Annotated in this window: 69 protein-coding genes and 1 pseudogene (1 of these 70 cut by a window edge); 38 read left to right on the top strand and 32 right to left on the bottom strand. The window is 64.9% G+C overall.

Annotated elements, in window-relative coordinates; translation table 11 throughout:
• Positions 1-1106: the 3' portion of an ABC-F family ATP-binding cassette domain-containing protein gene (locus D6B98_RS18435; protein ID WP_126258377.1), read on the top strand. The gene continues 517 nt to the left of window position 1, outside the view; the window shows 1106 of its 1623 coding nt (coding positions 518-1623); the start codon falls outside the window, past its left edge; its stop codon occupies positions 1104-1106.
• Between the two features lie 97 nt (positions 1107-1203).
• On the opposite strand, the gene D6B98_RS18430 is transcribed toward D6B98_RS18435, so the two are convergent.
• Positions 1204-2187: a glycerophosphodiester phosphodiesterase family protein gene (locus tag D6B98_RS18430; RefSeq protein ID WP_126258376.1), complete on the bottom strand. Its 984-nt coding sequence runs from the start codon at positions 2185-2187 to the stop codon at positions 1204-1206.
• Between the two features lie 148 nt (positions 2188-2335).
• Between D6B98_RS18430 and D6B98_RS18425 the strand changes: the two genes are divergently transcribed.
• Complete coding sequence (locus D6B98_RS18425; RefSeq protein ID WP_126258375.1) at positions 2336-3211, top strand: MBL fold metallo-hydrolase; 876 nt, start codon at positions 2336-2338, stop codon at positions 3209-3211.
• Positions 3212-3351: 140 nt separating this feature from the next.
• Here D6B98_RS18425 and D6B98_RS18420 read toward each other — a convergent pair whose 3' ends face one another.
• Positions 3352-3600, bottom strand: a complete 249-nt coding sequence (locus D6B98_RS18420) for a hypothetical protein (protein WP_049820148.1) — start codon at positions 3598-3600, stop codon at positions 3352-3354.
• A 202-nt stretch (positions 3601-3802) separates the two neighbouring features.
• Here D6B98_RS18420 and D6B98_RS18415 point away from each other — a divergent pair, with 202 nt between their 5' ends.
• Positions 3803-4264, top strand: coding sequence for a cupin domain-containing protein (locus tag D6B98_RS18415; RefSeq protein ID WP_126258374.1), 462 nt, complete (start codon positions 3803-3805; stop codon positions 4262-4264).
• 6 nt (positions 4265-4270) lie between these two features.
• On the opposite strand, the gene D6B98_RS18410 is transcribed toward D6B98_RS18415, so the two are convergent.
• Positions 4271-5233 (bottom strand): alpha/beta hydrolase, encoded by a 963-nt coding sequence (locus D6B98_RS18410; protein ID WP_164718702.1) that lies wholly within the window; start codon positions 5231-5233, stop codon positions 4271-4273.
• Positions 5234-5443: 210 nt separating this feature from the next.
• Between D6B98_RS18410 and D6B98_RS41965 the strand changes: the two genes are divergently transcribed.
• Both D6B98_RS41965 and D6B98_RS41960 read left to right on the top strand, forming a co-directional pair.
• Entirely contained in the window at positions 5444-5638 is a 195-nt protein-coding gene (locus D6B98_RS41965; RefSeq protein WP_235885088.1) for a hypothetical protein, read from the top strand.
• Positions 5602-5754, top strand: a complete 153-nt coding sequence (locus D6B98_RS41960; RefSeq protein WP_245481421.1) for a nitroreductase family protein — start codon at positions 5602-5604, stop codon at positions 5752-5754. Before D6B98_RS41965 ends, D6B98_RS41960 begins: the two co-directional genes overlap by 37 nt.
• A 427-nt stretch (positions 5755-6181) precedes the next feature.
• Here D6B98_RS41960 and D6B98_RS18395 read toward each other — a convergent pair whose 3' ends face one another.
• Genes D6B98_RS18395 through D6B98_RS18385 form a run of 3 tightly spaced genes read right to left on the bottom strand, consistent with a single transcriptional unit; the run spans position 6182 to position 8797 of the window.
• On the bottom strand, positions 6182-7303 hold the full coding sequence (locus D6B98_RS18395; RefSeq protein WP_126258371.1) for an HD-GYP domain-containing protein: 1122 nt from the start codon (positions 7301-7303) through the stop codon (positions 6182-6184).
• A 58-nt stretch (positions 7304-7361) separates the two neighbouring features.
• Positions 7362-7691 carry a PilZ domain-containing protein gene (locus tag D6B98_RS18390; RefSeq protein ID WP_126258370.1) on the bottom strand — a complete coding sequence of 110 codons (330 nt, stop codon included), beginning with the start codon at positions 7689-7691 and terminating at the stop codon, positions 7362-7364.
• Positions 7688-8797, bottom strand: coding sequence for a DUF2336 domain-containing protein (locus D6B98_RS18385; RefSeq protein WP_126258369.1), 1110 nt, complete (start codon positions 8795-8797; stop codon positions 7688-7690). Before D6B98_RS18385 ends, D6B98_RS18390 begins: the two co-directional genes overlap by 4 nt.
• A 299-nt stretch (positions 8798-9096) precedes the next feature.
• Between D6B98_RS18385 and D6B98_RS18380 the strand changes: the two genes are divergently transcribed.
• Together D6B98_RS18380 and D6B98_RS18375 are read left to right on the top strand one after the other, a co-directional pair.
• On the top strand, positions 9097-10044 hold the full coding sequence (locus tag D6B98_RS18380) for an AraC family transcriptional regulator (protein ID WP_126258368.1): 948 nt from the start codon (positions 9097-9099) through the stop codon (positions 10042-10044).
• 50 nt (positions 10045-10094) lie between these two features.
• Positions 10095-10685 (top strand): NADPH-dependent FMN reductase, encoded by a 591-nt coding sequence (locus D6B98_RS18375; protein ID WP_126258367.1) that lies wholly within the window; start codon positions 10095-10097, stop codon positions 10683-10685.
• Positions 10686-10714: 29 nt separating this feature from the next.
• Here the strand turns inward: D6B98_RS18375 and D6B98_RS18370 are convergent, their stop codons facing one another.
• Positions 10715-12796: a methyl-accepting chemotaxis protein gene (locus tag D6B98_RS18370; protein ID WP_126258366.1), complete on the bottom strand. Its 2082-nt coding sequence runs from the start codon at positions 12794-12796 to the stop codon at positions 10715-10717.
• 108 nt (positions 12797-12904) lie between these two features.
• Positions 12905-13342: a DUF1810 domain-containing protein gene (locus tag D6B98_RS18365; RefSeq protein ID WP_126258365.1), complete on the bottom strand. Its 438-nt coding sequence runs from the start codon at positions 13340-13342 to the stop codon at positions 12905-12907.
• A gap of 202 nt (positions 13343-13544) precedes the next feature.
• Here D6B98_RS18365 and D6B98_RS18360 point away from each other — a divergent pair, with 202 nt between their 5' ends.
• The 3 genes from D6B98_RS18360 (at position 13545) to D6B98_RS18350 (ending at position 16047) form a co-directional block, all read left to right on the top strand.
• Entirely contained in the window at positions 13545-14513 is a 969-nt protein-coding gene (locus D6B98_RS18360) for a DUF2778 domain-containing protein (protein WP_126258364.1), read from the top strand.
• A gap of 68 nt (positions 14514-14581) precedes the next feature.
• The gene (locus D6B98_RS18355; protein WP_024338019.1) at positions 14582-14839 is read left to right on the top strand and encodes a hypothetical protein; all 258 of its coding nucleotides are present in this window, start codon (positions 14582-14584) and stop codon (positions 14837-14839) included.
• A 116-nt stretch (positions 14840-14955) separates the two neighbouring features.
• Complete coding sequence (locus D6B98_RS18350) at positions 14956-16047, top strand: TRAP transporter substrate-binding protein (RefSeq protein WP_126258363.1); 1092 nt, start codon at positions 14956-14958, stop codon at positions 16045-16047.
• Positions 16048-16202: 155 nt separating this feature from the next.
• Here the strand turns inward: D6B98_RS18350 and D6B98_RS18340 are convergent, their stop codons facing one another.
• From D6B98_RS18340 to D6B98_RS18315, 6 genes are all read right to left on the bottom strand, one after another.
• The gene (locus D6B98_RS18340; RefSeq protein ID WP_126258362.1) at positions 16203-16985 is read right to left on the bottom strand and encodes an ABC transporter ATP-binding protein; all 783 of its coding nucleotides are present in this window, start codon (positions 16983-16985) and stop codon (positions 16203-16205) included.
• On the bottom strand, positions 16973-18028 hold the full coding sequence (locus tag D6B98_RS18335; RefSeq protein WP_126258361.1) for a dihydrodipicolinate synthase family protein: 1056 nt from the start codon (positions 18026-18028) through the stop codon (positions 16973-16975). Before D6B98_RS18335 ends, D6B98_RS18340 begins: the two co-directional genes overlap by 13 nt.
• Before the next feature lie 6 nt (positions 18029-18034).
• On the bottom strand, positions 18035-18856 hold the full coding sequence (locus tag D6B98_RS18330) for a GNAT family N-acetyltransferase (protein WP_126258360.1): 822 nt from the start codon (positions 18854-18856) through the stop codon (positions 18035-18037).
• A complete protein-coding gene (locus D6B98_RS18325) occupies positions 18843-19880 on the bottom strand; it encodes an NAD-dependent epimerase/dehydratase family protein (RefSeq protein WP_126258359.1) in 1038 nt (345 codons plus the stop codon). The genes D6B98_RS18330 and D6B98_RS18325 overlap by 14 nt, the downstream gene beginning before the upstream one ends.
• A gap of 20 nt (positions 19881-19900) precedes the next feature.
• On the bottom strand, positions 19901-20671 hold the full coding sequence (locus D6B98_RS18320; RefSeq protein WP_126258358.1) for an ABC transporter permease: 771 nt from the start codon (positions 20669-20671) through the stop codon (positions 19901-19903).
• A gap of 84 nt (positions 20672-20755) precedes the next feature.
• A complete protein-coding gene (locus D6B98_RS18315; protein ID WP_126258357.1) occupies positions 20756-21403 on the bottom strand; it encodes a TetR/AcrR family transcriptional regulator in 648 nt (215 codons plus the stop codon).
• A gap of 100 nt (positions 21404-21503) precedes the next feature.
• Between D6B98_RS18315 and D6B98_RS18310 the strand changes: the two genes are divergently transcribed.
• The 5 genes from D6B98_RS18310 (at position 21504) to D6B98_RS18285 (ending at position 25028) form a co-directional block, all read left to right on the top strand.
• A complete protein-coding gene (locus tag D6B98_RS18310; RefSeq protein WP_126258356.1) occupies positions 21504-22520 on the top strand; it encodes an ABC transporter substrate-binding protein in 1017 nt (338 codons plus the stop codon).
• Positions 22521-22825: 305 nt separating this feature from the next.
• Positions 22826-23524 carry a septum site-determining protein MinC gene (gene minC, locus D6B98_RS18300; RefSeq protein ID WP_126258355.1) on the top strand — a complete coding sequence of 233 codons (699 nt, stop codon included), beginning with the start codon at positions 22826-22828 and terminating at the stop codon, positions 23522-23524.
• 19 nt (positions 23525-23543) lie between these two features.
• A complete protein-coding gene (minD, locus tag D6B98_RS18295) occupies positions 23544-24359 on the top strand; it encodes a septum site-determining protein MinD (protein ID WP_126258354.1) in 816 nt (271 codons plus the stop codon).
• A complete protein-coding gene (minE, locus tag D6B98_RS18290) occupies positions 24356-24637 on the top strand; it encodes a cell division topological specificity factor MinE (RefSeq protein WP_008144923.1) in 282 nt (93 codons plus the stop codon). The genes minD and minE overlap by 4 nt, the downstream gene beginning before the upstream one ends.
• Before the next feature lie 205 nt (positions 24638-24842).
• On the top strand, positions 24843-25028 hold the full coding sequence (locus D6B98_RS18285) for a hypothetical protein (RefSeq protein ID WP_126258353.1): 186 nt from the start codon (positions 24843-24845) through the stop codon (positions 25026-25028).
• Positions 25029-25049: 21 nt separating this feature from the next.
• On the opposite strand, the gene D6B98_RS18280 is transcribed toward D6B98_RS18285, so the two are convergent.
• Entirely contained in the window at positions 25050-25295 is a 246-nt protein-coding gene (locus D6B98_RS18280; RefSeq protein WP_126258352.1) for a hypothetical protein, read from the bottom strand.
• A gap of 126 nt (positions 25296-25421) precedes the next feature.
• Positions 25422-25811, bottom strand: a complete 390-nt coding sequence (locus D6B98_RS18275; protein WP_126258351.1) for a hypothetical protein — start codon at positions 25809-25811, stop codon at positions 25422-25424.
• A gap of 130 nt (positions 25812-25941) precedes the next feature.
• Here D6B98_RS18275 and D6B98_RS18270 point away from each other — a divergent pair, with 130 nt between their 5' ends.
• A complete protein-coding gene (locus D6B98_RS18270; RefSeq protein WP_126258350.1) occupies positions 25942-26727 on the top strand; it encodes an SDR family NAD(P)-dependent oxidoreductase in 786 nt (261 codons plus the stop codon).
• On the opposite strand, the gene D6B98_RS18265 is transcribed toward D6B98_RS18270, so the two are convergent.
• Complete coding sequence (locus tag D6B98_RS18265; protein ID WP_028136727.1) at positions 26728-26958, bottom strand: DUF6894 family protein; 231 nt, start codon at positions 26956-26958, stop codon at positions 26728-26730. It lies immediately after the preceding gene.
• Positions 26959-27334: 376 nt separating this feature from the next.
• The gene (locus D6B98_RS18260) at positions 27335-28375 is read right to left on the bottom strand and encodes a hypothetical protein (RefSeq protein ID WP_126258349.1); all 1041 of its coding nucleotides are present in this window, start codon (positions 28373-28375) and stop codon (positions 27335-27337) included.
• Positions 28376-28740: 365 nt separating this feature from the next.
• Here D6B98_RS18260 and D6B98_RS18255 point away from each other — a divergent pair, with 365 nt between their 5' ends.
• Positions 28741-29337: a L,D-transpeptidase gene (locus tag D6B98_RS18255; RefSeq protein WP_164718701.1), complete on the top strand. Its 597-nt coding sequence runs from the start codon at positions 28741-28743 to the stop codon at positions 29335-29337.
• A 51-nt stretch (positions 29338-29388) separates the two neighbouring features.
• On the opposite strand, the gene D6B98_RS18250 is transcribed toward D6B98_RS18255, so the two are convergent.
• Positions 29389-29820, bottom strand: a complete 432-nt coding sequence (locus tag D6B98_RS18250) for a COG4315 family predicted lipoprotein (protein WP_126258347.1) — start codon at positions 29818-29820, stop codon at positions 29389-29391.
• Between the two features lie 115 nt (positions 29821-29935).
• On the bottom strand, positions 29936-30400 hold the full coding sequence (locus D6B98_RS18245) for a MarR family winged helix-turn-helix transcriptional regulator (RefSeq protein ID WP_126258346.1): 465 nt from the start codon (positions 30398-30400) through the stop codon (positions 29936-29938).
• A 105-nt stretch (positions 30401-30505) separates the two neighbouring features.
• Here D6B98_RS18245 and D6B98_RS18240 point away from each other — a divergent pair, with 105 nt between their 5' ends.
• The 5 genes from D6B98_RS18240 (at position 30506) to D6B98_RS18220 (ending at position 35039) form a co-directional block, all read left to right on the top strand.
• Positions 30506-32425, top strand: coding sequence for an FAD-binding monooxygenase (locus D6B98_RS18240; RefSeq protein WP_164718700.1), 1920 nt, complete (start codon positions 30506-30508; stop codon positions 32423-32425).
• A 155-nt stretch (positions 32426-32580) separates the two neighbouring features.
• Entirely contained in the window at positions 32581-33654 is a 1074-nt protein-coding gene (locus D6B98_RS18235; RefSeq protein WP_126258344.1) for an SH3 domain-containing protein, read from the top strand.
• A 170-nt stretch (positions 33655-33824) separates the two neighbouring features.
• A complete protein-coding gene (locus D6B98_RS18230) occupies positions 33825-34103 on the top strand; it encodes a hypothetical protein (RefSeq protein ID WP_164718699.1) in 279 nt (92 codons plus the stop codon).
• A 332-nt stretch (positions 34104-34435) separates the two neighbouring features.
• The gene (locus D6B98_RS18225; RefSeq protein WP_126258711.1) at positions 34436-34648 is read left to right on the top strand and encodes a hypothetical protein; all 213 of its coding nucleotides are present in this window, start codon (positions 34436-34438) and stop codon (positions 34646-34648) included.
• A 70-nt stretch (positions 34649-34718) separates the two neighbouring features.
• On the top strand, positions 34719-35039 hold the full coding sequence (locus tag D6B98_RS18220; protein WP_126258342.1) for a hypothetical protein: 321 nt from the start codon (positions 34719-34721) through the stop codon (positions 35037-35039).
• A gap of 25 nt (positions 35040-35064) precedes the next feature.
• Here the strand turns inward: D6B98_RS18220 and D6B98_RS18215 are convergent, their stop codons facing one another.
• Both D6B98_RS18215 and D6B98_RS18210 read right to left on the bottom strand, forming a co-directional pair.
• Entirely contained in the window at positions 35065-35409 is a 345-nt protein-coding gene (locus D6B98_RS18215) for a DMT family transporter (RefSeq protein ID WP_126258341.1), read from the bottom strand.
• 208 nt (positions 35410-35617) lie between these two features.
• On the bottom strand, positions 35618-36283 hold the full coding sequence (locus tag D6B98_RS18210) for an O-methyltransferase (protein ID WP_126258340.1): 666 nt from the start codon (positions 36281-36283) through the stop codon (positions 35618-35620).
• A gap of 96 nt (positions 36284-36379) precedes the next feature.
• Here D6B98_RS18210 and D6B98_RS18205 point away from each other — a divergent pair, with 96 nt between their 5' ends.
• Both D6B98_RS18205 and pdxY read left to right on the top strand, forming a co-directional pair.
• Complete coding sequence (locus tag D6B98_RS18205; RefSeq protein ID WP_126258339.1) at positions 36380-37012, top strand: TetR/AcrR family transcriptional regulator; 633 nt, start codon at positions 36380-36382, stop codon at positions 37010-37012.
• A 57-nt stretch (positions 37013-37069) separates the two neighbouring features.
• Positions 37070-37888 carry a pyridoxal kinase gene (gene pdxY, locus D6B98_RS18200; RefSeq protein ID WP_126258338.1) on the top strand — a complete coding sequence of 273 codons (819 nt, stop codon included), beginning with the start codon at positions 37070-37072 and terminating at the stop codon, positions 37886-37888.
• Positions 37889-37892: 4 nt separating this feature from the next.
• Here pdxY and D6B98_RS18195 read toward each other — a convergent pair whose 3' ends face one another.
• On the bottom strand, positions 37893-39197 hold the full coding sequence (locus D6B98_RS18195) for a hypothetical protein (RefSeq protein WP_126258337.1): 1305 nt from the start codon (positions 39195-39197) through the stop codon (positions 37893-37895).
• A gap of 282 nt (positions 39198-39479) precedes the next feature.
• On the opposite strand from D6B98_RS18195, the gene D6B98_RS18190 reads away from it, so the two are divergent.
• Both D6B98_RS18190 and D6B98_RS18185 read left to right on the top strand, forming a co-directional pair.
• The gene (locus D6B98_RS18190; protein WP_245481419.1) at positions 39480-39659 is read left to right on the top strand and encodes a hypothetical protein; all 180 of its coding nucleotides are present in this window, start codon (positions 39480-39482) and stop codon (positions 39657-39659) included.
• A gap of 170 nt (positions 39660-39829) precedes the next feature.
• Positions 39830-40084: a hypothetical protein gene (locus D6B98_RS18185; protein ID WP_126258335.1), complete on the top strand. Its 255-nt coding sequence runs from the start codon at positions 39830-39832 to the stop codon at positions 40082-40084.
• Positions 40085-40137: 53 nt separating this feature from the next.
• On the opposite strand, the gene D6B98_RS18180 is transcribed toward D6B98_RS18185, so the two are convergent.
• A complete protein-coding gene (locus D6B98_RS18180) occupies positions 40138-40707 on the bottom strand; it encodes a bifunctional transcriptional activator/DNA repair enzyme AdaA (protein WP_126258710.1) in 570 nt (189 codons plus the stop codon).
• A 129-nt stretch (positions 40708-40836) separates the two neighbouring features.
• On the opposite strand from D6B98_RS18180, the gene D6B98_RS40880 reads away from it, so the two are divergent.
• The 3 genes from D6B98_RS40880 to D6B98_RS18170 all read left to right on the top strand — a co-directional run bounded on the left by D6B98_RS40880 (position 40837) and on the right by D6B98_RS18170 (position 42252).
• Complete coding sequence (locus tag D6B98_RS40880; protein ID WP_245481418.1) at positions 40837-41094, top strand: nuclear transport factor 2-like protein; 258 nt, start codon at positions 40837-40839, stop codon at positions 41092-41094.
• A 14-nt stretch (positions 41095-41108) separates the two neighbouring features.
• The gene (locus tag D6B98_RS40875; RefSeq protein WP_245481417.1) at positions 41109-41252 is read left to right on the top strand and encodes a nuclear transport factor 2 family protein; all 144 of its coding nucleotides are present in this window, start codon (positions 41109-41111) and stop codon (positions 41250-41252) included.
• An 85-nt stretch (positions 41253-41337) separates the two neighbouring features.
• Positions 41338-42252, top strand: a complete 915-nt coding sequence (locus tag D6B98_RS18170; RefSeq protein ID WP_126258334.1) for a DMT family transporter — start codon at positions 41338-41340, stop codon at positions 42250-42252.
• A 6-nt stretch (positions 42253-42258) separates the two neighbouring features.
• Here D6B98_RS18170 and D6B98_RS18165 read toward each other — a convergent pair whose 3' ends face one another.
• Positions 42259-42609: a zinc ribbon domain-containing protein YjdM gene (locus D6B98_RS18165; RefSeq protein ID WP_126258333.1), complete on the bottom strand. Its 351-nt coding sequence runs from the start codon at positions 42607-42609 to the stop codon at positions 42259-42261.
• Positions 42610-42720: 111 nt separating this feature from the next.
• Entirely contained in the window at positions 42721-42894 is a 174-nt protein-coding gene (locus D6B98_RS39965; protein ID WP_164718698.1) for a hypothetical protein, read from the bottom strand.
• Between the two features lie 231 nt (positions 42895-43125).
• On the opposite strand from D6B98_RS39965, the gene D6B98_RS18160 reads away from it, so the two are divergent.
• The 4 genes from D6B98_RS18160 (at position 43126) to D6B98_RS18145 (ending at position 45532) form a co-directional block, all read left to right on the top strand.
• Positions 43126-43485 carry a c-type cytochrome gene (locus D6B98_RS18160; protein ID WP_126258332.1) on the top strand — a complete coding sequence of 120 codons (360 nt, stop codon included), beginning with the start codon at positions 43126-43128 and terminating at the stop codon, positions 43483-43485.
• Positions 43486-43900: 415 nt separating this feature from the next.
• Positions 43901-44305, top strand: a complete 405-nt coding sequence (locus D6B98_RS18155; protein WP_126258331.1) for a VOC family protein — start codon at positions 43901-43903, stop codon at positions 44303-44305.
• A gap of 105 nt (positions 44306-44410) precedes the next feature.
• Positions 44411-45076, top strand: coding sequence for a cell envelope biogenesis protein TolA (locus D6B98_RS18150; protein WP_126258330.1), 666 nt, complete (start codon positions 44411-44413; stop codon positions 45074-45076).
• A gap of 174 nt (positions 45077-45250) precedes the next feature.
• Complete coding sequence (locus D6B98_RS18145) at positions 45251-45532, top strand: hypothetical protein (protein ID WP_126258329.1); 282 nt, start codon at positions 45251-45253, stop codon at positions 45530-45532.
• Positions 45533-45703: 171 nt separating this feature from the next.
• Here the strand turns inward: D6B98_RS18145 and D6B98_RS18140 are convergent, their stop codons facing one another.
• Positions 45704-46486 carry a class I SAM-dependent methyltransferase gene (locus D6B98_RS18140; protein WP_126258328.1) on the bottom strand — a complete coding sequence of 261 codons (783 nt, stop codon included), beginning with the start codon at positions 46484-46486 and terminating at the stop codon, positions 45704-45706.
• A 109-nt stretch (positions 46487-46595) separates the two neighbouring features.
• On the opposite strand from D6B98_RS18140, the gene D6B98_RS18135 reads away from it, so the two are divergent.
• Positions 46596-46862, top strand: coding sequence for a DUF2312 domain-containing protein (locus tag D6B98_RS18135; protein WP_025575662.1), 267 nt, complete (start codon positions 46596-46598; stop codon positions 46860-46862).
• A gap of 165 nt (positions 46863-47027) precedes the next feature.
• Here the strand turns inward: D6B98_RS18135 and D6B98_RS18130 are convergent, their stop codons facing one another.
• Positions 47028-47717 carry a DUF1236 domain-containing protein gene (locus D6B98_RS18130; RefSeq protein WP_126258327.1) on the bottom strand — a complete coding sequence of 230 codons (690 nt, stop codon included), beginning with the start codon at positions 47715-47717 and terminating at the stop codon, positions 47028-47030.
• A gap of 480 nt (positions 47718-48197) precedes the next feature.
• On the opposite strand from D6B98_RS18130, the gene D6B98_RS18125 reads away from it, so the two are divergent.
• The 3 genes from D6B98_RS18125 to D6B98_RS18115 all read left to right on the top strand — a co-directional run bounded on the left by D6B98_RS18125 (position 48198) and on the right by D6B98_RS18115 (position 48960).
• The gene (locus D6B98_RS18125; RefSeq protein ID WP_126258326.1) at positions 48198-48503 is read left to right on the top strand and encodes a GlsB/YeaQ/YmgE family stress response membrane protein; all 306 of its coding nucleotides are present in this window, start codon (positions 48198-48200) and stop codon (positions 48501-48503) included.
• A 71-nt stretch (positions 48504-48574) separates the two neighbouring features.
• Positions 48575-48811, top strand: coding sequence for a hypothetical protein (locus tag D6B98_RS18120; protein WP_126258325.1), 237 nt, complete (start codon positions 48575-48577; stop codon positions 48809-48811).
• Entirely contained in the window at positions 48808-48960 is a 153-nt protein-coding gene (locus tag D6B98_RS18115) for a GapR family DNA-binding domain-containing protein (RefSeq protein ID WP_126258324.1), read from the top strand. The genes D6B98_RS18120 and D6B98_RS18115 overlap by 4 nt, the downstream gene beginning before the upstream one ends.
• Before the next feature lie 138 nt (positions 48961-49098).
• Here the strand turns inward: D6B98_RS18115 and D6B98_RS18110 are convergent, their stop codons facing one another.
• From D6B98_RS18110 to D6B98_RS18100, 3 genes are all read right to left on the bottom strand, one after another.
• Positions 49099-49542, bottom strand: coding sequence for a DUF421 domain-containing protein (locus D6B98_RS18110; protein WP_245481416.1), 444 nt, complete (start codon positions 49540-49542; stop codon positions 49099-49101).
• A 242-nt stretch (positions 49543-49784) separates the two neighbouring features.
• On the bottom strand, positions 49785-50297 hold the full coding sequence (locus D6B98_RS18105; protein WP_126258322.1) for a ParB N-terminal domain-containing protein: 513 nt from the start codon (positions 50295-50297) through the stop codon (positions 49785-49787).
• A 316-nt stretch (positions 50298-50613) separates the two neighbouring features.
• Complete coding sequence (locus tag D6B98_RS18100; RefSeq protein WP_126258321.1) at positions 50614-50844, bottom strand: hypothetical protein; 231 nt, start codon at positions 50842-50844, stop codon at positions 50614-50616.
• A gap of 351 nt (positions 50845-51195) precedes the next feature.
• On the opposite strand from D6B98_RS18100, the gene D6B98_RS18095 reads away from it, so the two are divergent.
• Positions 51196-51495 carry a hypothetical protein gene (locus tag D6B98_RS18095; RefSeq protein WP_126258320.1) on the top strand — a complete coding sequence of 100 codons (300 nt, stop codon included), beginning with the start codon at positions 51196-51198 and terminating at the stop codon, positions 51493-51495.
• Between the two features lie 175 nt (positions 51496-51670).
• On the opposite strand, the pseudogene D6B98_RS40550 reads toward D6B98_RS18095, so the two are convergent.
• Positions 51671-51901: pseudogene (locus D6B98_RS40550) on the bottom strand (hypothetical protein); the annotation flags it as partial.

The following is a 51901-nucleotide window of genomic DNA, read 5'->3' as shown; positions in this document are numbered from 1 at the left end:
CGCGCATCCTCTTGATGCGTCCCGACGTCATGCTGCTCGACGAGCCGAGCAACCATCTCGACCTCGAAAGCCTGATCTGGCTGGAAAAATTCCTGCACGATTACGAAGGCGCGCTGCTGATGACCTCGCACGACCGAGAGTTCATCAACCGCGTGATCTCGAAGGTGATCGAGATCGATTCAGGCTCGCTCACCACCTACACCGGCAACTACGAGTTCTACGAGCAGCAGCGCGCGCTGAACGAGAAGCAGCAGCAGGCACAGTTTGAGCGCCAGCAGGCGATGCTCGCCAAGGAGATCAAGTTCATCGAGCGCTTCAAGGCGCGCGCCTCGCATGCGGCGCAGGTGCAGAGCCGGGTGAAGAAGCTCGACAAGATCGAGCGGGTCGAGCCGCCGCGGCGCCGCCAGAGCGTGGCGTTCGACTTCCCGCCGGCGCCGCGCTCGGGCGAGGACGTCGTCGCGCTCAAGAGCGTGCACAAGGGATACGGCAGCAAGCGGATCTATGACGGGCTGGATTTCATGATCCGCCGCAGGGAGCGCTGGTGCGTGATGGGCGTCAACGGCGCCGGCAAGTCGACGCTGCTCAAGCTGGTCGCGGGCGCGAGCGAGCCGGACCAGGGCACCGTGGCGCTCGGGGGCAGCGTCAAGATGGGCTATTTCGCCCAGCACGCGATGGACCTGCTCGACGGCGAGCGCACCGTGTTCCAGTCGCTGGAAGATGCGTTTCCGACCGCGGGGCAGGGATCCTTGCGCGCGCTTGCCGGCTGCTTCGGCTTCTCCGGCGACGACGTCGAGAAGCGCTGCCGGGTGCTGTCGGGAGGCGAGAAGGCGCGTCTCGTCATGGCCAAGATGCTGTTCGATCCGCCGAACTTCCTGGTGCTGGACGAGCCGACCAACCATCTCGACCTCGCCACCAAGGAGATGCTGATCAATGCGCTGTCGGATTTCGAGGGCACCATGCTGTTCGTCTCGCACGACCGGCATTTCCTCAGCGTCCTGTCGAACCGCGTGCTGGAGCTGACGCCGGAGGGCATTCACCAGTTCGGCGGCGGCTACACCGAATATGTCGCGCGCACCGGGCAGGAGGCGCCGGGGTTACGGAGCTAAAGCATGATCCGGAAAAATGCGCAGCGGTTTTCCGGAAAGATCATGCCAAGAGGATAACGTAGAGCGCGATGACGATTCTTCCTCATCTCATCGCGCTTTAGTCTTTGCTCTTGCCCGCGAGCTTGGCGACGGTCTCGATCTCGTTGGTCCAGACGCCGCCGGAATAGCCTTGCGGGAGCCGGGCGAACAATTCGGGCGTATCGATGCCGGTGGAGAATTCGCCGCCGCTGTAGGGGCCGAGCACGAAGACCGCGCTGTTGACATCGGTCATCCGATTGAGAAAGCGGTTGGGCCAGCCCCATAGCCAGGGGCCGACGTTGACTGGGACCAGCACCATCGCGTTGCGGCAGGCCGGCGGGACGAGGCCGGTCCAGCCATAGCCGATATAGCGGATCAGGCAGCTTCGGATCGCCGCGCGCGAAATGGTGCGCACATCAGGGGTGCGGCGACGGATCATCTCGATCGGCTCGTCACCGCCATAGACCATGATGGTCCGCCGTCGCTCGGCCGGCAACGCGTTCAGCACGACGGCGAGTCTCTCGCCTTCGCGCGCCTCACGGCTCTTCACATTGATAAGAAGTCCCTTCTCAGGAAAGCTGGCAAACACCTCCGACAGCGTGGGCATCATCCCGATCCCCTTGCCGCGAAACGGGAATGTCTTGCCGCCGTCAGCGGTGTAGCCGTAGCCGATGTCGAGCATTTTCAGCTTCGCCATGCTCTGCTCGCGCGTGACACCCTGGCCGTCGGTGCGGCAGTCGAGCGTCCAGTCGTGGAATACGGCGAACTGGCCATCGGTCGTCGGGTGCACGTCGAGCTCGACCATGTCGGCGCCGGCCTCGAAGCTCGCGCGCATGGAGGGCAGGGTGTTCTCCAGATAATCGTGCGTCGGCGGCAACATCCGTGTGGCGGTGCAGGTGTCGCTCTTCACGTCGCGCTCATCGAAGCGTTGCGCCATGCCGCGATGGGCGAGCAGGACCGGCTTGCCGCTGGGATGCGGCGTCAGGAGATTGGTGTTGTTGACGTAGACGCCAGCCGCGACGGCAATCAGGGCCAGCGCGGCGAGTTTGAGTTTTCTTCCCACGCGATTTTTCCAATTTTGCGATCACCGTCAACCGAGTTTGAGGTCGATTTGCGGCGGTCGTCGCGCATGAGCGCGGTGCGCGTTGCATGGCTTGAATGGTCCCATGCCGGCCGCTACGTTTCCCTCAAAAAGAGGGAGCGAAACAGCAATGCGGCAGCTCAGGATCGGGGACATCACCATCGATGCGGTGATCGAGCGGGAGGGGCCGTGGCGGCGGCCGCAGGATTTCTTCCCGACCTATGACGAGGGCGTGTTCAAGCGCCATCTGCCGACGATGGAGCCGGAGGTGTTCGACGCCGCGCGCGGCATGATGGTGATCACCTATCAGACCTTTGTGGTGCGCACGCCGCGCTACACCATTCTGGTCGATACCTGCACCGGCGAGGACAAGGGTCATCCGCCGCCGTTCGATTTTCCCGGCAAGGAGCGCTGGCGCAACGAATTGTTCGGGCTCGGCATCTCCTTCGAGCAGATCGACTACGTGTTCTGCACGCATCTGCACATCGATCACACCGGCTGGAATACGATCTTGCGCGACGGCCGCTGGGTGCCGACGTTTCCGAACGCGAAGTATGTCTTCCACAAGGGGGAATACGCGGCCTGGGAGGCCGAGCATGCCAAGGGCAATAATCCGCCGGGCACGGTCTTCCGCGACAATTGCCTGCCGATCGTCGAGGCCGGGCAGGCGCTGCTCGTCGATGATGACTACGCGCTCGACGATACCGTGACGCTGACGCCGACGCCGGGGCATTCGCCCTGCCATTGCTGCGTCAACATCTTCTCCAAAGGCCAGCGCGCGGTGGTCGCGGGCGACCTCATGCATCACCAGATCCAGTGCCGCGAGCCGGATTGGTCGGCGCGGCCCGATTGGGATCCGAAGCAGTCGGCGCTGTCGCGGCGAAAGTTCTTCGCGTCGGTTGCCGATACCGACACGCTGATTCTGCCGGTCCATTTTCCGGCACCGACGGTCGGATGGATCAAGCCGCTGGGCGATGCGTTCGATTATCGGTTCAGGCGGGATTAACTCCCTCCGTCATGGCCGGGCTTGTCCCGGCCATCCCCGATTGTTCGCGCGGCACGAAGAATGTGGATGCCCGGGACAAGCCCGGGCATGACGAGTTCGTGGAGCGATTGTTCGCCAAAGAAGCAGCCAATTTCCTGCGCTTACGCGCCGGTCTCGCACTTCTTCATGAAGCTGTTCTTGGCGGCGCCGGCGAGCGGCTTGCCGTCGGCGCTGACCGCCTTGGGCGCGCAGGCATCGGCCTTGCATTTCTTCAGGAACGACGTTTTGGCGGCGCCGGCGAGCGGCTTGCCGTCCTTGCCGACCGCCTTGCTCTCGCAGGTTTCTTGTGCGAAGGCCGAGCCTGCCGCAAAGGTGGCAACGATCGCAGCCAGGAAAATCCGCTTCATCATGGGTGTCTCCGTCAGCCAGAAATGGCGTGGAGATTGGAGCCGGGAATCGTGGCGCAATCAAGCTGGATGACGGTCTGTCGTCCGGTCTATCAGGCGATTTCTGCCGCGCGCGTTCGGACGGCCCGCAGCCTGTTGCACTGCTCGCTGACCCCGGCGCGCAATCCTGCTAGGCTTGGTCAGCCGAGCTGGATGGAGCATCGTGATGGACGCCGTGATCCCGAAACACCCGGAGGCCGCCGATCGGCATTCTCACCTGGTTCGGCCTCAAGACATGGAATGGCAGAGAACCCGCTTTCCGGGGTGCGAGGCCAAGACGCTGCTGTTCGACCGGCGCACGGGCCTGATGACGGCCTTGATGCGGTTTGCGCCGGGATCGGTGCTGCCCGATCACGAGCATGTCGGCATCGAGCAGAGCTGGGTGATCGAGGGTGCGCTCGTCGACAAGGAGGGGCCCGCCCAGGGCATCGCCTGCAAGGCCGGCGAATTCATCTGGCGCGAGGCGGGCAGCCGGCATGCCGCGTGGTGTCCGGACGGCGCCTTGATCCTCGCGATCTTCCAGGTGCCGAACAAGTTCTTCGAAGCCGACGGCCGCGTCGTCGACGCCGCCGGTCAGGATTGGGACGAAATGTGGGGGCACACCGCGCAGCAGGCGCGGAGCGCCTGACGCAGCCTACGCGCCGCGCATCAGCAGCGCCTTGAAGTCGGCCCGGGCGGCTTGTGCCTCGGCGCGCGCGACGTCCGAGGCATCGCCCATGCCGAAATAGCCGTGGATCAGTCCGGGGCCTTCATGATGCTTGACCCGCACGCCGGCCGCTTCCAGCGCGCGCGCATAGGCCGCGCCCTCGTCGCGCAGGGGATCGAACCAGGCGGTGGTCACCACCGCAGGGGCGACACCGGCGAGGGATGTTGCGCGCAGCGGCGAGACACGCCAGTCGGAAGCATGGCCGGGATCGGCAAGATAATGGCCGCAAAACCATTCCATCGTGGCACGCGTCAGGAAGTAACCCTCGGCATTCTCGGCGCGCGAGGGATAGCGCGCATTCTCGCGCGCATCGGCGTAGCCGCCGAGGACGTCGGTGACGGGATAGACCAGCAATTGCGCGGCGAGCTTGATGCCGGCGTCGCGGCAGGCGATTGCGGTGGTCGCGGCGAGATTGCCGCCGGCGCTGTCGCCGGCAACGCCGAGGCGTTTTGCATCGCCGCCAACTTCCGCGACGCGGTTGAAGACGTCACTCACTGCGGCGAAGGCATCCTCGAACGCGCCGGGAAAGCGCGTTTCCGGCGGGCGCCGATAGTCGACGGAGACAACGACGGCGCCGGTCTCGATCGCAAGGTTGCGCGCCTGGCGGTCGTGGGTCTCGAGGTCGCCCGCGACCCAGCCACCGCCGTGGAAGAACACCACGGTCGGCGCCGGCGTGGTGCCGACCCGGTAGACCCGCGCCGGAAGCGGGCCGGCGCCGCCTTTGACCTTGATGTCCACGACGCTATCCACGGCCGGAGGCGGGATGGCGGCGCGCGAGGCAGCCAGTGCGCGCAAGGAATCGCGGGCGCTCTGTGGCGTCATGACCGTGGGATCGCGCATCGGCATGAGCGGAATAATCTCGGCGATGACGGGATCGAGTGGCGCGGCCATGGCGGCTCCTCCAGGGTTCTTGGTCTTGCTTGCGGGTAGCATAGATTTTGCGCGCCGCATCGGCAACCGGCCTCGTGTCGTCACGCCAGCGGATGAACGGGCAGTGAGGTTCTGCGAGATGGAATTCGAAACGCTGGTCCAGTCGCGCCGCAGCGTACGTGGCTTCACCGCACGCGCCAGGTCGACATCGCCAAGAAGCTGTTCGGCGCGATGGGGATCGCGCGCGACGACAAGCCGATGCGGCAGGACTGGATGCTGCGCGGCTTTCGTCAGTTCGACGCGCCGGTCTCGCTGGTCCTGACCTATGACCGCGTGCTCGATCCCGGTGCGGTCTGCCATTTCGACTCGGCGCGCTCTGCTACGGCATCGTGCTTGCGGCGTGGGATCGCGGCCTCGGCTCGGTGATCAACGGGCAGGGCATCATGCGCTCCGACATCGTGCGCGAGGTGGCGAAGATTCCGGAGGACGAGGTCATCATGACATGCGTCGCGATGGCTATCCGGACGACGACTTTGCCGTAAACGCGGTGCGCTCGGACCGCGAATACAATCAGGAGTTTGTACGCTACGTGGGTTTTGCCGATTAGCAGCGAAGAGGAGATTATTCTCTCGCAGAAATTTTTGGTGCGGAGCCCCAAGCGGCCTCTTGCAATCTCGAAGGTGCGGGAGGAACAATACGTCCGGTGAGAGGTTTGTTGCTGGCGCGAGGGAATTTGACATGCGGCGGCTGGCTAGCCTGGTTCGGCGTTTCTTCGGCCCGCGAGTGCGGCGCCCGATCGATGAAGATCCAAGTCTTCCTTTCACACCCGAAGAGTTCGGTCGGCTGATTCGCAGCGGCCGGCACGAGGATATGAAGCTGTTGGCCGATGGGCTGGCCTGCCGGTCCATCCCGCGCCGCGCCAGCTACCGCGCGACGCACTAGGCGGCGTTCGAGAGCGGTCTGCCGTGCTCACCGCGTGAGCGCGACCTGCTTGAATGAGCGGACCAGCGCCTTCTCCAGCTTCCCGTTCATCCCGCACAGAATGTCGTAGGCGTCCGCGCGCGGCATGGTCGGCTTGTAATGCCGGTGCTCGATCAGTGCCGCGAAAATGTCCGAGATCGTCAGAATTCGCACGATGTCGCCAATGCTCTCGGCGCAGAGCGTGTCGGGATAACCGCTCCCGTCGAGGTACTCGTGATGATGGCGAACGGCATCGAGTATCTCCGGCGAGATCCCGTCATGCCCCTTCAGAAACTCGTAACCGGCGGCCGGATGCGTTTCGATCAGCGCGCGTTCGGCGGCATCAAGGCGGCCCGGCTTGTCGAGGATGGCGAGTGGAATCTGCGCCTTGCCGATGTCGTGGAACATGGCAGCCGAGTAGAGACGTTCCAGGTCGGCCCTGCCGACGCCGAGGCTCAGTCCGAAGTCGATGGCCACGCCGGTCACGAGCAGGCAATGCTGATAGGTTCCTTCGTGATGGCGCCGCACCGTCATGAGCCACTCCGTCAGGCCATGCTGGGTGATACGATCGGCAATCTGGCGACCGGCTTGCTTGGTGCCCTCGACGTCGAGCGGTTGGCCGAGGGTCATGGCCGTGAACATCGATGCGATCGCGGTCGCGGCGGTCTCGACGGCGTTGTCCGGTTGCGACGTGTTGCCTGACGATGCGGATACCCCGCCGGCCGGATCGGCCAGCGCCGCCAGCAGCCTGGTCCGGCTGATCGTGCCGGAAAGGACCAGCGTCGCCCCGAGCGCGTAGGCTTGCGAGATGCAGACGTGGGAGGCGTGATCGAGCAGGAAGATGCGCTTCCTGGCCTTCGCCAGCTTGCTGGCCCGCTTCTTGATCGCGGCGATGTTGTCGACATCGCGCAGCTCCGCGCGGATGACGATTGCGGCTGGCGTCTGCGACAGCCTGGAGTCGGCATCGAGTCGCTCGCCGGCAATGGTGAATTTCTCGTCGAGGATCGAGCAGATGCCCGAGAGTTTGTCGGACGTGTCGGCCAGCACATGCAGGAAGGGGCGATCGGTTCGTGTCTGACGGATGCCGCCGTCACTATCGATCGGGCCGGATCTTGTTGGCGCGTGCTGCACGATCTGACCTACACTTTGCGACCGTCTGAATGTCAGACGCCAGGTGGAATGTTCGAATCTATTTGCCTTGAACCGCGGTCTGCGCAGGCGCTGGTGCGCCTGCAGGCTTCTTCTTGCCGTCAGTCGTAATGAAGTGGATTCCAGCCGTGGTGCCGTCGATCCAGACCAGTTCGCAGCGCCGGTAGGCGAGGCCGGTCGACGACAGCACCATGAAGAACTCCTTGGCCTGGAGCACGTCGAGCGTGCCCTCGACCTCGACCTTGGCGCCGCTTTGCGACACGTCCAGCAATACGCAACGGCGTCGCCAGGTGCCGTCCGAACCCATGAGATTGACCGGCTGCCTATGGTCCATTTTCACGCGAGAGGCTTTGCGACCGTCGAATTTCATCGGCTAATCCCCATCTCTGCGCCGCGATGTTCCCGACTGCCCTCCTTGGCGCTTGCGGCAATTTCCCCCCAACGCACCGTCCACTGGCTGGTCGACAGAAGCAGTGTCTCGAACATGTGCTGCGCGCGTTCGCGCTCGGCGACGGAAAGCCTTCTGCCGTAGCGATTGCCCAAGATGGCCAACGTGGTCTGCCAGTTCAGCCGCGAGGCGCGGCAGGCCATCACGAGACCCTCGCAATCGTCGTCGGTCATGAGATGCTCGACGATTTCGATGGGAGCCCCCGAAAGCACCGATAGGGCCGTGACGAGGTTGGCGGTCTCGCCGCGGATGGCGAAGCGGTTCACCGTGGAATCGTTGAGCTTGCCGATGCGGTTGAGCGCGACGATCTCCGGCCGCGCGCCGGCATAGGCGGCCGCGCAGGGCAGCTTGGGGACGATTGGCGCGGCCGCTACGGCTTGAAGCGAGACGGTCGCCTTCGGCCCTGCGCCGGATTTTGGAGCCGGTGAGGCCGACAGCAACTTCCGCATGACCGTGTCGGGCGTGTCCGGCCTGACGGCCAGCGCCTTCGTGAGCTCATCATCCGCCAGGCACTTCCCGACCAGCGCGGCGTAGGCGGCGTCAGGGAATCGCGCCTCCGTATTGGCGATCAGCGCGGCACAAACGCTGCGGGAGCCGGCCTCGATCAGCGTCTCGATCAGCGGCGGATCGATCGGCGCGCGGGCGGCGATCGCGCGTTGCTGCCGTTCGCCGCTCGAGGCCGCGATCGATTTGAGATCGGCTGTGGACAGTGACTGCGATCTCAGCAAGAGGGGGCACGCCACCTCCGGATCGTGGTGTGAGGCGAGACGCCGCACGGTTTTCGGCGGAGCCACCGCGAGTTCCGCGAGTGCTGTGCTGAGCTCGATCAACGCATTGGCCTCGACCCGCTCCGTCAGCCGCAGCAGAACGCCGTCGACCACGTTGGCGAGCAGTTCCTGAGGCCGGTCGCGGCTGCTGGTGAGCAGCTGCATGATGCCGGAAAGAATGCGGGCGCAGCGATCCAGTGGACACGTTGCGACCGCGTCCTCCAACTCGACCAGAACATCAGCAGGCGAATTTGCCGTCATGGCAGGGGCCCGAAATTTGAAATAACTTTGACGATTAAACGACCCTATTTCGCCTCAAAGTTGTTAATATTGAATTTTAGGTATCGAAACTTGGGTATTTAAGTACCATCTAAGGCGCGGGAAACGCTATCGAAATTCGGCGAGACCGGACGTGCCCGCTTGTTCTTCCAACGAGCTCCGCACCAATTGCTCAGGACACGTTAAGATTGATCCTTTTCGGGGAGGATCGAAAACCGAAGGGGGAACGAACCGGAGCCGCGGCCTGACGCAGTCCGCGCGACGTTGCGTTTCCCGTTGTCATGAACAGCATTGACGATGTACCGAGATTGGCAATCCAAACATTTCGCTTCTCAGACGTCGACGAATTTCGAAGTGCCATACGCGGGCTGAATTTCGAATTCACGCCTTTCGTACGGAGGATTTCGGCTGAGCAGACAATCCTGTCGTTGCCCGGCTGCGACGTGAATTTGACCCAGACGTTTCCGCGAATGGTCGATGCGCAGCTGGTCGAGAATTGCACGGCGATCGGCTTCACGATGGACGACCTCGACGTACCCGTTCGCTTCAATGGCTCGCAGCGCGCCCGACCGGTCGTGGTCATTGGCAGCGGCGGCGCTGCCTACACCACCATTGAGGAGGTGCAGCGACAAATCGCCTCGGTGGTTTTCAGGCCGGAGGTGCGGGACCGCGGCTGGCCGGCCACGCTCTCGAGCTTCAAGATTTTTGAAGTCTCGGCGGCCGGCTTGCACCGGCTGCGCACCGTGGTTCGTGAGGTGCTGGCCGAGGCGTCCGACCCGGCCGAGGCACCGGAGCTCTCATTGAAGGGCGCGGCGATGAAGGAGTCCCTGCTCGGAGCCGTCGACGAGGCCTTCGAAAGCGTCGTCTCGGCCCGCTGGACCCTCAGCCCCAACGACGAGCGGAAATTCAGGATGTTCCAGGGTATCCGCGCACTGCTGACCGAGGATTTATCGCAGCCGATCTACAGCGATGAGATCGCGCGCAAGCTCGGGCTGTCGGTTCGCACCATGCACGACGTCGTCCGCCGCTATCGAGGCATGAGCCTGCACCGCTATTTGCGCCTGCGTCGGCTGTGGCTGGTGCGGCGGCAGCTTCTCGCCGGCGCCGATAGCGTCAAGGCGATCGCGCTGGCGTTTGGCTTCTGGCATCTCAGCGATTTCTCCAGAAGCTACCGCGTCCAGTTCGGCGAGTCGCCGTCGCAAACGCTGGGGCGCGGTCGCGGGCGATAGTCCGACAAAGCGAGTAGGGACGCGCGCCGGTTTCGTGCTACCGTCCGGCCATGAGCAATCGCATTCTCGTCCTCTATGGTTCCTACCGTTCCGACCGCATGGGCATCCGCCTTGCGAATTTCGTCATCAATGGTCTGCGTGACCGCGGCGACGACGTCGAGTTCATCGACGCCAAGGCGGTCGGCCTGCCGATGCTCGACCGCATGTACAAGGAATATCCTAAAGGCTCGGCCCCCGAGGCGCTGGAGAAGCTGGCCGGACAGATCCGCGGCGCCGACGGTTTCGTGTTCGTCACCGGCGAATACAATTGGGGCATCCAGCCCGGCCTGAAGAATCTCACCGACCATTTCCTCGAAGAGTGGTTCTGGCGCCCGGCCGCGATCGCGAGCTATTCGGCCGGCCGCCTGTCCGGCGCGCGCGCCGCAACCGCCTGGCACGGCACGCTGTCGGAGATGGGCATGGTGGTGGTGTCGAGCACCATCGGCGTCGGCCCGATCGCGCAGACATTGTCGGCCGAGGGTGAGCCGATCGGCGAGGGCGGCAAGGCGCTGGAGCGCTCGTTCCCGCGCTTTGCCGATGATCTGACGTGGTGGATCGAGGCGGCGAAAGCACAGCGGGCGCGCAAGCCGCCGCCTTATTGACGTCGTTCGCCGCGAAGACGGAGCTGCTCCTACGCCGCCCTGACCTCGCCGAGGAAGCGGTTGAACTGTCCGGCGAGATCGCGCGACTGGGTCGAGAGCTGCTCGGCGGCGACCAGCACGTCCCGCGCGGCGGCGCCGGTGTCGTCGGCGGCACGCTGCACGCCGGAGATGTTGGTGTTGACCTCCTGGGTGCCGCGGGCGGCTTCCTGGACGCTGCGGGCGATCTCCTTGGTGGCCGAGCCCTGTTCCTCGATCGCCGCGGCAATCGCGGTGCCGATCTGGTCGATCTCGCCGATGACGTCGGCGACGTTGCGGATCGCGGCCACGGTCTCGTCGCTCGCGGTCTGGATCGCCGCGATCTGCTCGGAGATTTCGGTCGTCGCCTTGGCGGTCTGGCCCGCCAGCGATTTCACTTCGGAGGCAACCACGGCAAAGCCGCGGCCGGCATCGCCGGCGCGGGCGGCCTCGATCGTGGCGTTGAGAGCGAGAAGATTGGTCTGCTCGGCGATGCTCTGGATCAGCGTGACGACGTCGCCAATCTTCTGCGCACCCTCGGCCAGCGTGCGTGCGGTGTCGCCGGTGCGGCGGGCGTTGTCGACGGCGCGGGCCGCGATCTCGGTGCTTTGTGCGACCTGGCGGCCGATCTCGGAGATCGAGGAGGTCAGCTCTTCGGTGGCGCTGGCGACCGTCTGCACGTTGGTCGAGGTCTGCTCGGAGGCGGCGGCGACGACCGCGGCCTGGCTGTTGGTCTGGGCCGCCGTCGAGGTCATCGACTGCGCGGTGCTTTCCATGGTCGCGGAGGCCCGGGACAGGCCGCCGACGAGCTCGGTAACCTTGGCCTCGAAGGCGCGGGTGAGCTCGTCGAGTGCCTGGGCGCGGCGCATCTTGCCGTCGTTCTCGGCCTGCTTCTCGGCCGCGAGCCGGTCGGCCCGGATCATGTTGTCCTTGAAGACCTGAACGGCCGCAGCCATCGCCCCGATCTCGTCGGAGCGCTCGGCGCCGGGAATGCTGTCTGCGACCTCGCCCTCGGCAAGGCGCGACATCCGCGTCGTCAGGTTGACGATCGGAGCGCAGACGCGGCGGCGGACCATCACGATGAGGCCGACGCTCGCGACCAACACGGCGACAAGGCCTGCAAGCGCGACGGTGAGGCTGGTGCGCGCGGCGGAGGAGGCGCCGGCGAGGATCTGCTCGGCATTGTCATAGAACGCGTCGCGGACCTCGATGATGGTGCCGAGGCCACGCTGCGTAGCGGCGTAATAGGTCTCCATGTCGTGTTCGTACTTGCCGCTGACCGCACCGTCCTTGACCAGCTTGAGCTCGTGGCCGAACTCCTCGACATAGATCGCATTGAATTTCTCGAGCGCGGCGGCGACGTTCGCCGGCGTTGCCGGATTGCCGCGCAGTTCCTGTAGCGCCATCACGAGCTGGTCGTTGCGGCCCTGCGAGCGGGCGATGTCGGCCTTCTCGGCGTCGGTCGCCGGCTTCTTGCCGCCGACGAGATTCTTGTGCAGGCTGGAGTTGAAGCCGCCGACGTCGCGCAGCGTCATCGCGATGTTGGCGTAGCTGGCCTGGCGGTAGGCGTCGCCGTTGAGGATCGCCATGCGGCGGACCTGTTCGTTGAGCAGCGCGGTCACGCCGCTGTTGAGCACGGCGTTGTCGGCGACGATCTTCTTGGCCGCGTCCTTGCGCGCCTCGGCCGGTCCGGTGAGCGCCTTGTCGATGGCCTCGCGCAGCGCGGTGAATTTCGCATTGATGCCGTCGATATTGCTGCCGATGGCAGCGCCGTCGTCGAACGAGCCGGGCAGCTCCTTGCGCAGTCCGTTCATCTTGTCGCGGGCGCCGTCGGTCTGCTTGCGCAGCTTGCCCTGCTCGGCGAGCAGCGCCGGGTCGATGCTGGCGGGCCCATAAAGGATGTTGGTGGAAAAGCCGCGCTCGGGATTGAGGTAGCGCGGGATGTCGCTGACGGCGCGCACGATCGCCAGCCGGCCTTGCGCCTCGGTGATGCGCTCCATCGTCTGGTACTTGGTCACCGCGACGTAGACGGCGAGGCCGCCGCCCACGGTCGAGAGCGAAACAATGGCGGTCGTCAGGAGCGTACCGATTTTCATGATCTGTCCGGCAAATAACGGCGAATTATTTTGCCCGGACGATAGTTTGCCGGCGTTAATCTCGGGTTTACGCTCTTTGCCGCTGCCCCCAGGGGCGTCGATCGGAGGCTAGGCCTGCCGATCCAGCTTCGACAGGATCTCCAGCGTCGCGACGTCGCGCTCGCCTGCGAAATAGCGGGCGAGCGCCGCGCCGAAAATGGGCTCATCGGACACCGCGCCGAACAGCGTCATCGACGAGCGGAATTTGGCGTCGTCCGGCGCGCCAAGGATCGCGTTGATGCTCCGTCCCTGGACGGCGAGCACGAGCCCGGTGCATTCGATCAGGCGCGCCCCGAGCACGGGATGGGCGAGATAGGCCTTCGCCTCGGCGCGGGAGCCGATGGCGTAGCGCTGCGACATGGCGCTGAGGCCGAGACCGGTGATTTGCGGGAAGACGAACCACATCCAGTGAGTCTGCTTCCGGCCCCGGGCCAGCTCCCCCTCGACGGCGCGAAAAACCGGGTCCTGTGCCCTGACGAAGCGCTCGAGATCGAAAGGATCGGTCATTGGATACCCCGGGGATGCCTTGTCAGGCCCTTGCCGGCCGCGATTATGCCTAACTTTTGGCTCCCAATGTGGTAGCTGGTATAGAGTCTCCGGGCGGGGGTTGGGCCCCCCGGGGGATCGACTTGGGGATCTGATGGTTTCCGACCGCGCACGCGCCGAGAGGCTGTTGCCGCGCCGCCGTATTGGGCGGGCGGAGCGCGTTTTGCTGTCTCTGGCTGCCGTCGCGCTGGCGCTGGGCACCGCCGCCTGGGTCGCGGACATCGGGGTTTCGAGCTTGAGCCAGTCCAGCGCGCTGGTTTCCGCCGCCTTGCCGCCGGCCAATACCCCTTCTTTTGAGGACCGCTTCGCTTCGGCGTCCGGCAATCCGCCGGCCCGGGATTTCGGCCTGCGGACGCTGGAGCGTTCCGCCGTGGGTGCGGTCCAGCTCAAGCTCCTCGACGCCAAGGCGATGCTGGCGCAGAAGCTCCAGGGCAGCGATTGGCGTTCGACCCTGACCGACGACGACCGGTTCATGACCGAGGAGACCAGGTCCTCGCAGCGCGCCGACGCCATCCCGATGCCCCGCTCGCGCCCGGTTCAGGCTGACCTCTCCGCCCAGATCGCCTCCAGCCAGGCCTATGCCGACACCACCAATCCCAGGGTCGACAACCGCAACTTCTTCGAGAAATTCACCGACAAGATCAGGCTGGCGTCGCTGACGCCCAGCGACGGCCTGTTCAGCAAGGCACCGGATCTCGCCGCCCTCGGCTACGATTCGCGGACCGCAGTCTATGACATCAAGGCCAAGGCGCTTTATCTGCCGAGCGGCGTCGTACTGGAAGCCCATTCCGGCATGGGCGCGCTGATGGACGACCCCGATCATGTCGATCAGCGCATGGTCGGCGCGACCCCGCCCGCGATCTACGATCTGAAGCCGCGCGAGAAGCTGTTCCACGGCATCCGCGCGCTGCGCTTGACGCCGACCGAGGGCACCAGCGCGCTCGGCCGCGTCGGCCTTCTCACCCATAGCTACCTGCTGGGGCCGCGTGGCGATTCCAACGGCTGCGTCTCGATCAAGGACTATGATCGTTTCCTCAAAGCTTACGACAATGGCGAGTTCAACCGCCTGGTCGTGGTGCCGAGCCTGAGCGGGGCGACGACCGCCTCGCGGCGCGCGAGCACCGACTCCTGATATTCTTGCCCGCTACGGCAGGGCTGCCGTTTCCCCTTCGTTAAGCCGTCATCGTCCAGAAGCAGCCCATGAGTGATCCATCAAGTTCCGAGACCCCGCTGCGTACGACGTTCAAGATCAAGCTGAACGGCGATACGCTGGCGATCGCGACTGTCGGCCAGGCCTATCAATTCCTCACCAACTTCAAGTCGGTCGAGTGGATGGAATTCCGCTCCCTGCACGAGGACGCCGTCGCGGCCCTGGAAGGCGCTGCCGGTAATGCGATGCTGGCGGTGCAGGCGACCAACGCCGTGCGCGCGCTGTTCGTCAGCGCGAAGTTGCTCTGAGCGCCTACGGGCCTTATCCGCACAGCTTGAACTGCGCTGCAGGAACGGGCAAACGATCCGCGACGACCATTGCCGCAAGCCCGCATGTTCGAAACTTACTTTCAGGAGAGCCCATCATGAAACGCCGTACATTCCTTAAGGGCGGCGCGGTTGCCGGCGCCACGACGCTGGTTGCTGCACCTGCGATCGCGCAGAGCGCGCCGGAGATCAAATGGCGCCTGACCTCGAGCTTCCCGAAGTCGCTCGATACCATCTACGGCACGGCGCAGACCTTCGCGAAATACGTTGCGGAGGCCACCGACAACAAATTCCAGATCCAGACCTTTGGCGCAGGCGAGATCGTTCCGGGCTTGCAGGCGCTCGATGCCGTCAGCACCGCCTCGGTGGAAATGGCGCAGACCCCGCTCTATTTCTACATCGGCAAGGAGCCCGCTCTGGCCTATGCCACCGGCGCGCCCTTCGGCATGAACCATCGCCATCAGGAATCGTGGTGGCACTTCGGCGGCGGCGCCGACCTCACCAACGAGGCGCTCAAGCCTTTCAAGGCGCATGCCATCCTCTGCGGCAATTCCGGCACCCAGATGGGCGGCTGGTTCCGCAAGGAGATCAAGACCGTCGACGACCTCAAGGGTCTCAAATTCCGCATCGCCGGCATGGGCGGCCACGTGCTGGCAAAGCTCGGGGTCGTCCCGCAGCAGATCGCGGGCGGCGATATCTATCCGGCGCTGGAGAAGGGCACGATCGACGCGGTCGAGTTCGTCGGTCCCTATGACGACGAGAAGCTCGGCTTCTACAAGGTCGCCAAATATTACTACTTCCCCGGCTGGTGGGAAGGCGGCGCCATGCTGCACATGATCGTCAACGACGAGAAGTGGAATTCGCTGCCGAAGCAATATCAGGCGATCGTCAACCAGGCGGGCGCGGCGGCCGGCGCCTGGATGCTCGAGAAATACGATAGCGTGAATCCGGCTGCGCTGAAGCGGCTGATCGCGAGCGGTACCGAGCTGAAGGCATTCCCGCAACCGGTGCTGGAGGCCTGCTACAACGCGACCCAGGACCATCTGAACGAGCTCGCCGCCAAGAGCGACCTGTTCAAGCGGACCAAGGAAAGCCACGACGCGTATATGAAGGAGCTGCTGTTCTATACGCAGATCGCGGAAAACTTCTACGACAATTACCTGCTCAGCAAGATGCGCAACAAGAGCTGAGCGTGAGGTGGAGCGCGGTGCCGCGATTGCGCCGCGCTTGTAGAGTGGGCAAAGGCGCACTCGCGCCGTGCCCACGTTCTCTCGCTTCATTAGCAAGGGTGGGCACGCTTCGCTTTGCCCACCCTACGGCTCCACGAGAATTTTCGTTTGGCGAACTACGCCGTCGCCAACCCCAGCTTCGCATAGATCCTTCGCGCATAGGCGCCGAACGCATCCGTCGTCTTCAGCGGAAGGTCGCGCGGGAAGGGCAGGTCGATCGGGAAATAGTCGGCCATCTTCGCAGGTCCAGCCGTCAGCACGGCGCAGTGCGAGGACAGGAACACGGCCTCCTGGATCGAATGCGTGACGAAGATGATGGTCTTGCCGCTCTCGCGCCAGATCCGCAGCATCTCCAGGTTCATCTGCTCGCGCGTCAGCGCATCCAGCGCGCCGAACGGCTCGTCCATCAGGATCAGCTTGGGATCGTGGATGAAGGCGCGCGCGATGGCGGTGCGCTGCTGCATGCCGCCGGACAGCTGCTGCGGATACTTCTGCTCGTAGCCGGCGAGCCCGACCAGGTTGAGCAGATCGCGCGCCCGCTCGCGCGCGGCCTTCATCGGCAGCCCGACGATCTCGGCCGGCAACAGCACGTTGTCCAGGATCGTCCGCCATTTCAGCAGCAGCGCCTGCTGGAACACCATGCCGATGTCACGGGTCGGATCGAACGGGCTGTCGGCATTGCCGATGCTCACCGTGCCGCCGTCGGCGCCGTGCAGGCCGGCCAGGATCTTCATCACCGTGGTCTTGCCGCAGCCGGACGGGCCGACCAGCGAGACGAGCTCGCCTTCCTGCACGTCCATGGTGACGTCGGACACCGCCAGGAATTCGGCGCTGCCGCTGCGATAGACCTTGCGGACGCCCCGCAGGCTGATGAAGGGGTCCGCGCTCATGCCAGCCATTTGTTCAGGTTCGCGGCGACGAAGGCATCGTCGCTGAGGTCGGCGTGCTCGCGCGTGACGCGGTCGATCTCCTCCTTCTGGCCGGGGCTGAGGCCTTCGTTCGGATCGAGGCACCACAGGCCCTGCATCAGGCCCTGGCGGCGCAGGACCTCGTGGCAGCCGGCGATGCAGCCGTGAAAATTGTTGGCGACATCGAAGAAGGCGCTGTTGCAGTCGGTGACGCGGGCATCGAGCGCGAGCAGGTCGGCAGGCACGCTGTCCTTGTGCCGTGCCGCCTTGCAGCGCTCGAACTGCTTGATCGCGCTCGCGGTCCAGACCGACCAGTGGCCGAGCAGGCCGCCCTTGAAATAGGTGCGCGTGGTGACGCCCTCGTCGCGGAGATCGAACGGCAGCATCAGGTCGAGCAGGATGTGGTCGTCATTGCCGGTGTAGAGCGCGACGCGGTCGAGCGCGCCTGCGGCCGCGACGCCGCGCAGCACGTCGAGCGTCCGATAGCGGTTGAACGGCGCGATCTTGATTGCGATGACATTGTCGATCGAGGCAAAGCGCTGCCAGAACCGGCTCGACAGGACGAGGCCGCCCACGGCCGGCTGGAGATAGAAGCCGACCAGCGGGATCTCGGCGGCGACCGCCGTGCAATGCGCGATGATCTCGTCCTCGGAGGCGCCCTTCATCGCGGCGAGGCTGAGCAGGCCGGCGTGATAGCCGATGTCGCGCGCGGTGCGGGCCTCGGTGACCGCCTGCGTTGTCGGACCCGCGAGGCCCGCGACCATCGCCAGCGGACGCTTGGTCCAGTTCGCCGCGGTCTCGGCGGCGAGCTCGAGCACGGGGCGGTAGAGGCCGACATCGCGGATCGCGAACTGCGTGGTGTGCACACCGACGGCAAGGCCGCCCGAGCCGGCATCGATGTAGTAGCGCGTCAGCGCACGCTGATGCGTCTTGTCGAGCTGTCGCCCGGCGGTGAGCGCGAGCGGATGCGCCGGCAGCACGGTGCCGTCGGCGATCAGCTTGCGGACGTCGCTGTTGATCTGGCTGTGGTGCATGATGTCCTATCCGAATTCGGGGCCGGCGACGGCGAATGGCATTTCCTCGGCCATGGCGGTGGCGGGGCCGAGACGCATGCGCTGGAAGGGGCGTTCGATGGTCCAGCCGGACGCCGTCAATCCGTCCAGGAACGTCCCTTGCGACGCGACGGCGTCGAGCAGGAGCGGTCCGTCCTGCGACTGCGCGATCGCGTCGACCAGGGTCAGCGCGGCTGCGTTGTGATCGGCGAACAACGGGCCGATATGGCGCGCGGCTCGCCCCTCCCGCGCCAGCGCGATGGCGCCATTCGCGGAGACGATGCGCGAGCCAGGCCGCCGCGCGAAGGCGGAGAGCAGGGCGGTGCGGTCGAGGCCGGTCGCGCGCCGGTCCCGATCGCAAAGCGCGTCGAGCGTTGCGGTTGACGGCGCTTGCCCGGACGCGGACGTGGATTTCACCAGCTTCAGCCGGCGCAACTGCGAGGTCGGAGTGAAGCCGAGCGGGCCATAGACCCGGGCGCCGTCGGGCGTCGCATCGAGCCAGCACGTCAGCCCGTTCTTGCGCGCCGCCGCGAGGCAGGCATCGACGAGCTGCGTGGCAAGACCGAGGCGGCGGTGGCTTTCCGTCACCAGCACCATGCTGATCCACGCATTGTTGCCGGAATAGGGCAACAGGGCCGCAGTCGCGACCAGCCGTGCGCCGTCGCGGATGCCGAACACAAAGCCTTCGCTCAAGAAGAAGCGCCAGTCTTCGATCGTCTGGTTCCAGTGCGCTTCGGTCGAGAGCACAAGGCCAGCCGCGGCGTCCTCGACGCCGAGCCGGACGATGCGCGGACCGTCAGTAGCGACCATCGCGCACCTCGTATTTGGTGGGCTTGCCGAGGCTCGGCATGGCGCGAGAGACCCAATCCGCGGTCCAGGCGATCAGTTGCTCGGTGTCAACGACGGGCAGGCCGAACAGCTCGACCGCCTTCGACGTGTCGGTCAGCCACGCCGTCGGCTCCTCCTTGCCCGTCAGCACCGGCGCGCGGCCGAACCGTGCGCCGAACTTCGCCGCGAGATCGCGCACCGCGAGGATCTCGTGGCCGCTGACGTTGATCGGCGAGGTCGGCGTCGTGCAATGCGCCAGGCAGCGCAGCGCCTGGGACGACGCATCGCCCTGCCAGATGAAGTTGACATGGCCGAGGCTGACGTCGATCGGCGTGCCCGTCAGCACTTTCGTCGCGATGTCGTGCAGCACGCCATAGCGCATGTCGATCGCGTAGTTGAGGCGGAAAAGGCGCCCCGGCGTGCCGAACTTGCGCGAGAAATATTCGAACATGCGCTCGCGGCCGACGCAGGACTGGGCGTATTCGCCGGGCGGGTTCGGCGCCATGTCCTCGCTCGAGCCTTTGCCGTCGACGGGGACGAACGGATAGATGCAGCCGGTCGAGAACGCCACGATGCGCGAGGAGGGGAAAGCCTGCGCGACCAGCGCCGGGACGTGCGCGTTCATCGCCCAGGTCAGCGACAGATCGCCCTCGGCGCCGAACTTGCGACCGGCCATGAAGACGATGTTCGGCGCTTTCGGCAGGACCTGAATAGCCTTCTCGTCCATGAGGTCGCAGTTGATCGTCTCGACGCCGCGCGCGTGCAGCCAGTCCTTCACGCCGGCGTCGCTGAAGCGGGCGACTCCGATGACACGGCGATCCGGCGCGGCGGCCTTCGCAAGTCCTGCCAGCGTTGGGCCCATCTTGCCGGCGACGCCGAGGATCATGATGTCACCCTCGACCTTCTTGAGGTCGTCGATCAGGGCTTGGCTCGGCCGGCACATGAGGTCGTCGAGCGCAGCGATGTCAGGGATGGTCTTCGGCAGCGTCTGGCGGGTGAGCAGCATGGATTCGTCGTCCTTGGTCTTCAGGTCTGCCTGGCGTCGCCGACCACGAACATGCGTTCGAGGGCGAGGACCAGGCTGTAGAGAGCGACGCCAAGCAGCGTCAGCAGCACGACCGCCATCACCATCGCGGGCGTGTCGAGCGAGGACTGCACCTGGATCATGAGGTAGCCGAGCCCGCGCTCGGAGGCGATGAACTCGCCGACGACGGCGCCGGCGACCGCGAGGATTGCGCCGACCTTCATGCCGGAGAAGATGTAGGGCAGCGATCCCGGCAGCTGGATCTTGCGGAACAGCGTCCAGCGCGATCCGCGCAGCGATTTGACGAGATCGAGCAGGTCCGGCTCGACCTCGCGCAGGCCGCGCGCGGTGGTGAGCAGGATCGGGAAGAAGCAGATGCTGAAAGCGATCAGGATGTTCGGCACGATGCCGTAGGAGAACCAGACGATGAAGAGCGGGCCGAGCGCGACTTTCGGAATCATGTTCAGCGTCACGAACAGCGGCAGCAGCACCAGGCTCAGCAGCGGCGCCCAGCTGAAGATCACCGCGAGCGCGACGCCGACGAAGGCGCCGAGCGCGAAGCCGCCGAGGATCTCGATCGCCGTCACCAGCGTGTTGGCGCCCCAGGCATAGCCCGTGGTCCCCAACGTCTGGATCGTCGCAAGCGGCGAGGGCAGGATGAATTTCGGGACCTGGAAGGCATCCACCGCGGCCTGCCAGAGCACGAGCACGGCGAGATGCGCGATCAGGATGATCGCAAAGCTGCGCGAGGTGCGTGCTCCGTCTCCTGCCACCGCATGCTCCCTGTTGCCGACAGCCACCCTGCCGCGGGTCGCGAGCCTAGCCGGACTCGAGGGAAGTTTCAACCAGTTGGTTGATTAGGGCCGGAGCGACTGGAGCACCAGGTCGGCGACGTGGCGGCGGCGGGCGCGCCGCTGGGCGCGGCTCGACAGGTCCTTGCCGAAGATCGCCGACAGCGTCGGCGTGTTGGAGAAGAAGAAATAGGACAGGCCCGCAATGGAGATGTAGAGCTGGACCGGATCGATCCCCTTGCGGAACACGCCCGCGCGCACCCCCTCGTTCAGGATGTGGGAGACGCTTTTGACGAGGGGGGAATGCATCGCTTCCAGCCGCGTCGAGCCGCGGACGTGGCGGGCGCCGCCGCGGTTCTCGTCGTTCAGAAGCACGATGAAATCGGGGTTTGCGGCCAGATGGTCGAACGAGGCCTCGATCAGCTTGCGGATCGCCTTCTCCGGCGGCAGGCCTTCGAGATTGAGCCTGCGCTCCTGCTCGCGGATGTCCTCATAGACCCATTCCAGCACGGCGAGGTAGAGCGCGTCCTTGTCGCCGAAATAGTGGTAGACGAGCTGCTTGTTGACGCCGGCGCGCTCGGCGATCTCGTCGACGCGGGCGCCCGCAAAGCCGTGCCGGGCGAATTCCTGGCGCGCCGCGGTCAGGAGCTTCCTGCGGGTGGCGACGGGATCGCGACGCTGCGGCACGGTGTCGCCAGATCGTTTTGCGGGCATTTCCAACCAAACAGTTGACAAGTGGAGGGCGGGCTTGTTGCATTGGTATCCTCACAAGGGGAGAGCGACAAGCCGGGTCGCTGGCACGAGGAGGGATGCGATGAAGCGTTTGCAGGCGGCGAGTTCGGCCCTGGTGTTGGCTCTGGCGCTCGGTGCGACGGCGATGCCCGCGCATGCGGGAGAGGCCGTCAATCTGATCCTGAACTGGACGCCGACGGCCGACCACTCGCCGTATTATTACGCCAGGGCGCAGGGCTGGTACGAGAAGGCGGGCATCGATCTCACCATCGAGACCGGCAAGGGCTCCGGCGTCTCCGCGGCCAAGGTCGGCTCCGGCGGGTCGCCCTTCGGCGTCGCCGATCTCGCCACCATGCTGGTGGCCAAGAGCAAGGGCGCCGACACGGTTGCGGTGATGAGCGTCTATGCCAATACCGGCCAGACCTTCTACTGGCTGAAGAGCTATGGCGTGAATGGCGTCAAGGATTTCGCCGGGCACAAGATCGGCAATCCGCCCGGCGACGCCTCGCGTGTGATGTGGCCGGCCTTCGCCAAGGCGGCAGGGCTTGCGCCCGACTCCGTCGGCTTCGTCAATGTCGGGCCGACCGCCAAGATCGCGGCGCTGAAGAGCCACACCGTCGATATCATCAGCGACTTCTACAACGAGCACGACCTGAAGGTCATCGAGTTCGGTCCCGATCTCGGCTACGTCAATTGGAAGGACATCGGGCTCAACCCCTACGGCAATTCGGTGATCGTCAACGGCGCCTACTTGCAGAAGAACCCGAAGGTCGTCGAAGACTTCGTGCGCGTCACGCAGAAAGCCTTCGCGGCCTGCGTCGCCGACGTGGCCCCGTGCCTGAACGCGCTGCTCGAGCAGGTCTCGGGGCTCGACCGCGCCAACCAGGAGCGCCAGTGGGAGCGCATCAAGTTCCTGATGACGGACGAGTTCACGACCACCAAGGGTCTTGGCTGGATCGACGGCGAGCGGATGAAGAAGGACTACGAGTTGGTCCAGACCTATCTCGGCATGGAGAAGCCGTTCGACGTGACCACGGCGTTCACGACCAAGATGCTGGATCCCGGCGTCAAAATGGATGCGAGCAAGGTGAAGAAGTAGGCGCTTAGGTCGCGGCGCCCGCCCCATACACTGGTGTCATGCCCCGCGAAGGCGGGGCACCCAGTACGCCGCGGCCTATCGGTTGACCCGCAATCGCCTCGGAATACTGGATCGCCCGCCTGCGCGGGCGATGACCGCTGTGTTGGGCGAGGGCGTCTGCCTGACGCTTGCCCAGCGCTCGCCGGCTCATCACCGTGCACCCAGTTCGGGCCATCCCCCGCGTAACCCCGGAGAAAAATTAACTCGTCGTTAACCATATCCGCCGCATCGTTAACCATTCAATAACAGGGAACGAGTCGGCCGCTATGGAGGCTGCAGCAAAAGTCCAACGTCAAATGGTGCGCCTGCGCGGGCGCTCCTATGTGGCCTTCGTGTTCACGCCGACGGTTCCGGTCCAGGACTGGCTGCACGAGATCGACGCCACCATTGCGCGCTCGCCGGGCTTCTTTGCCGGCCGGCCCGTGGTGATCGATTTGTCCTCGGTCGATCTCAGCCAGTCCGGCATCGGTCATCTGCTCACCAGCCTGCAGGACCGCAACATCCGAGTGCTCGGCATCGAGGGCGTGGAGGAGGCGAAGCTCACGCCGATGATGCCGCCGCTGCTGTCGGGCGGGCGCAGCTGCGTGGTCGAGCCGACCGCGCCGAAAAAGCCCGAGACGAAGTCCGAGACCAAGCCAACCTCGCTGCTGCTCGAAAACCCGGTGCGCTCGGGCCAGACCGTGATCTTTCCGGACGGCGACGTCACCATCCTGGGTTCGGTCGGATCGGGCGCGGAAGTCGTCGCCGGCGGTTCGATCCACGTCTATGGCGCCCTGCGCGGCCGCGCCATGGCTGGCGTCAACGGTCACACGAGCGCGCGCATCTATTGCCAGAAGATCGAAGCCGAACTGCTTGCGATCGATGGGTTTTATCAGACCGCCGACGATATCGACGCCGCGCTTCGCGGTCGGCCAGCCCAGGCCTTCCTGCAGGGCAACACCATGCGAATTACCGCGCTGAACTGACCAGAAGGAGATTTCAGAAATGGCCAAGGTACTGGTCGTGACATCAGGCAAGGGCGGGGTCGGCAAGACCACGACCACCGCCGCGCTGGGGGCCGCGCTGGCGCAGCGCGGCGACAAGGTCGTCGTCGTTGACTTCGACGTCGGTCTGCGCAACCTCGACCTCGTGATGGGCGCCGAGCGCCGCGTCGTGTTCGACCTCATCAACGTGGTGCAGGGCGTGGCCAAGCTGCCGCAGGCTCTGATCCGCGACAAGCGGCTGGAGAACCTCTGGCTGCTGCCGGCCTCGCAGACCCGCGACAAGGACGCACTCACGGAAGAGGGCGTCGGCAAGGTCATCGCAGACCTGCGCAGCCGTTTCGACTGGGTGATCTGCGACAGCCCGGCCGGCATCGAGCGCGGCGCCTCCATGGCAATGCGCTTTGCCGACGAGGCCGTGATCGTCACCAACCCCGAAGTGTCCTCGGTGCGCGATTCCGACCGCATCATCGGCATGCTCGATTCCAAGACCGTGCGGGCCGAGAAGGGCGAGCGGGTCGAGAAACACATTCTCATCACCCGCTACGATCCCTCCCGCGCCGCGCGCGGCGAGATGCTGACGATCGACGACATCCTCGAGATCCTCGCAACACCCTTGCTCGGCATCATCCCCGAGAGCCAGGACGTGCTGCGTGCCTCCAACGTCGGCACGCCGGTGACGCTGTCGAATGCCGACGGCGCACCCGCGCGGGCCTATATCGACGCGGCACGCCGGCTATGCGGCGACACCGTGCCGATGCAGGTGCCGACCGAGCGCAAGGGCTTCATGGATCGCCTGCTGCGACGGAGGGCGGCATGAGCATGGGACTGCTTCGGCTTCTCCGCGGCAACAAGGCCTCTGCACCGGTCGCGCGCGAACGGCTGCAGATCCTGCTTGCCCATGAGCGCGGAATGCGTGGCCAGCCCGATCTGCTCGGCGTGCTGCGTGAGGAAATCCTTGCCGTCGTCTCCAGGCACGTCACGCTGGATCCGACCAAGGTCATCGTCCGGCTCGAACGCGGCGACGAGGTGTCGACCCTGGAGGTCGATATCGAGGTGCCCAACGATTTCGAGCGCAAGAAAGCGGCGGTCGCGTAGGGATCGCGGCCGACGAGCCATTTGGGGTGGGTGAGAAGGCGGTCCGCTGGGCATAGCGGGCCGCCTTTGTCGTTCGCGTCACTCAGGCGCCCCAGCCTGCCGATGTGATCGGCGGCGGGCGGAACGGGGCTTGCGGCCAAATCGTTACCGAAAACCGCGGAGAGCCGAGCCAGGCCCCCGCGGTTTCGTCAGACGGAGAGCGCCCATGATGTCCGAGGTCCAGGTCCATACCGTTGCGCGGCAGATGCTCGAACAGCACGGTTTTGCTGCGATCGCGAAGGCCGCCGAGCAGGCCCAGGCCTGCGAGAGCCGCGGCGAGGGCGATGAGGCCAGGGAGTGGCGTCACATCGCTGACGCCATGAAGATCATGCGCGGGCCTCACCAGAGCTGACCGCCGCAGCAGCAGGCCGCGTCAACGGCCGTCGCGCTCGGTTCCCTGCGATTGGGATCGGCGGGTTTGCGACTGGCTGCGGTCCCCTGCTTCCTTACAAGGGAGCGGCTCCCAGGTCCCATCAGGCGCCTGCTGATACGCGCTGCAACTGGAAGAGGGCGAATTGCCCTCGGCTTTCTGGCTGTTTGAATTCTTCGCCAGCACAGGGCCGGTCAGCACCGTGGCGGCCGCAAGCATGCCGGCGAAAACGAAATGGATCATCCGCATGAGAGGTTCCTGTTCGAATTCGAGGAGGCCCCGCATGCTTTCCAGAATTGTGACAATTGTTGGCCGACGGAAAATCTCGCGGCCGCGTGCTTAACGCCGCGAAAACCGGCCTGCTAGCCGCCCTTGCTAACCACCCTTGGCGCGGATCAGGCCGGCGAGGTCGGTCTTCTGGACCTCGCACCAATTGGGCATGCCGAGGCGGCGCTGGTTGAGATCGGTCGCCTGGGTCGCCACCGCGACCTCAGCCATCAGATCGTCATCCTGCTTCTCGCCCATCTTGCCGCCGGTGTGCATCCAGGCGATCGCCTTGCGCACCTTCTCGGTAGTGCCCTCGGGCAGGTGCATTTGCTGTGCCTTCTGGACGAGGTCCTGGTAGACGACATCGGTGCCCGGGCATTCGACCTTGGCGGCGAAGGCCTGCAGGACCATCGTCACGTAGGTCGAGCGCGGATGGTCCTCGGCTTGGGCCGGAGCGGCGATCAACAACAGGCCAGCCATCACGAAACCGTAGCGCATCCTTGGTATCTCCTCCGATTTTTTGGAGAGGCTAGCGTCCGGCGGGCTGCTCGGCAATGGTGGGGGTGCGAATTTGTCGCTTTGCCCTGCGGTGCGCTATCGTGGCCCGCACCCGGCCTCGGAGAGCGACATGAGCCTGTTCAGCACGCCGTTCGATCCCACCCTTGACGCGGCGCTCGTGACTGGCGCCGGCAACGGCATCGGCCGCGCCATCGCGCAGGCTCTGGTCGGCGAGGGCGTCCGGACCGTGTTCGCCGACGTCGATTCCGAGCGGGTGAGTGCTGCGATCGGCGCCAGCCCGCGGCCCGAACTCGCCGTGCCCTGGGTCGGCGATCTCGCCGAGCTGGACGCATGCGAGGCGCTGCTCGAAGCGGCGAAGGCGGCATTGGGCGAGATCACGCATTTCGTCCACAGCGCATCGCCGCCGCGGCGCGAGGCCGATCATGCGCTGGCGGTCGATCGCAGGACCTGGCAGCAGATGCACGCCGTCAATCTCGATGCCGGCTTTCATCTGGCGCGCGAACTCGCCAAGCGCCTGATTGCGGCGCAGCGGCCGGGCTCGTTCCTGTTTCTCACCTCGCTGCATGCGGGCACGCCGCGCAACCTGCCGCATTATTCCACGGCGAAGGCAGGGATGGCGATGCTGGTGAAGGAATTGGCCAGGACGTTCGGCCGCTACGGCATCCGCGTCAATGCGCTGGTGCCTGGTGCGATCGCGGCCGGCGGGTTCGTTGCGGATCCCGCGCTGGCGCGGCACATTCCGCTCGGACGTCTCGGCGAGGCCAACGACCTCGCACCGATGGCGCTCACGGTGCTGTCAAACAAGCTGTCCGGTTACGTCACCGGCGCGGCCTTTGTCGTCGACGGCGGCTTGGCGCTGACGAACTGGTTCGAGCCGCCGGCGCTCGACGAATGATCAGCGGCGCCAGGCCGGCACCGGATCGAGCGGCGTGCGATAGAGCTCGTTGTGATCGCGATCGGTGACGCGCACCGCGCAACCCTTCTGCTGCAGCTCCGGCTTCACCTGCGACAGCTCGCATGCGAGTTGATCGGCGCGATCGGAGGCGACCTCGATGTCCTCGAGAATGATTCCGCCCTGGTTCCTGAACTCTTCACCAACCACAAGATCGAAGGAGTAGTAAGGCATCCGAATTCCCCGATGTGACGACCCGAACTTTGAAAACAAGTCTTCAATGGAAGTCTCGACACGTCCCGGATGGTACCACTGAGTCGATATCTATCGAATGAGAAGGTCGCGCAATCTCTGTGCTTATGGCGCAGAAATGATGTGCAGCCCGCGGGGCCATTAAGAATTTATTAAATACGCGGCGCAATCATAAGGCATGGAATTGCAGCAGAACCGGGCTCCGGGAACCGGCAGCTGCAAGAGAAGGCCGCCGGCATAGATCCCGACGGCCTTTTCTCTCTTGAGCGGAAACATCGCTTTCCCGTAATTGCCCGGACTCAACGCATCATATCGACTCGGACAGCGTGCGCGTGGTCGACACGTGGAGTGCGCGCATCTATCGCAACGGCATCGGCGGACGCACGACGGGTCCGTCGTCATCGGCAACCGCCTGGGTCGTGGCGGCCGGCGGCGGGACGGCTGAGGCCTGCGATGGCGGCTGGGCAGGCGCGAGCGGCGGGGGCGAATAAGCCGGCATGTAGGTTTGCGACACCGGCTGCGGCCTGCGAACCGTGGGCGGCGCCGGAGGTTTCGGCGGCAGCGCGGCTGCGCGTGTGCGCGGATCGACCGGCTTGGTGTTGGCCACCGGTTTCGGCGCGGGCGGCTTCGCCATCTCGCGCGCCATCTGCTCCTGTCCGGCCTTCAGTTCAGCGATGTTGGCCTTGAGCTGCTCGATCTGCTGCGCCATCGCAGCGAGGTCGCGCGTCATCGATTGCACCGACTGCGCTGCATCGGAAGCTGTTGCCGCAGGCGCGGCCGCTGCAACCTGCGCCACAGGCGGCGTGGCCGATTGATCGGTGGCTCGATCGGTTGCCATTTGCGCTGCGGGCGGGGCGGCTTGCTCTGCAGGCGCCGCGGCCTGCGCGGGGGCGACCGGCGCGGTCGGCGATGTCGAGGGCAGCAGCGACGTCAGCGACGTTAAAGCGGGCGTCCATTCCGCGAGCTTCTGTTTGGCTGTATCGCCGTGCTGCTGCCAGGCGATGGTGGCAGCCGCGCTTCCTCCCGCAAACAGAAACGTGACGAACGCACCACGCAGCCACTTGCGCACTGCAGATCGCTTCGGCCGGACATGATCGTCGCTCGCCGCGACGCGTACGGCCGTGTCGATTGCGGGCGGCGGCGCCGCCGGCGGCTCCGAGACAGGAGCGAATCTCGGCTCCAGGGAGCGTTTGGGCTCCAGCAAGATTTTGGGCGGCAGGGCGAATTTCGGTTCCGGACGGGTCGTGATGTCAGGCGCCAACGCAGGTGCAACGCCGGCGGGGCGCGAGGCCAGCACGATGTCGGGCGCAATTTGAATCGCGTCGTGCGGATCGTTGTCCTTGACCGTGTCCTTCACGATCTCATCGACGATTTGCTTGGGGTTCAGAGTCGCGAGCATTGCAGCTCCTTTGAAGCCCAGACGTTGAAGCCCGGGTGTTAAGTCGTGGTCGCTCGCATTGGCGCGAGCCGATCTGTTGAGGGGAGCCCATCCAAATCCGATGAACCCGGCCGATGACGCACGAGTCCAGCCGGGTTTGACCAAAGCAAGGCGAGGGGATGGAGATGATGCGACGTCTCCCGCCGGTTGTGGTCATGGAACCCAATTTGCCGAACACGTGCACGTGTTCCCCGCCGCCTTTTTTTGAGCACGATTTTGGCAACATCTGGCGGTGCTGGGGGTGCTGCTATCCGCTACAGGGGCCGGCGGTGCCAAGATCTTTAATCGCTTTATTCGCTATCGCCTTGCTGCCGCTGGGCGGCTGCATGCAGACGACGTTGTCACCGTCGACCGATGCGAGCATGACGCCGCGCGATCGGCAGCTGCTCGCGCATACACCTTATGCGAAGGCGAATGTGCCCGAGCAATATCTCCGTCACATCGTCGACTATCACCGCAAGGAGCAGCCCGGCACCATTCTTGTCGATACCGACGCGCGCTATCTCTATTACGTGCTGCCCGACGGCAAGGCGATCCGTTACGGCGTTGCGGTCGGCGAGGAAGCCATGGCTTTCTCCGGCGTCGCGCGGGTCGGCCGCCTGGCGGAATGGCCGGATTGGGTTCCGACGGCAGATATCCAGGCGCGGCTCGGACCGTATCCGGCGCGGGTTCCCGGTGGCCCCGCCAATCCGCTGGGCGCGCGCGGCATCTATCTCTATGTCGGCAACAAGGACACGCTCTATCGCATCCACGGCACCAACCAGCCCGAATATATCGGGCAGGCGATCTCGTCCGGCTGCATCCGGATGCGCAATGAGGACGTGATCGACCTGTACGACCGGGTGAAGCTCAATTCGATGGTCGTGGTGCTGCCGCCCGGACAGAGCGCGCGGGCCGAGACGGGCGGCGGTTGGCGGGGCTAACAGAGCTTACGCGCTCTGACCTTCACATGCCTGGGCTGATCGCATCGCGCTCTAGTTTTCAGGCCGCGCTATCCGCCATTGCAGTGTCGTGGCGTTGCCGTTGGCGTCGCCGGGCGCCTTGTCGGCGGGCGAGGTGTAGAGCGGACGATAGCGGTACGCCCACATCCTGCTGCCGTCGTTGCGGCTGATCACGGTGAAGTCGCCGACCGCCTTGGCGTCGGCCGTTGCCGGCAGCGGCACCCAGCTCTCGGTGCACTTGCCGTTGCAGTTCGATGTCTTTCCGGTGGTGTCGCGCTCGTAGGTATAGAGCGTCATGCCATTGAGATCGACGAGCTTGGGACCCTGTTTGGTCAGGATGACCTTGGCCGGAGCCACCGGCGCCTCGACCTTCGGCGGAGGAGGGTCACCGCCGCCATGGCCGCCCGCCACCGCATGACTGGCCGTGAGCGTCATGGCTGCGGCCACAACGAGGAACCTGAACATTCCGAACTCCGTCCCGCAAAGTTAATCGCGCGTTAAGCGCCCAATGCGGCCGACGTTAGCAGCCGAAAGTTAGTTCCTGGTTTCGGGCGCCGCGATAATTGCGGCACGTGCGGTATCAGACCTGCGCCTCGCGCAGCGGCGCGCGGCTCAAATCGTTGCCGGCGGCAATCGCCTTGCGCAGCAGCCGCATCAGTTCCTCGCTCTCTTTCGCGCTGAGTCCGCGCAGCATGATGCGCTGGGCCGATTCCACCGCCGGTGTGATCTTGCGCAGCGTGCGCCGGCCCTCGTCGGTGATCACGAGCTCGCGGGCCCGGCGGTCGCGGCTGGAGGCGCGGCGCTCGGCAAGGCCCTTCTGCACGAGGCGGTCGATCACGCCGGTGATGGTGGTGCGGTCATAGGCGATCAGTCCCGCGAGCGTCACCTGGTCGAGCCCGGGATTGGCCTTGATGGTCGCGAGCGCGGCGTATTGCACCGGCGTCAGGTCGAAGCCGGCATCCTCGACCTCGGCCAGGAACACCGCGACCGCGATCTGCTGGAACCGGCGCGCCAGATGCCCGGGCATGTCGTTGTTGTCTTTCACCGAAATTCTTCTCCTGGGACAGGGGCGGTGCGGCTCGTTGACAAGCATACTGATAGTCAGCATACTGAGCAATATCCAAACAGAACGTTGCCGGGAGAGGTGCTCATGCAATTCCATCTCAATGGATTTCAGCCGGGCGATCCAGAGATTGCCGATCCCGCCGACCGCGTTCAGGCTTCCGGCGCAGCGGGCGCGGTGCCTGATGAGGTCGATGTCCTCATCGTCGGCTGCGGGCCGGCCGGCCTCACGCTCGCAGCGCAGCTCGCGCAATTCCCCGATATCAAGACCTGCATCGTCGAGCAGAAGCCCGACCGCCTGCTGGTCGGGCAGGCCGACGGCATCGCCTGCCGCACCATGGAGATGTTTCATGCCTACGGCTTCAGCGAGCGCGTCCTGAAGGAGGCCTATTGGGTCAACGAGACCACGTTCTGGAAGCCGGACGAACGGCGGCCCGACACCATCGTCCGCAGCGGCCGGGTGCAGGACGTCGAGGACGGGCTGTCCGAATTCCCGCACGTCATCCTCAACCAGGCGCGCATCCATGACGGCTTTCTCGACATCATGCGCAAATCGCCGGCCGAGCTCGAACCCTATTACAGCCGCCGTCTTCTCGACCTCCAGGTCGATCCGGCTGCGCGTCCTGGCGATCATGCCGTGACCGTGCGCCTCGAACGCGTCGATGCCGCGAACGAGGGCAAGGTCGAGACGATCAAGGCGCGCTACGTCGTCGGCTGCGACGGCGCGCGCAGCACGGTGCGCAAGTCGATCGGGCGCGAGCTGCACGGCGATTCCGCCAACCACGCCTGGGGTGTGATGGACGTGCTGGCGGTGACGGATTTTCCGGACATCCGCTTCAAGTCGCTGATTCAGTCGGCGAAGGACGGCAGCCTGCTGATCATTCCGCGCGAAGGCGGCTACATGGTCCGCATCTATGTCGAGCTCGCCAAGCTCGAGGTCGGCGAGCGCGTCGCGAGCCGCAACATCACCGCCGCCGATGTGATCGCCAAGGCGCAGCGGATCCTGAAGCCGCATACGCTGGAAGTGAAGGAGGTCGCCTGGTGGTCGGTCTACGAGATCGGTCAGCGCCTCACCGACAAGTTCGACGACGTGCCGGACGCGGAGATCGCAACGCGCCTGCCGCGCATCTTCATCGCCGGCGATGCCTGCCACACCCACAGTCCGAAGGCGGGGCAGGGCATGAACGTCTCGATGCAGGACGCCTTCAATCTTGGTTGGAAGCTCGCGGCCGTCATGCGGAAGCAGTGCGCCCCAGAGCTGCTGCATTCCTATTCGGCCGAGCGCCAGGCCGTCGCCAAGGAGCTGATCGATTTCGACCGCGAATGGGCGGGCATTCTTGCCTCCGCCAAGGCCGGCGGCGCCGATGCAGCCAGGACCCAGGACTATTTCGTCCGGCACGGCCGCTACACCGCGGGCACGGCGACGCATTACAGGCCGTCACTCCTCACCGGCGCGGCGTCGCATCAGCACCTCGCGCAAGGCCTCGTCATCGGCAAGCGCTTCCATTCGGCCCCGGTGATCCGGCTGGCTGATGCAAAGCCGGTCCATCTCGGTCATGCCGGGCAGGCCGACGGCCGTTTCCGCATCTATGCGTTTTCTCCCGCAGAAGATCCTGCCGCCGCAGGCTCGGCCATTCGCGCGCTCTGCAATTTCCTGACCGAGGCCAGGGAGTCGCCGATCAGGCGCTATACGCGGAGCGACGCAGACGTCGACAGCGTGATCGATCTGCGCGCGGTGTTCCAGCAGAACCATCGTGAGCTCGCCGTCGAGGCAATGCCGCCGCTGCTGCTTCCGCGCAAAGGCCGTTACGGCTTGCTCGACTACGAGAAGATGTTCTGCCCGGACCTCAAGAGCGGCCACGACGTTTTCGCGATGCGCGGCATCGATCGGAAGGCCGGTTGCATGGTCGTGGTGCGGCCGGACCAATATGTCGCGAACGTGCTGCCGCTCGACGACTTTGCCGGGCTTGCATCGTACTTCGACGCCTTCATGCTGCAGGTCAACTGACGGTCCGGCAGGCCGCTTGCGCTTTGCGCCGATGAACGGCGAATGAATATTGAACCGCGCGCCGTCTGCGTTTCAATCTTTTGACGGATGCGTCCCTCGCGCACGGAACGCCCGTTCCGCCGGCGCGTTCCGACTCGAACGAGGAGGAACACGCCATGAAATTCAAGAGCGTTTTGATTGCCGCATTGCTGCTCGCGCCAACGGCCGCACTGGCCGCGCCGGGCATCGTCACCGTCTCGACCGGACTGCGCGCCGGGCCGGGCGCGGGCTTTCCACTGGTCGATCGCATCCCCGGCGGCGCCCGCGTCAACATCCATGGCTGCCTGCGCGGCAACGCCTGGTGCGACGTCAGCTTCTCCGACGATCGCGGCTGGGTGTCGTCGCAATATCTCGAATATCTCTATCGCAACCACTACGTCTACCTGCCCGACTACGCCGATGTGATCGACGTGCCCGTCGTCCCGTTCGTGCTGACCTCGTACTGGTCGAATTATTATTCGGGACGTCCCTGGTATCGCCGCCACGCCTATTGGAACAGCTACTGGAGCTCGCACCGGAGCATCGCGACCCGGATGACGCTTGATCCGCGCGCGGCTCGCATCGGTCGCGCGGCGACGCGCGATGCGGCGGTTGCTTTGGAACGGGAAGGCGTGCGGGGCAAGGGCGCCACGATCTCCGGACGGAACGCCGCGAACGCGCGTCCCGACGCCGCGATCGCCACGCGCGACGCCGCCATCGCGAAGCGCGACGCCGCGACCACGAGACATGACGCTGCGATCACGAGACGTGACGCTGCGATCACGAAGCGTGACGCTGCGATCACGAAGCGCGACGCGGCTGCTGCCGCCGACCGGACGCGTGCCGGACGGAGCGAGCGCATCGCGCATGAGCGGACCAATGTGCAGACTCGCAATCCGCGCGATGGCCAGGCCCGCATGATGCACGAACGGGCCGCAAGCCCCGCTGCGGTGCGGACCCAGCCGATGGCCCGCGCGCATGAAGCGCCGCGTGTCTCGGCCGCACCTGCTGCGCGATCTGCGACGCCGCATGTCGCGCGGCCGAATGTGAGCCACGGCGCGCCAATGAATGCCCGGGCGCAGATGCCGGCGCCCCGTGCCGCTGCGCCTGCGATGCCGCACGGCGGTGGCGGCGCTCCGCACGTCAATGCCGCGCCTCGCGGCGGCGGTGCCCCGGCCGGCGGCCCCGGCGGCGGCCACCAGAAGCACTAGGAAGCCCTAAGGAAAGCCCGGCCCTCGCGCCGGGCTTTCTGCTGGATTCATCCGGGTTCCCTGCGCGTACAATTTAAGAAAGTTCTTCGCGGGCAGATTTCATCGATCGTAAGATGTGTACCCAAAGATGCAAGCATCCACTCGGGGCAGCGGGGCACGGGAGGATGACGATGAGACAGAGCCAGGCGGAGACGCGCCGCCACAATGTCGCGAAGCGGTCGATGACCAAAGAGGCCAAGCAGCTGGCCGGTCTGATTGCCGGACTGCGCGAATCCCTCGAAGGGATTCACAAGGAGCGGATGAGCGCGAAGCTCACCGGCGCCGAGATGGGAATGCTCGACGAGCGCCGTAACAATCTGCTGCTCACCATCGCAGCCCTCGACGACCGCCTCTCGGCGGTGCAGGGACTGATTGATCTCGGCCGTCCCCATATCATCCGCGTGCACTAAAGCGCGATGCGATTAGGATGAATCGTCATCGCGCTTTAGGTTGTTGTTTAAGCATGATCTTTTCGGAAAACCGCTGCGCACTTTTCCGGATCATGCTTTAGCGGAGCTCGAAGTTGGGACGCTCGGTTCCGTTGCAGCTGATGTGACGGACCGGCTTGCGGCGGCCGATTCAGCACGACATGAAGGTGGCCCCGGTGCCGTCGCAGGCGGGGAAGCCTGCGACGCCTGACATCGTGTTGCAGCAGGCAATCGCGCCGCCGGCGCCGTGCCTGCAGATGGCACCAAATTGCCACGCTCCCGGCGAATTGCCGCCAAAGCCCGCTGCCACGAGGATGACGGGTGCAGGGCGAGCAAGGGGACGCGAATTGGCCTACAAGATGGTCGCAGAACGCGACAACGAAAAGTACAGTTTCGCCCGCGAGAGCCGGCTGCTCATCGTGGCGAAGGCAAGGGTGTGGGCGAGCGAAGGGTGGCGGGTCGTGATCACCGACCAGGACGGCAAGGCCTACGCGCCGCCCGAATTCGATCAGCTGTCGGCGGCGTAACCGACAGGCGGCGAGGGAACGTCATTTGACATCGCTGTTTGGACCGGGGCGCACGCGGATCGTGCCCCTGATGAGTCTTGCAGTCGTGGCCGTTTTGACGGCGACGGTCGCAGCCGCGCAAAACCTCGACGCCGGCAAGTCGCCCGCCAAGCTCTTCGCTGACAGCTGTACAACCTGCCATCGCAGTCCGCGCGGCCTTGCCAAGGGTCGCTTCACCCTGACGCTGTCCTGGTTCCTGAAGGACCATTACGCGACCAGCTCGGATTCGGCCAAGATGCTCGCCGCCTATCTGGTATCGGTCGACGAGCCGCCGCCGCGCGCTGCGGCCAAGCCCGCGAAGAAGCCGGCGCGATCCACCCCGCATCAACCCAAGCCGGTGCAGAGCCAGTAGCTCTGCGCGCCGCAGCTTCCCGGGATCAACGCACCGCACTCTCCGAGAACAGGTTGATGACCACCACCCCTGATACGATCAGGGCGATGCCGACGAAGGCTGCGGAGTCCAGTATCTGACGGAACAGCACGAAGGAGACGGTGGCGGTCAGGATGATGCCGACCCCGCCCCAGATCGCATAGGCGATGCTCAACGGAATGACCCGGATCGCGACCGACAGCGCATAGAACGAGGCGACGTAGAACATCACCATCGCCAGCGTCGGCCAGGGACGGGTGAACTGCGCGGACTGCTGCAGGAGCGCCGATGCGGTGACCTCGAACACGATGGCGAGGGCGAGAGCCGCGTAAGCATTGAGAGCGGAGGTCATGAGCCTCTCGGCGTGAGAGAGATACCGTAGGGCAGCCAAGCCAACCCCATGGACGGCTTTTTGCCGCGAGCAGATATCATGTGTGAGTGACGAACCTACGACACCGATTGGAGCAAACGGGCCGCGAGGACCTGTGCTGAGGCCATACGATGCCGCCGCGCGCGATCATGGTGCGGCGGCTCGGATCCTGCGGTGCGTCGATCCAGCGCTAGCTGATCCGCACGGAGAGTTCGACGTCTTCGGCGAAGGGCGTCGACATATAGCCGCTTCCGGGCCTGCGTACGCGCGCCAGATAGTCCGGGCTGTCGTCGGCATTGTCGGCGACGATGATCGCACCCGGTCCGAGGCGGTTTTCCAGCAGATCGAGGATATCCGGGTAGAGCGCCTTGGCGCCATCGAGCAGCACGAGATCGATTGTATCGGGCAGATCGGCTTGAAGCGTCTTCAGCGCGTCGCCTTCACGGATTTCGACGAGATCGATCAAGCCGCCGGCCGAGAGGTTTTCTCGCGCCCGCGCCGCTTTGGACGGCTCGAACTCGCTGGTGATGAGGCGGCCGCCACCATTGTCGCGCAAGCCTGCGGCAAGGTGCAGCGTCGAGATGCCGAACGACGTGCCGAACTCGACGATCGTCCGCGCGCCGGAGCTGCGCGTCAGCATGTAGAGCAATGTTCCGGTCTCGCGCGAGACCGCGAGCGGGACGTCTTTCAGGCGTCCGTAGAGGGCGCGGTAATCGGTCTTGCTCCGCATCATCCGCGCCCGGTCTGCCTCGGACAAATCGGCGACGGCGGCTCGCGTTGCGCCGCTTGCTGCCTCGGCCTCGTCGAACAGGCGATCCAGCAGCGGCGCAAGCGATGTGATGGTTGGGGTGGTCATTCGGGGTCTCCAGGGGTGAGAAAGAGCGCGTGCTTGCGCGCCGGGTGAAATACGACTAATTCGTCGCATTTCCTATTCGCATTCACCGGGCACACCATGGTCGATCGTCGAAGCCGTTCAGTTTCCTCACGAAAACAGCCGCAACAGGCCCGCTCGACCGGCTTGGTCACGGCCATTCTCGATGCCGCTGTTCAGGTCCTGGCCAGGGAGGGCGCGCAGCGCTTCACCACGGCGCGGGTGGCGGAGCGGGCCGGGGTGAGCGTCGGCTCGCTCTATCAATATTTTCCCAACAAGGCCGCGATCCTGTTCCGTCTCCAGAGCGACGAATGGCGGCGCACCAGCGAGCTGCTGCGCGGCATCCTTGCGGACCGGACGAAGCCGCCGCCGGCGCGGCTACGCGCGCTGGTCCATGCCTTCATCCGCTCCGAGTGCGAGGAGGCCGCAATCCGCATCGCGCTCAACGATGCCGCGCCGCTCTATCGCGACGCGCCGGAGGCGCACGACGCGCGGGCCGCGGGGGAGGGGATCATCGCGGCGTTCATGCGGGAAGCGCTGCCGAAAGCCACCGCTGCCACACGCGAGCTTGCTGGCGAGCTGATCAAGACGACGCTGAGTGAGGTCGGCAAGCGGTTTTCGGAGACGCCGCGCAGCGCGGCCGAGATCGCGCGTTATGCCGACGGGCTGGCTGACATGTTCTGTGCTTATCTCGGGGAATTGACACGGCGCTGAAGCTTGAGATCCGGGCTCCTGTTGCATCGCCTGACGTTTGTCCGTACGGACCTTTTCATGCTCGTCATCTCAATTCAAAGCCAGGTTGTCCACGGCCATGTCGGCAACAGCGCGGCCGCCTACGCCATGCAGGCGGAGGGCGTGAACGTTGCGGCGGTGCCGACGACGCTGCTGTCCAACCATCCGCGCTATCCGAGCCTGCGCGGCCGGGTGCTTGAGACCGAGCTCGTCGCCGATCTCCTGAAGGGTGTCGAGGAGCGCGGGCTGGTCGACGAGGCGGCCGTGCTCGTGACCGGCTATCTCGGCTCGCCGCGCAATGCCGCCGTGATTGCCGATTTCGTCGAGCGGGCGCTGACGCTGAATACGAAGCTTGTCTATCTCTGCGATCCCGTGATCGGCGATGACGGCCGCGTCTATGTCGCCGACGGCATTTTGGACGTGGTTCGGCACCGGCTGCTGCCGGCGGCGAACCTGACGACGCCGAACCAGTTCGAGCTCGAGCTGCTCTCAGGTCTCACGATCGCGGATGCGCAGGGCCTGCGCGCGGCGTGTGCGGCGCTGGCGGGGACCGGCCGCATCGACGTCGTCGCGACCGGCTGCGCGCTCGCCGACACGGCGGCAGGGCAGGTGGAGACGATCCTGTGCGCCGGCGGGCAATTGTCGCGCTTTGCAACGCCGCGCCTGCCGATCCGCCCTTACGGCACTGGCGATCTCCTCACCGGCCTGATCGCAGCACATCTGGCCAAGGGCCAGGCGACGGAGGCCGCGGTGCGGCTTGCGGTCGAGACCGTCTTTGCGGTGCTGGTGCGCACACAGGACGCCGGCACGGCCGAGATGCGGCTGGTGCCGCTGCCGACGTCGGGACGCGCGCCGTAAGGCTTCAGGTCGCGGGCTTGCCGGCCGATTGCGCCGATTTCTGCGGCTTGGCCGGGCTCTTCTGCTCGCGTGCGGCCTGGGCCTTTGGCGGCTTGGCCTGGGATGCTGCCCGCACGGTCGCCTTGGATTTCACGCTGGCGACTTGCTTGCCGTCGCCGGTGCCGCGGCGCGAGATGTACTCATGGCCATCGATGGGGCCGACATGCGGCGGATCGCGGCCGAGATAGGGCCGGCCGATGCCATACGCCTTGCCGTTGGCATCGACCCACTTCCACAGGATTTCGGTCGAGACCCAACGCTGTGCGCGGTTATTGCCTTGCGTGCTGACGATGTCGGCCGCCATGCCGTGGCCGTAGCCGCCGCGCGAGCTGCCGCCGTGATAGGACCGGTTGGAGGCCGCCTTCAGGCCGCTCGCGATCGACTGGCGATAATCGTCGCGGAACGCGCTGGTGATGCCGGGCGAGAGGCCGGCGGCCTCAGCGGCGAGAAGCGTGCGGAACAGCTTCCGCTTGAAGCTCTTGTCCATGCCGCCGATGACGTAATCCATCATCGACATGCCGGCGCGCTCGGCGGCCTTCGGATCCTTCCAGGTGAAGTCCTGATCGACCAACTTCGTGAAGCTGCGCATCACCGTGACCGTCTTGCCCTTGCGCTTGATCGTAACCGCGCGCTGCTCCTGAACCTTGATCGTGTCTTCCTTGGCGGTGCGCTGATAGAGCGCCCAGAGATAGCGGTCGATACACGCATCCATGACGAAGCATTCGTCGAGCACAGCGACGGTGTCGGCCGGCGGCGAGACCTTGCTCACGGGCGTGACCGGGCCGCTGGCGATCGCCGCGGGGGACAACGCGTCCGTCGCCACGATCTCGGTGGGATCGGCTGAGGCGAGCTTGACGGGCTCCGGCGCCGCGACCGGGGCAGTCTCGCCGACGACGGGCTCCGGTTCGGGCAAAATCTGCAACGCAGGCGGCGCCTCCACCGGCAGGATCACTGCCGGATCGGCCGAGGCGAGCTTGATTGCGGGAGCGGGCGTCTCGGGCGCCGCTTCAGCGCTCGCGGGGGCCGGTGCCGCGGTCACGGCAGCCGCGACGTCGGCGGTCAAGGCGATGCCGTCCTCGATCGTCGCAGCGCGCGGCACGTCGGCGAGGTCGAGCCGGCCGAGATCCTTGGCGCGCGAGACGGCAGCCGCATTGGCACTGCTGTTCTCGATGAGGGCAGGGGCATAGGCGGCGAAGGAGAGCGCCAGCCAGCCGGCGAGCACGGCCGCGGGGCATGTGACCGCCACCAGAAGAGACCGCCGATCGTTCATGATCCCTGCCTCCAAACGGTTCTGCCCGAACCCGTCTCATTCGGACAGTCATGATGCAAACAGTCTGACGCAAACAGTCTTGCACGGTAAGGCACGCAGCACGTCGATTGTTCGGGGGACCGTGTGGCAGCGCAATGGCGCAGATCGGCGAAAATCGGCTTTTCGCAGGACTGTTGCTGGGGGGCAACGCGGGTTCCACAAAGCAGCTTGATCGCCGCGTCGCGGCAACTTTGTTGCTGCTCGCACGTTTGGTCGCTCATGACGCATGCCTCGCTTCGTCCCATGGACGCCTTCGATCCCACCGAACCCGCCATCCTGCACGACCGCCTCACCGACACGATCGTCACCTGGACTGCTGACCAAGCCGACGACTACAAGCGGGCCAGCCGACCTGGCGCCGATGGAACCGTGGCCTGGAAGAGCTATCTGTTTGATGGCTGGGGCAACGTGCTCGGTGGCTGAGCACTGTCCGCAAATGCGGTTGTCGCGGCCGGCGTGATTCGGCCAACGCGTTGGACACATTAAACATATTGCCATGCGCCGCACGCGCTGTTGCAATGCAGCAGAGCATGTCGCAATGCAGCAAAGCCGGCCTAAATATGCTCCGACCTTCCCCTTCCGGAGTATCACTAATGAACAAGAAGACTTTGTCGATCGCCGCCGCCATTTTGGCGATCACGGGCAGCACCGCGGCTTTCGCCGCCGAGCTGCCGACTTACCAGGCCAACGGATTTCCGGTCTCGCCGCTGCAGGTCCGCGTCCTCGGCGCGGCCCATGTCGAGCAGCAGGCTGCAGCGCCGACCACGGTCGCCTCGGTGCACCAGGCGAAGGTGCTGAGCCCCAGCCATGTGAAGACCGCGGACGTCACCAGGGGCGCGGCCCGCTGAGCTGACACGCGTGAAGGCAGGTGGATCCCGCGGAAGCGCGGGATCCACGGCATCTAAGCCTTGCGCGCGCGCGCGGCGCGCAGGCTTGACGGCGAGCGGCCGTAGAGCTCGGCGAAGGCGGCGTTGAACCTGCGCAGGCTGCCGAACCCGGCCTGGTACGCGATCGCGGTCATGCTGCCGTCGCCCGCATCGAGCAGGCGCTTGGCGCGCTGGACGCGTAGCGTCTTGGCAAGCTGCTGCGGTGTGGCGCCGACGTGGCGCTCGAACAGACGCGCCAGGTGACGTGACGAGATGCCGAGCCGCATCGCGAGATCAACCACCGAGCCTTCGTCCAGCGCGCCGTCATTGATCAGCCTGACGGCCCGCGCCACAGTCGAGCGCGTGCCGTTCCAGGCCGGGCAGAAGGGCGCAGTCTCGGGTCGGCAGCGCAGGCACGGCCCTAAGCCGGCGGCCTCGGCTGCCGCCGCCGTCGGATAATAGACCACGTTGCGCGTCAGCGGCTGCTTGGCCGGACAAACCGGGCGGCAATAGATGGCTGTGGTCTTCACCGCCGTGAAGAAGCGGCCGTCATAGCGGGGATCGCGGCGCAGTCGCGCGGCGTTGCAGACATCGAAGCTCAGCATGGCCGTATAGTAGCGCACGACGACAGTGGCGGAAGGGCTGCGGGATGACCGAGTCCGATTGTGGCGAGCCGCGGCGCAGGTCGCGGCCTAGAAGGCGGTTCTCATCGCAACACAGCCGGAGAGTCCATCGTGACCAGCCCGAGAGACGTCGTACTGAACGCCTGGAAGACCTTTTCGTCGCGCGAACCCGAGCGCATCGCGGCACTGTTCACCGACGACGCCGAATGGATCGCCCCGAAGGGCAATGCCACCGCCATCGCGCTCGACCACACCGATCACATGAAGGGACCGCACCAGATCGCGCGCTTCATCGCGCAGGAGATGCACAGATTGTTCTCGGACACGATATCGCGTTTCGCGGCGTGCATGCCTCCGGAGATGTCGTGATCGTGGAGGAGCGGATGCGCGCCACGCTGCCCGGCGGCAAACCGTACGAGAACGATTATTGCTTCGTGTTCACGGTGGTGGGCGACCGGATCAGGCAGGTGCGGGAATACATGGATACGCGCAAGGGATGGCGCATTGTCTTCGATGAGGGCGCGTGAGACGCGGAGCCGTCATCGCCCTCGCGTGACAGCCCTGCAGCGGCGTGGGTTGAGCGGCTCAGCGCGCCGACCTATCGAGTGATCCATGGATCAGCGGACGAGCGGCGCCGACGCTCAGAGGAAGGATGCCACGCCGGCACTGCTCGGCGTGGTCTGCGGGCTTGCCGCGGCGCTGTTCTGGGCGCTCGGCTTTGCCGCCACGCGGCACGGCCTCAAGGCTGGCTTCACGCCGGTCGATCTCCTGGTGCATCGCTATGTCTGGTCGGGGATCGCGTTCCTGCCCCTGGTATGGCGCGCGGGGATCTCCGATCTTTGCGGCATCGGCTGGAGCAGGGGCCTCGTGCTGATGGTGCTCGGCGGCCCCGTGATGTCGCTGATCTCCTACAGCGGCTTCCTGTTCGTTCCGCTCGGCCATGGCAGCGTGATCCAGCCCTCTTGCGCGACGCTGGGCGGCCTGCTGCTCGCGGCGGTCGTGCTGAAGGAGCGGATCTCCGCCTCGCGGCTTGCCGGCGCGCTCGTCATCGTCGGAGGCCTCGGCGTGATCGGCGCGGAATCGATCGGCCATATCGGCGCCGACGGCATTCAGGGCGACCTGATCTTTGTGCTTGCCGGTTTCATGTTCGCCGGCTTCGGCGCGATGCTGCGCCGCTGGCGCGTCTCGGCCGTGCCGGCTGCACTGGTCATCAACGTGCTGTCGCTGCTGCTCGTGCCGGTCTACGTCGCAACCGTCGGCCTTGCCCACATTGCGGCGATCGGCGTGACCGAGAATGCCATCCAGGCGCTGGCGCAGGGCGTGCTTGCCGGCCCCGCGGCGCTCTATCTCTACGCCGTCTCCGTCCAGCGTCTCGGCGTTGCCCGCGCCGCGGTGTTTCCGGCCTGCGTGCCGGCGCTGACGCTGCTCACCGGCTGGCTGCTGCTCGGCGAGCCACCGACGATGTTGCAGACGGCAGGCCTCGTGACGGTGCTGTGCGGGTTCTATCTGGCGCAGCGGCAGAGCTAGCTGGACTCACGCCTTCCGCACGAACTCCGATTTCAGGTTCATCGCGCCGATGCCGTCGATCTTGCAGGCGATGTTGTGACCGTCGCTGGCATCCTGGAGGCGGATGTTGCGCACCTTGGTGCCGCCCTTGACCACCGAGGATGAGCCCTTGATCTTCAGATCCTTGATCACGATGACGCTGTCGCCGTCCGCGAGCGCGTTGCCGTTGGCATCGCGCACGCCGGCATCCGGCGCGGTCTCCGCGGCCGCCTCCGCCGCACCGCTCCATTCATGGCCGCATTCCGGGCAGACCCAGAGATCGCGGTCCTGATAGGCGTGCTCGGAGCTGCAGGCGGGGCATTTCATCGTGTCGGTCATGGCAAGTCTCGTCTCAACGGTTCGTTCGCGGCGCGACCGTAGAGGCGGGAACCGGGAAAGCAAGGAAAAGCTGCAAGCCGCGCGGGCAGGGCTTCGCCTGCCGGTGCGATATCACCGAAACAGCGCAACGAAGATCACGTAGAGCCAGCCCAGGATGCCGTGGATGATCGCCCACAGGATCGAATGGTTGTCGGCGTAGGAGATCGCGATGGCGAGCGCCGAGCCGAAGCCGACGCCGTATTTCGCGCCCTCGACGCGAACGCCGTAATAGCGGTTGCCGTTCATGGTGATGCCTCCTGACGTCGATTGAGCGCGAGCTGATGCATTCGCCTTGATCCTGGCGAGCGGCATGATCGATCAGGCATACTTGCGCGCGCGGGTTGAGCTGCGTCAACGGCATCGCGAGCAAGGGGCGAATCGACAGCCCTGATCGGCTCCGTCCTTGACGCAGATCAACTTGGCCCTGCCGTGCAAACCTAAGCTGCTCCGATGATTCAATCACGGTGAGGTTGGGCGATGTCGCATAGTGCTCGAATCCATCTCGGCCTCGCTCTCCTGATCGCGTTGTCGGTGCTGTTCCTGTTCAGCATGGTCCACACCGCCGCGGGCGCCCCGCGGTCCGGCCCCCGTGCGGTCGCCGACGGGCATCGCCTGGCGCAGGCATGGTGCCAGACCTGCCACGCGGTCGAGCCGGGCATGGCCGGATGGTTCGACGATGCCCCGAGCTTCCAGGCCATCGCCGACCGCAGCGGCACCACCGCGCTGTCGCTCAAGGTGTTCTGGCGGACCAGTCACCAGAACATGCCGAACCTCGTGATCTCGCCGGAACAGGCGGATGTGCTGTCGGCCTATATCCTCAGCCTCAGGGGCAGGTGAGGCACCTCGCCAGCACGATTTCGCGAAAACAACCCCATGCACAGTAGAGGGGGCCTTGATAAGGCTCGCTTTTTCAGTTGCGCCGAAATTCCTTTGAGGCGTCGGGCAAAACAGGGGCATCATGCAATGGTGCCCGTCCGGTGACGAGGCGATCGCATCTGAGCGCGACGTGTGTGGCCATCCTTCGAGACGCCCGCTTGATGCGGGCTCCTCAGGATGAGGACGGAAGGCGTGGCGGCAGTCGCAACGGATGCCATGCCGCTTAGCCTCGTCCTGAGGAGGCGCGTAAGCGCCGTCTCGAAGGACGAGGCGCGCGGGCCGGCAGACGCTGCAGCGCGAACGTGCGGCATCATCCCGGATGACGCTGACGCGCCATCAGGCTAGGCTCGCGACGCAAATGCGCAGCGAGTCCGACATGAGCTTCCTCCTCAACATCGACGTCCCCGATATCGAGCAAGCCACCAGCTTCTACACCGAGGCCTTTGGCCTCACGGTCGGCCGCCGCTTCGGCGCCGGCTTCGTCGAGCTGCTCGGCTGGCCGGCGCCGGTCTATCTCCTGACCAAGCAGGCCGGCACGGTGGGCGCCGGCGGCGACCGCCGCCGCTACGAACGGCACTGGACGCCCGTGCATGTCGACGTCGTGGTCGAGAATGTCGATGCGGCCGTCGAACGCGCGCAGCGCGCCGGCGCGATCCTGGAGGTGCCGGCGCGCGATGCGCCCTATGGCCGGATCGCGATGCTGGCCGATCCGTTCGGGCACGGCTTCTGTCTGCTGGCGTTCAGCGAGAAGGGATACGATGCGTTGCTGGAGAGTTCGTAGTTCGTAGCCCGGATGAGCGAAGCGACATCCGGGAATTGCCTTCGGCGGGATGAGTCCCGGATATCGCTTCGCTCATCCGGGCTACGGGGCGACAATCGGGGCGACATGCCAAAGCGAGCGAAAAGCAAACCGACACGGAAGCTGAAGACCTACCAGACCTCGCTCGGCTTCTACGACCAGGCCATCGCCGCGCCCTCGATGAAGGCGGCGCTTGAGGCCTGGGGCGCCAGCTCCAATCTGTTCCATCAGGGCGCCGCGAAGGAGACTGACGACCCCGACATCGTCGCGGCCACGCTGGCGAAGCCGGGCATCGTGCTCAGGCGCCCGGTCGGATCCGACGGGCCGTTCACGGAGAGTGCCGAGCTGCCCACCGATCTTGCCGAGGATGATTCCAGGCCCAAGCGCAAGCCCAGCAAGCGTCCGGCCAAGACAGCTAACAGGACCGCAAACAGGACCGCCAAGGAGCCGTCGCGCAAGCTCGACGAGCAGGCGGCCCGCAAGGCCGCCGCGGCGTTCGAGCAGGAGGAGCGGCGGCGCGAGGCCGCGCGCCGCAAGGAGGAGGCCGCCCGCGCCAACGAGCGCGCGCGCCGCGACAAGGCAGTCGCTGCAGCGGAAGCGGCGCTGGACAAAGCGAGGCGGGAGCACGAGGCGAAGGCGGAGGAGATCGAAGCCGCGCGGGCCGCGCTCGAGGAGCGCGCCGAGGCCGAAGAGACCCGCTGGGACATGCAGCGGAAAACGCTGGAGCAAGCCCTCCGCCGCGCGCGTGAGTGAGGTTGAGCGGCAATCGCGCCTTGCTGAAGCTTGCTGCCGCGCTACTCCTCCCTCATCCCGAGGAGCCCGCCAAAGCGGGCGTCTCGAAGGATGGCCGCACAAAAGAGCTCGCGCGAAATTTGCTTGCCTTGCCGAACATCCTTTTGCACTCTTCGCTGCGAAGGAGACCAACGCATGACAAAATTGACCGCCGCCTGCGCGCTCGGAACCGCCCTGGTGCTGTGCAGCCTTGCAACCTCCGGCGCCGAGGCGCGGACGCGCAAAGCCGTCGTCGTCCGCGCACCGCAAGAGCGGATTATCGTCACGGCGCCGGTGCTGAGGCCGACGCCGTGGGACTACAACATCGTTCCGCGCTATCGCTATCGCCCCGAGGACGACAAGGTCGATCCCTACGGCCCGCCGCTGGTGCCGTCGTATGTGCGCTACGAGGGCTGGCGCTGGCCGTATTGGTGGTAGGTCACGACAATTCGTAGGGTGGGCAAAGGCGCGCTTGCGCCGTGCCCACGAATTGTCTCCGACATGATCAAGGTCGTGGGCACGCTTCCGCCTTCGCTCTTCGAGCTACGGCGGACAAGTCGCTTTGCCCACCCTACGGCACCGCGCAAGCGCAGCTAACGCTCTACATCTTCAGTCCGGCTTGCGTCCGCTGATGGCGTGCGCGCGGGCGCTGTAGGTGATGCTTCCGTCGGCATCAGTGGGCAGTCGCGCCGTCACACGCTGCATGAGCGCGGTGACATCGGCTGGCGGCATGGCCGCGATAACAGGTGCGATAGAGGGGGCTTTCGTCTCCACGGTCCAGAACGCGTCGAAATCGGCAAACGTCCGCTGCACAATGATCTCGCGGGTCTCGATCTGCCGCAGGCCCGCCGCGCTCCAGAGGCCCTGAAGCGCCGTGAGAGTGGACACCTCCATATGCGCCGGACGGGTCGGCGCCAGCCCCATCGCGCGCATCTCGTCGAGGATCGGATCGAGCGGAAATCCGCCGCCCAGCATGTCCCACATGTAGGTCGCAACGAGGCCGCCGGGACGAACGATCCGCGCCAATTCCGCGACGCCTTTCGACGGGTCCGGCACGAACACGAGGACCAATGCCATCACCGCGAGATCGAAGCTTGCGGCTGGAAAGGGCAGTGCCATGGCATCGCCGGTTTGAAACACGGCGCCGTGCGCACCGGGACGCGCGCGGGCAAAGGCGAGCTGTCCCTCCGAGGGATCGATGCCCTGCACGTCACTGGGGGCGCAACGCGCCACAATGAGCTCGGTGAAGGCGCCGCTGCCGCAGCCGACATCGATCCAGCGCAGCCCTTGTTCGGGCTTGAGCCAATCGAGAAAGACCTCGCCGACCGAACGGCTCCAGACGCCCATCACCTGCTCATAGGCGGCACCGTCATCGAAGCGAAGCTCGGGCATGGAACGGCTCCCTCGGCGTTTTCCACAAGGCAATGCGGGGGCGGCGAGGTTAACACATTGGTTATTTCTTTGCGGTCATTTTCGCGACCTCAGTCAGCGAGGAGGCACCATGTCCGACATCACCATTCCCGGCGGCAAGATCCGTTCCTTCGTCGAGCGGATCGAGAACCTCGACAGCGAAATGCAGGAGTTGAGCGAACAGAAGAAGGAAGTCTTCGCGGAAGCCAAGGGCGAGGGCTTTGACGTGAAGATCCTGAAAGAGATCATCAAGCTGCGCAAGGAAGACAAGAACGAGCGCGACGAGCGCGAAAGCCTGCTCGATCTCTACATGCGCGCGATGGAGACGGCCTCGCCGGAGCAAGCGAAGGCGGCGTGAGACGATCGGGTTGATCGGTGAGGAGAGGTAGCCGCGATCTGCGGATTGCGACTATCGTTTCGGCGCGGCCAGGCGAGAGCGGCCTGGTGGATCGCCTGGGGCGGAACGATGAAAGGGCGGCTATGGGCCGCCCTTTCTGTTTGTGCGTGAGCCGTCGGTTTGTGCTTAGCCCTCGATGATATAGACGATCTCGTGGGTGTGCGGACGAAGGATGACGTACCTGCCGTTGACCAGGATGAACTCGTATCCGCGCCACTCCGGATAGATTTCGACGATACGGCTCGGCAACGCATGATAACGGACGCTTGTCGGGACGACGGTGCCGATCGATACGTTGAAGTTCACGTTGGTGACTTCCTCGACCTTCACCTGCTTGATGGCCGAAGTGATCTGGGTTCGCTTTTCGGCCGGAGGCGCGGCGACTGCCGTGGTCGCGGCATTGCCGGTGGTCTTGCCTTCCGGCGCGGCAGGCTTGCTCTCGGCGGTCGGCGTCTTCACGTCCTTTGTGGTGGCGGAATCGGTCGCCTTTGTCTTCCCATCGGCCTTCATCTCGCCGGTCGTCTTGCTGTCGGCGGTCGACTTGGTTTCGGAAGGCGAATTCTTCACGTCCTTCGACGTGGTCGGCGGGGCCATTCCTTCAGCGGCCTTCGGCTTGCCGTCGACCTTTGCGTCACCGAGGTGCTTTGCATCGGGCGCGCCCTTTGCTGCGGGCGCATTCATCGGTGCCGCGCTGTCAGCTTTCGGCGAAACGGCAGCGGGGGACTCCGCACCCTTTGCTCCGCCTTGAGCCATCGCAAGACCGGTCGCTGCAAACAGGGCCGCAACGGCGACTGAAGCCATCAAAGTATGTCTCATCTGATTTTTTCCAATTCAATGTGAATATTGATGCCGACGAGGGTCAGCCATGGAGAGCAAACGGCCCCGACCGTACGAAGTTCCGTTTCTATTTCTGGTTTAATGACGATCGATGCATCGTTATCGAAACGCCGGCAAAAACCGGAAAAAGAGTGACGTTTGCGGTCTCATTTCCGGTGCGGGCCTGAAAAGAATCGACATATTCAAATATAAGTTGTGTGCGGAGGAACCGTTGGCTTTTGCACCTGTTGAGCCGATGATCCGGCGCGCAGCGAGATCGAACTTCCGATCCTGAATCCCTGCAGCGACAAAAAGACCGCATTCGCCTTGCTGGAGCGGCTCGGGCACAACGCCTTTATCCTCCGTGCGTACCAACCGGAAACTGTCCGGACGGCGCGATGCGGCAATGCGATTCAGATCGGCCGCAGACCGGCTTGCACAGACCCACCGTCATTCAGACCTAACGATTGAGGTAGCAAAATGCATATGTCGAGCGAAAGTCTCTTGGTCATCCTGTTTGTAGGTCTCATCGCCGGCTGGCTGGCGGGCCAGATCGTCCGCGGCACCGGCTTTGGGATCGTCGGCGATATCATCGTCGGAATCCTCGGCGCGTTTGTCGGCAGCTGGTTGTTGCCTCAGCTCGGCGTGCATCTGGGCAGCGGCATGATCAGCGCGATCGTCAACGCCACCATCGGCGCGGTGCTGCTGCTCCTGGTCGTCCGCCTGGTCCGCGGTGGCGGTGGCTGGGGAAGCAGCTGGCGCGGGAGCTGGGGGCGGCGCTGGTGACCCATGCTGAATAAGCGACATCGCGCGCCGGCAAGACGCGGACGCGCGGTGACCTCCGGATCGGTGCCACCATGCTAGACTTTTCGAATGCATCATTTTCGCCTGAAACGATCGAGGTCATGAAAGCTGCGCTGGAGGCGGCGGTGGCGTCGCTGCCTGCCCCGGTCGGCTCCGCGCATGTTCAGGCGATCGCGGAATCGATCCTCCGCACCGCGAAGGAGGGCGAACGAGACCCCGTTGTCCTGCAGCGCATGGCGTTGATGGAGCTTCAGATCTCGACGCGTTGTGATGCCGATCGGCGAAGTTGAGTGCTGGCACACCAAGGGCGAGGGGGTTTTACGTCAAGATCCTCAACGAGTTCATCAAGCTGCGCAAGGAAGACAAGAACGCGCGCGAAAGCCTGCTCGATCTCTACATGCGCGCGATGGGATGGAGACGGCCTCGCCGGAGCAGGTGAGGGCGGCGTGAGACGATCGGGTTGGTCGGCGAGGAGAGGTAAAGTCCAGGATTCATTCTCGAGCGAGAGATGGCCGATCTCGGCCAAGGCGCTCGATCTTCTGAACGGCTTTCCTCTCGGCCGCCGAGACATCGCGTATCACTTTTCCTTCTTTTTCACGCTGATGTTGCCGTCGCCTTCGATATAGGCCTCGATCACGTCCGCAGGGCTCTCGACGCCTTCTTCCCGGAGCTTGCTCAGCAACTCGTCCATCGTAACCAGCTCCTGGCGCAAATGGCGGCGAAGGACCTGGCCGTTCTTGATCAGAAGCAGCGGCGGGGGCCGAACAAGCCGCTCCACGAAGGGCACGCGATAACCGAGCCAATCGATGGCAAAGTTCCAGAAGACAATGGTGGCAACGAGCACCAGACCTTCGGTGATCGATCGGTATTCACCTGCCATGCCGTTTTGTGCGGCGTCGGCCAGAAGCACGACGAGCAGCACGTCCGGGATGCTGATTCCGCCGGTCTGTCGCTTCAGGATGAGGCGCATCAAGATGAAGATGCCGAAATACATGATGGTGCCCCGCACCAGCATTTCCATGAGCGAATGCGTCGGAGCAAAGATCTCGTGCCATGGCAGCTGAAAGTTCAACATGGGGCCTCGCATCTGGACAGAAGCATCGTGCTACCACGTCGAGATGACCTGGTGGATCAACACTGAACCTCTCACCCTCGTAGGATGGGTAGAGCGAAGCGAAACCCATCAATTGCCGTCGCGGAACGATGGGTTTCGCAAGGGCTCTACCCATCCTACGAACTGCTTCCATGGCAACAAGCCGGCAATCAATAGCGGCCGCCGCTGCCCTTTTGCTGCGTGATCCAGTCCGACAACGTTTTCGGTGTCGATTTCGCAGTCCGGCCGGGCGATGCCTTCGGATTGTCGCGGACGCCTTTCGTCGCACGGGCGCGCGGCGCTTGCGTTGCGTTGACGCTCAAGGCAACCGTCGATGCTTCTGCGGCTTCCTTCTCGAGGCGCAACTGTTTCAATCGCGCCATCTTGATGCGCTCCGCCTCGACTTCAGGTCGCTCGGCGAGCAGCGGCTTGGTTTGAGCCAACTCAGCCGGGACCAGGACGCCGAGAATGGTCGTCTCGCCGAGCGCCTTGCAGGCTTCGAGCCGATGCAGTCCCTCGACCAGAACGAGGCGGTCTCCGTCGAGCCGAACGGAAATGGGGGCCTGTTGTCCGATGTCCAGAATACTTTCCGCGATCTCCGCCACGGTCTCGGGCTTGATGGCTTTCTTCTGCTTCGTGGAAACGAAGATTTTCTCGATCGGGAAGCTCTCCGGTTTGGGCATAGTCTGACTCCGCTTGTACCGGGCCGTCGGAACCTATGCCGGTGGAGTCAGGAGTTTAGGAGGGATGGGCTCGACCGCAAAGGCAATTCAGCTCGTAGGATGGGTAGAGCGAGAAGCGAAACCCATCAATCACCGTCATGGAATGATGGGTTTCGAACGGGCTCTGCCCATCCTACGAACTGTTACCGCAATCATCGGTTCACCGATCCTGATCGAACAGTCGTGATCACTGTTGCCTTGCGGCATGATCTGTTGCGAAACGCCCGCTCATGGCGTTGCGGCGACTCGCGCAGCGTAGCCCACCCTGTTCCTACGGCTAAAAGCTCGCGCCCGACGCCATCAGCACGGCACCGGCGGCCATCAGAACGATTCCCGGCCAGTTCGATGCGATCCCAAGAAATCCCAGGCCGCGGCGAGGCGGCTCCAGCGTGCCGCGAACCGGTCGAGCGGAATCCCGACCGCTAAGGGGCCCCCGCCAAATCGTGGTGCGCAGCATGTACAGGAGTCCGCCAAAGATGAGCAGCGCGCCAAGTCCCGTCAGGAACATTTTCGCCTCTCAACTTGTCACTGCCCATCCGTAACCGAGGCAGTACATTTCAAAGCAACAGCGGACGAATAAGTTCCGCTACTCAAGCGCCGCGGGATGGGTTGGGGCCTTGCAAGACCCTTCCAAGACCCTTCACTTTCGGCGCAGCAGTCGATGGGTATCACTTCCGCGTTCGCTCGCCGAGCTACGGTGGATAAGCCGCTCTATGCCTCACATCCTGGGGGCCGACCGTTGGCTCATTCCTGCCGGCTCTCGCTGGTGGGAGATCCCACACTCATGAAAAATTCGTTCAGAGGAACGGGGCGTTGGGTCCATTCATTGCATTGCGGGGGCTTTTGTGAGGAGGACGTCATGAAAGCAATGATCATTGCGCTTTCGGCTGCCGTTGTCATGGCTACAGCCCCAGCCGTGTTTGCTCAGGGTGTATCGAGCAAGACGCCGGGTCATGAGATGCAGCAAATGGGTTCCAAGAAGGGCGAGCCGGGCGCTTCCAGCTATGCTCCTGGACATAAGAAGAAGCACGCCAAGTCCTCGAAGAGCACCGGCCCCGGTGCCTCGAGCTACGCTCCAGGACAAACCACAGGACAAACCACAGGACAAACCACCGGCGCGAGCACGAGGCCGACCACCGGCTCGAAGTCAGGGTACTGAACTCCAGGCGGTCCTCAAGCGCGTAAGGTGGGTTAGCTCCGCGACGGCGCAAAGCGCAGTTCGCGTGGCGTAACCCACCTCCTTCATCTCGGCGCGCGGACCATCAACGAATGATGGGTTTCGCAAGGATATTGCCCATCCCACGGGCTTCCGGCCCCGCGATAGGCAGCTGCCGTTAGTGACGTATCCCGCGGATTTCGAGCGTCGTCTGGGTGATCCTGGCCACGAACCCCTCAAAATGCATGACCCTTTGTCTGGTCAATTGTTCATGCAACTCGGTGATCTTCTGGGATTCGGCGACAAACGAATCGCACGCCTGCTTCGCGTACTGAGCTGGTCCCGCAAATCTGAACAGCGCGATAAGTGGAGTTTCTGCCTGACGGCGGGCAAGATTGACCCGCGAATC

The sequence above is a fragment of the Bradyrhizobium sp. LVM 105 genome, assembly GCF_003957705.1.
Classification (GTDB): domain Bacteria; phylum Pseudomonadota; class Alphaproteobacteria; order Rhizobiales; family Xanthobacteraceae; genus Bradyrhizobium; species Bradyrhizobium frederickii.
The sequence above is the reverse complement of the archived record's forward strand: the minus strand, read 5'-3'. Positions and strand labels throughout refer to the sequence as shown.

Coding starts and splice junctions, on each gene's coding strand:
- D6B98_RS18415 (WP_126258374.1), top strand. CDS start 3,803: ATGGACGCCGTGATCCCGAAACACCCGGAGGCCGCCGATCGGCATTCT.
- D6B98_RS18340 (WP_126258362.1), bottom strand. CDS start 16,985: ATGGCTGGCATGAGCGCGGACCCCTTCATCAGCCTGCGGGGCGTCCGC.
- D6B98_RS18315 (WP_126258357.1), bottom strand. CDS start 21,403: ATGCCCGCAAAACGATCTGGCGACACCGTGCCGCAGCGTCGCGATCCC.
- D6B98_RS18370 (WP_126258366.1), bottom strand. CDS start 12,796: ATGAAAATCGGTACGCTCCTGACGACCGCCATTGTTTCGCTCTCGACC.
- D6B98_RS18280 (WP_126258352.1), bottom strand. CDS start 25,295: ATGCGGATGATCCATTTCGTTTTCGCCGGCATGCTTGCGGCCGCCACG.
- D6B98_RS18425 (WP_126258375.1), top strand. CDS start 2,336: ATGCGGCAGCTCAGGATCGGGGACATCACCATCGATGCGGTGATCGAG.
- D6B98_RS18235 (WP_126258344.1), top strand. CDS start 32,581: ATGAAATTCAAGAGCGTTTTGATTGCCGCATTGCTGCTCGCGCCAACG.
- minE (WP_008144923.1), top strand. CDS start 24,356: ATGAGCATGGGACTGCTTCGGCTTCTCCGCGGCAACAAGGCCTCTGCA.
- D6B98_RS39965 (WP_164718698.1), bottom strand. CDS start 42,894: ATGAACGGCAACCGCTATTACGGCGTTCGCGTCGAGGGCGCGAAATAC.
- D6B98_RS18255 (WP_164718701.1), top strand. CDS start 28,741: ATGCAGACGACGTTGTCACCGTCGACCGATGCGAGCATGACGCCGCGC.
- D6B98_RS18355 (WP_024338019.1), top strand. CDS start 14,582: ATGAGTGATCCATCAAGTTCCGAGACCCCGCTGCGTACGACGTTCAAG.
- D6B98_RS18185 (WP_126258335.1), top strand. CDS start 39,830: ATGAACAAGAAGACTTTGTCGATCGCCGCCGCCATTTTGGCGATCACG.
- D6B98_RS18385 (WP_126258369.1), bottom strand. CDS start 8,797: ATGACGGCAAATTCGCCTGCTGATGTTCTGGTCGAGTTGGAGGACGCG.
- D6B98_RS18100 (WP_126258321.1), bottom strand. CDS start 50,844: ATGTTCCTGACGGGACTTGGCGCGCTGCTCATCTTTGGCGGACTCCTG.
- minC (WP_126258355.1), top strand. CDS start 22,826: ATGGAGGCTGCAGCAAAAGTCCAACGTCAAATGGTGCGCCTGCGCGGG.
- D6B98_RS18150 (WP_126258330.1), top strand. CDS start 44,411: ATGCCAAAGCGAGCGAAAAGCAAACCGACACGGAAGCTGAAGACCTAC.
- D6B98_RS18120 (WP_126258325.1), top strand. CDS start 48,575: ATGCTAGACTTTTCGAATGCATCATTTTCGCCTGAAACGATCGAGGTC.
- D6B98_RS18230 (WP_164718699.1), top strand. CDS start 33,825: ATGAGACAGAGCCAGGCGGAGACGCGCCGCCACAATGTCGCGAAGCGG.
- D6B98_RS18190 (WP_245481419.1), top strand. CDS start 39,480: ATGGACGCCTTCGATCCCACCGAACCCGCCATCCTGCACGACCGCCTC.
- D6B98_RS18330 (WP_126258360.1), bottom strand. CDS start 18,856: ATGGTCGCTACTGACGGTCCGCGCATCGTCCGGCTCGGCGTCGAGGAC.
- D6B98_RS18275 (WP_126258351.1), bottom strand. CDS start 25,811: ATGCGCTACGGTTTCGTGATGGCTGGCCTGTTGTTGATCGCCGCTCCG.
- D6B98_RS18110 (WP_245481416.1), bottom strand. CDS start 49,542: ATGGAAATGCTGGTGCGGGGCACCATCATGTATTTCGGCATCTTCATC.
- D6B98_RS18170 (WP_126258334.1), top strand. CDS start 41,338: ATGGATCAGCGGACGAGCGGCGCCGACGCTCAGAGGAAGGATGCCACG.
- D6B98_RS18195 (WP_126258337.1), bottom strand. CDS start 39,197: ATGAACGATCGGCGGTCTCTTCTGGTGGCGGTCACATGCCCCGCGGCC.
- D6B98_RS18130 (WP_126258327.1), bottom strand. CDS start 47,717: ATGAGACATACTTTGATGGCTTCAGTCGCCGTTGCGGCCCTGTTTGCA.
- D6B98_RS18365 (WP_126258365.1), bottom strand. CDS start 13,342: ATGACCGATCCTTTCGATCTCGAGCGCTTCGTCAGGGCACAGGACCCG.
- D6B98_RS18160 (WP_126258332.1), top strand. CDS start 43,126: ATGTCGCATAGTGCTCGAATCCATCTCGGCCTCGCTCTCCTGATCGCG.
- D6B98_RS18125 (WP_126258326.1), top strand. CDS start 48,198: ATGCATATGTCGAGCGAAAGTCTCTTGGTCATCCTGTTTGTAGGTCTC.
- D6B98_RS18240 (WP_164718700.1), top strand. CDS start 30,506: ATGCAATTCCATCTCAATGGATTTCAGCCGGGCGATCCAGAGATTGCC.
- D6B98_RS18105 (WP_126258322.1), bottom strand. CDS start 50,297: ATGCCCAAACCGGAGAGCTTCCCGATCGAGAAAATCTTCGTTTCCACG.
- D6B98_RS18350 (WP_126258363.1), top strand. CDS start 14,956: ATGAAACGCCGTACATTCCTTAAGGGCGGCGCGGTTGCCGGCGCCACG.
- D6B98_RS18260 (WP_126258349.1), bottom strand. CDS start 28,375: ATGCTCGCGACTCTGAACCCCAAGCAAATCGTCGATGAGATCGTGAAG.
- D6B98_RS40875 (WP_245481417.1), top strand. CDS start 41,109: ATGCGCGCCACGCTGCCCGGCGGCAAACCGTACGAGAACGATTATTGC.
- D6B98_RS18310 (WP_126258356.1), top strand. CDS start 21,504: ATGAAGCGTTTGCAGGCGGCGAGTTCGGCCCTGGTGTTGGCTCTGGCG.
- D6B98_RS18225 (WP_126258711.1), top strand. CDS start 34,436: ATGACGGGTGCAGGGCGAGCAAGGGGACGCGAATTGGCCTACAAGATG.
- D6B98_RS18380 (WP_126258368.1), top strand. CDS start 9,097: ATGAACAGCATTGACGATGTACCGAGATTGGCAATCCAAACATTTCGC.
- D6B98_RS18420 (WP_049820148.1), bottom strand. CDS start 3,600: ATGATGAAGCGGATTTTCCTGGCTGCGATCGTTGCCACCTTTGCGGCA.
- D6B98_RS18390 (WP_126258370.1), bottom strand. CDS start 7,691: ATGAAATTCGACGGTCGCAAAGCCTCTCGCGTGAAAATGGACCATAGG.
- minD (WP_126258354.1), top strand. CDS start 23,544: ATGGCCAAGGTACTGGTCGTGACATCAGGCAAGGGCGGGGTCGGCAAG.
- D6B98_RS18145 (WP_126258329.1), top strand. CDS start 45,251: ATGACAAAATTGACCGCCGCCTGCGCGCTCGGAACCGCCCTGGTGCTG.
- D6B98_RS18095 (WP_126258320.1), top strand. CDS start 51,196: ATGAAAGCAATGATCATTGCGCTTTCGGCTGCCGTTGTCATGGCTACA.
- D6B98_RS18205 (WP_126258339.1), top strand. CDS start 36,380: ATGGTCGATCGTCGAAGCCGTTCAGTTTCCTCACGAAAACAGCCGCAA.
- D6B98_RS18335 (WP_126258361.1), bottom strand. CDS start 18,028: ATGCACCACAGCCAGATCAACAGCGACGTCCGCAAGCTGATCGCCGAC.
- D6B98_RS18220 (WP_126258342.1), top strand. CDS start 34,719: ATGAGTCTTGCAGTCGTGGCCGTTTTGACGGCGACGGTCGCAGCCGCG.
- D6B98_RS18270 (WP_126258350.1), top strand. CDS start 25,942: ATGAGCCTGTTCAGCACGCCGTTCGATCCCACCCTTGACGCGGCGCTC.
- D6B98_RS18285 (WP_126258353.1), top strand. CDS start 24,843: ATGATGTCCGAGGTCCAGGTCCATACCGTTGCGCGGCAGATGCTCGAA.
- D6B98_RS41965 (WP_235885088.1), top strand. CDS start 5,444: ATGGGGATCGCGCGCGACGACAAGCCGATGCGGCAGGACTGGATGCTG.
- D6B98_RS18210 (WP_126258340.1), bottom strand. CDS start 36,283: ATGACCACCCCAACCATCACATCGCTTGCGCCGCTGCTGGATCGCCTG.
- D6B98_RS18180 (WP_126258710.1), bottom strand. CDS start 40,707: ATGCTGAGCTTCGATGTCTGCAACGCCGCGCGACTGCGCCGCGATCCC.
- pdxY (WP_126258338.1), top strand. CDS start 37,070: ATGCTCGTCATCTCAATTCAAAGCCAGGTTGTCCACGGCCATGTCGGC.
- D6B98_RS18215 (WP_126258341.1), bottom strand. CDS start 35,409: ATGACCTCCGCTCTCAATGCTTACGCGGCTCTCGCCCTCGCCATCGTG.
- D6B98_RS18375 (WP_126258367.1), top strand. CDS start 10,095: ATGAGCAATCGCATTCTCGTCCTCTATGGTTCCTACCGTTCCGACCGC.
- D6B98_RS18325 (WP_126258359.1), bottom strand. CDS start 19,880: ATGCTGCTCACCCGCCAGACGCTGCCGAAGACCATCCCTGACATCGCT.
- D6B98_RS18135 (WP_025575662.1), top strand. CDS start 46,596: ATGTCCGACATCACCATTCCCGGCGGCAAGATCCGTTCCTTCGTCGAG.
- D6B98_RS18140 (WP_126258328.1), bottom strand. CDS start 46,486: ATGCCCGAGCTTCGCTTCGATGACGGTGCCGCCTATGAGCAGGTGATG.
- D6B98_RS18265 (WP_028136727.1), bottom strand. CDS start 26,958: ATGCCTTACTACTCCTTCGATCTTGTGGTTGGTGAAGAGTTCAGGAAC.
- D6B98_RS18165 (WP_126258333.1), bottom strand. CDS start 42,609: ATGACCGACACGATGAAATGCCCCGCCTGCAGCTCCGAGCACGCCTAT.
- D6B98_RS18250 (WP_126258347.1), bottom strand. CDS start 29,820: ATGTTCAGGTTCCTCGTTGTGGCCGCAGCCATGACGCTCACGGCCAGT.
- D6B98_RS18155 (WP_126258331.1), top strand. CDS start 43,901: ATGAGCTTCCTCCTCAACATCGACGTCCCCGATATCGAGCAAGCCACC.
- D6B98_RS18410 (WP_164718702.1), bottom strand. CDS start 5,233: ATGGCCGCGCCACTCGATCCCGTCATCGCCGAGATTATTCCGCTCATG.